We start from the raw sequence: 55,638 nt of genomic DNA, 5'->3' as shown, positions 1-55,638 counted from the left end.
GGATTCAAGTGCGATCTTGTTGTTCTGGTCCGGCAAGATGAGCCAGCCCAGGATATAGATCACGAAAGCCGGGCCGGGCAGCAGGCAGAAGAGCAGGAAAGCGACCCGGACGTACGCTACGTCGACCCTGAGTTTTGCTGCGATTCCGCCGCAGACTCCGCCGAGCCAGCGTTGCGGACCACGCTTCAGGCCGAAGCCCCTGACGATGCTGAAGAACTTGTCCATGGCTACACCCTTCCCTGTTGCGGTTGCTTTGTCACGTTGCTGCGTCCAGTCAGTTCGCCGGGCTCTTCGGTGTGCCGGAACCCTTGCGGGCCGACAGGAGACCACCGACCACCAGGGCTGCTCCGGCGCCGATCATCAGGCCAATCAGGACATACGTACCGTTCAGCGTGACCCAGCCGAGTGTCGAGATGACGATCAAGGCAGCGAGGGCGATCACGATCAATCCCCACACCACTGTGCCTATCCGGGCCTGCCGGGGTTCGTCGTCGTCCGCATGATCCACCTTGAAGCTGGGCTCCAACGGTGGCGTGAGCGGGATCTGCTGGAGGCTCGGCTTGGGAAGGGCTTCCGTGGGGCGGGTTTCCCTGGGCAAGGCCTCTGTTGGGCGGGTTTCGGTATTCCGTGGTTCCTTGGGCAGGGGTTCGGTCGGTTGGGCCTCGCGTGCCTTGCCTGGCTCGTTGATGCTCATATCAGTTTCCTTCCTGGATGGTCACGTTGCTGAACGTGCCGTCAATTTCCACCACGAGGTTGGCTCCGGGCTTTTCGGTGTTGTAGAGCGTCCTCTCGTCCTGCAAACGGCCGCCCCGGTCTGTGCCACGTTCGTTGAGGTTTCCGAATGTCATGTCTGCCCTAACCTCCACGGGGACGTCATCGGGGATGACCACGGTGACGTTGCTGGCGGTGGCATCAACCGGAATCAGGACTTCGGAAACCAGCGGGGGAGTCATGGTGATTTCGCTCAGGTCCACCACACCTTGTGCCCCGGTAACATCAATGCCTTGCCGTGCCTGCTCCAAGCTGGTGGGCGCCCAGTTCACGTCATGGAAGGTGAAGCGGTCGCCGTCCCTGGGGACCACATTGAAGATTCCACCAATAATCAGGGCCGCCACGGCGAGGAAGCCAAGGAAGCCTGACGTCCGCCCACGAAGGCCCGCGATGAGGATGCCCAAGCCCAGTACTGCGGCACCCGTAGCCCACACCACGGCGTTGGCCGAATTGCCCAGATCAATGACGTTTCCGACGTCGAGCGCTTTCAACGTACCGCCGGCAAGAAGTGCCGCACCGGCTGAGACCGAAACGATCGCAGCCCCCGGACCCCTGCGCTTGGCAGCAGCGGGCTTGGGTTGCCAGCCTTGTGGGGAACCGTAAGGAGGGCGCGGGCCGGAAGGCGTCGACGGTCCTGAGGGGCCGAATGGCCCAGACGGGGGGATGGGCCCGGACCCTTGGCCATGTCCGGAGCCGTAGCCAACTGCCGGGCCATAGGCTCCGCCTGTAGAAGGAGCTCCGTAGGATTTACTGGCGGGCTGGCCGCTGCCGTAGACAGGCACACCGGTGTTGGTGCCGGTGGACGTGGTTGACGCGAATGACGTGGGCGTACCGTAGGCGGCTGTGCTGCCGGATGCTGTGGAATAGGGTGTCCCGGAGTAATTTTGATGGCCCACAGGTGGAGTTCCCTTCGAAGCTTTGTTGCGTTGAACCAGGAAGTAGATGAGGTAGAAGACGCCGCCCATCCAGAAGAGCGTCCAGAACAGCCCAGGGAGTCCATCCCAGCCCCAGCCCCAGAATCCGCGGCCCAGGCTCGGCAGGCCGATGATGGTGGTGATCAACGCACCGGTCATGCCCCCTGACCATCGGCCCCTAGCTGCTTCCTGCACGTGGATGCGGCCGTCAGGCTCCGGGAGGAGTGCCCAGGCCACGCCGTACAGCAGCACGCCGACGCCCGCGAACAGGGCAAGGACAATGAAGATGCCCCTCACAATCAGGGGGTCGATGCCGAACCGGTGAGCCACCCCGCTTGAGACGCCGCCGATCCAACGATCCGGTCCCCGGCGGATGCCTTGGCTACGGATCCAGTCGAAGAAGTTCTGCTGGGAGGTTGCAGGCGCGCTGCCGGCTTGCGGGTAGCCGCTGGTGGCACCACTTCCCATGGGAGAACCGGTTTCATTGGATGCGCCCGAAGGCGCCCCGGAAGGTGCGCCCGAAGGTGCCCCGGACGTGGCACCTTGGGCGCCGGTTGAAGCGCCGGTGTTGGCGCTGGAGCCGGATTCGCCGGCGGTGCCTGGCGTTCCGGGTTCCTCTGGGTTCATGCTGTTCGCGTTCATACTTCGATCCTGCCGCCCGGGCCATGCTTCCCTCTACTGGGGGATACCCTGATTGATCCCTGAGGGACCCCCGAACAACGCTGGTTTCCGGTCCGGGGCACCCTGATCCGTGTTTGGATTGGTACATGACAACCGTTGTGCAACGCCCCACGCTGGTCCGCAGCAGCGACCGCATGATCGCGGGCGTTTGCAGCGGTTTAGCCGATCATTTGGGCTGGCCGGTCAAGTTCGTCCGGCTGGGCATGATTCTGGCTTGCTTCGCCGGTGGAGCAGGCGTGGCCTTCTACGCATGGCTGTGGACCATGGTTCCCACCGCGGACGAGAACGCCAAGCGCAATGCCCGCCGACCGGCGTCGCCCATTGCTCCTGCGGTGAGCCTCCCGCCCACCTCCGTGGCCTCCGGCCCCTCCGCGGCGCCAACGTACGACGCCGGACCCGCGCCTACCGCGGCTGGCTCGCCTCCGGCTTCCGGTTCAGTCACAGGCAGCCGCCCGGTTTCCGGCAGTGCTTCCAACCCGGGCAACGGTTCTGTCCTCGGAGATGCAAGCGCCAGGCCTGTCGCTGAACCTGCTGCCTTTGGCAGTGCCACGACATCGTGGGACTGGGCGGGAACGCGGGACAGGGCGGGAACGCGGACCTTGGCCGGATCCCGGGACAGGGCAGAATCCGGGGACGGGGCAGCCAACGGCACGGGAAGTACGGTGTCGTCCTGGTTCACGTTCCGCAAGATCGAGTACGGCAAGGAAATCCTGCTCGGCGCGGCCTTGCTCTTGGTCGCTGCAATCCTGATCGCACGCCAGTTCGGCGTTGACGTCCCCTTGGGCACCCTTATTCCGGCCGCCGCCATTCTCGGTGGTGCAGCGATTGCCTGGATGCAGCTCGATGAGACCCGCAGGGCCGGCCTGGTGGACAAGACCAAGGCCGACCAAGCTGGCGGCTGGACGCGCTTGGCAGCGGGTTTGGCGTTGGTGGTGGCCGGCGTCCTGGTGATGGTGTCCGGCTCGGGGTCGTGGGAGCAGACGTGGCTGGCTTTGCTTGCCTCTGTGGCCGTTTTGGGCGGCGTTGCCTTGGTCCTGCTGCCATGGGGGCTGAAATTCTGGAAAGACCTTGAAACGGAACGCGCCGGCCGGGTCCGTGAAACTGAACGCGCGGAGATCGCTGCCCACTTGCACGATTCCGTCCTTCAGACCTTGGCACTCATCCAGCGCCGGGCGGGATCCGAGCAGGACGTCATCCGGCTCGCAAGGGCCCAGGAACGCGAACTTCGGTCCTGGCTGTTCAGCGATCCTGCCAAGGAATCGGGCCTTTTGGCGGACAGGATCAAGGCTGTCGCGGCGGAAGTGGAGGACTCCCATGGGCATGCCGTGGAGGTAGTCACTGTAGGGGACACCGACATGACGGACCGGCACGAGGCCTTGGTCCAGGCGGCCAGGGAAGCCATGCTCAACGCCGCCCGACATGGTGGCGGGACAGTGTCCGTGTACTTGGAGAGCACTGCCGGTAGTACGGAGATCTTCATCAAGGACCGCGGCCCGGGCTTCGACCCTGATGCTGTCCCGGATGACAGGCTGGGCGTTAAGGAGTCGATCATCGGCCGGATGAAACGGCACGGCGGCACGGCGGTCATCAACAGCAACAGTGATGGAACGGAAGTCCGATTGGCCCTTCCATCAATAGGTCCGGACGCCAGCGAGCAGCGGAATGGAGAAGCGAAGCAATGAACAACAGCCCTGAAAGTGGTGCCGGACGCAGGGTGCGCGTGGTCATCGTGGACGACCACACCATCTTCCGCTCCGGTTTGAAGGCGGACCTCGACGAACGCATGGATGTGGTGGGCGAGGCCGGCACAGTGGAACAGGCCATTGCCGTCATAGCCGGGACCCGCCCTGAAGTAGTGCTCCTGGACGTGCATCTGCCAGGCGGACTGGGTGGTGGCGGACGTGAAGTCATTGCGGGCTCCGGCGCTTTGCTCGGCACCACCAGCTTCCTGGCCCTGAGCGTGTCCGACGCCGCGGAGGACGTGGTGTCGGTCATCCGGGCCGGAGCACGTGGGTACGTCACCAAGACCATCTCCGGCAAGGAGATTTCCGACGCCGTTATTCGCGTGGCCGATGGCGATGCCGTCTTCTCACCTCGCTTGGCGGGCTTTGTGCTGGACGCTTTCGGAACCGCTCCCGCTGACATTGCCGATGACGAATTGGACAAGCTCTCTGCCCGCGAACTCGAAGTCATGCGGCTCATTGCCCGGGGTTACAGCTACAAGGAGGTGGCCAAGGAACTGTTCATCTCCATCAAGACGGTGGAAACGCATGTGTCGGCAGTGCTGAGGAAGCTCCAGCTGTCCAGCCGCCACGAACTCACCAAGTGGGCAGCCGAGCGTCGCCTTCTCTAACGCTCTCTCACGTCCCGTCGGGTTTTCCCGATCGCTCTTTCACTTCCCTCGCCTTAAACGGAAACGCTCTTCCACCTGTCATAGGTGGAAGAGCGTTTGCTTTGGCTGGTTGCTACTTGGCCTTGCCCAGGAACTCCTGGATGCGGCGGACACCCTCGGCGAGGTCGTCATCGCCGAGTGCGTAGGACAGGCGCACGTAGCCGGAAGGACCGAAGGCCTCGCCCGGAACAATGGCAACTTCGACTTCGTCGAGGATGAGCGTGGCGAGTTCCGCAGAGGTGGACGGGCGGACGGGACCGTTGGAGGTCTCGAATTCCTTACCCAGCAGGCCGCGGACGTCCGCGTAGACGTAGAAGGCGCCGGTCGGCGTCGGGCATTCAACGCCATCGATCGCGTTCAGGCCAGCGACAATCGCCTTGCGGCGGCGGTCGAATGCAACTTTCATCTCGTCGACGGCGGTCAGCGGACCCGTGAGGGCTGCTGCGGCTGCGACCTGCATGATGTTGGAGACGTTGGACGTCGCGTGGGACTGCAGGTTGGTGGCGGCCTTGATGACGTCTGCAGGGCCGATCATCCAGCCAACGCGCCAACCGGTCATGGCGTAGGTCTTGGCAACGCCGTTGAGGATGACAACTTTGTCGCCCAGTTCCGGTGCTGCAGTGGCGATGGAGGTGAACTCGACGCCGTCGTAGGTCAGGTGCTCGTAGATCTCGTCAGTGACAACCCAGAGCCCCTTGGACGCGGCCCACTTTCCGATCTCCGCAACCTGCTCGGGGCTGTAAACAGCGCCTGTGGGGTTGGACGGGGAAACGAACAACAGGATCTTGGTCCTGTCCGTTACAGCGGCCTCAAGCTGCTCGACAGTGACCAGGTAGCCCTGTTCCGGTCCGGCGAAGACCTCAACGGGCACGCCGCCGGCGAGGCGGATGGCTTCCGGGTACGTGGTCCAGAAGGGCGTGGGGATGATGACTTCGTCGCCCGGGTCCACGAGGGTTGCGAACGTGTTGTAGACGGCCTGCTTGCCTCCGTTGGTCACCAGGACTTGGGAAGGGTCAACCTGGTAGCCGGAGTCCCGCAGCGTCTTCTCCGCGATGGCCTTCTTCAGTTCGGGCAGGCCACCTGCGGGGGAGTAGCGGTGGTACTTCGGCTGGCCTGCCGCCTCAATGGCGGCCTGGACGATGTAGTCCGGGGTGGGAAAATCAGGTTCGCCGGCACCGAAACCGATCACGGGACGTCCCGCGGCCTTCAGTGCCTTGGCCTTGGCGTCAACGGCAAGGGTGGCGGATTCTGCAATGGCGGAGATTCGCTGTGAAATGCGGGCGGTAGTTGTTCCGGCAGACATCTATGTACCGTTCTTCGCAGGCAGCTCGAGGGCTGGATGATGGGATTCGACGTAAACTACCTTATGCTGTTCTGCGGAGCTCCCGGGTGCCTGCAGAACTTTGTGACTGATAATGCTGGTCACAGGCTTTTAGTGCTGGGAGGTCCGGAATCGGGCCGGTTCGACTATCGCGAAATTCTTGCGTAGACTGGTTCACCGGTGTTGAAAAGCACCACAGGCTGAAGTGCGGCCTGAAACATGGATTCGATCCATAGGGTAGTGGCGCAATTGGTAGCGCAGCGGTCTCCAAAACCGCAGGTTGCAGGTTCGAGTCCTGTCTGCCCTGCGCAAGCTGTTCCGGCGGAAACGCCGGGGCACGCGCAGCAACCATGGCTCTGATCAGAGTCGGGTCAACGACTTTGCAAGGTGAGTGAGGACCAGGTGACCGAAACAGCTGCCAGCAGCTCGAAGGGCCGTCCCGCCAAGAAAGCCGATCGCGGCTTCTTCGCCCGTATTGCACTCTTCGTCCGCCAGGTAATTGGTGAACTGAAGAAGGTCGTTGCGCCCACCCGCAAGGAACTGATCAATTACACGCTCGTGGTGCTGGTGTTCGTGGCCATCATGATGCTCATCGTCAGCCTGCTGGACATCGCCTTCGGGACGGGAGCCAGTTGGGTCTTCGGTGGGACAGGCGTCACGGACCGCTAAGCGGATCTGTCCGCAAACTGTGTGAAATTCCTTGTTAGCTCAGGGATTTCGCGGGGTTTGCGGAATTGAGCCATTTAAATAGGCATGTTAGGCAATGAGGAAGCAGGAGACCAAGTGTCTGAGCAGGAGCTCGAGGTAAACGAGACTGAGCTGGAAGAAACTGAGGGCGCCGCAGCTGAGGCTGTGGAAGAGTCCGAGGTTGATTCCGCTGCGCCCGAATCTGCCGACGCCGACGATTCCGAAGAGGACTTCGAAGCTGACGTGGACGACGAGTCTGATGACGCGTCGGACGAGGTTGCCGGCGACGAGGAAGAGTCCGACGGCGACGACCTGGCAGCCGCTGCTGCTGCAGCACCGGCCGATCCGGCTGAGGAGTTCAAGGCCAAGCTGCGCCGCCAGGAAGGTGACTGGTACGTCATCCACTCCTACGCCGGTTACGAGAACCGCGTGAAGGCCAACCTTGAGACCCGCATCCAGACCCTGGACATGGAAGATTACATCTTCGAGATTCAGGTGCCCATGGAAGAGGTCGTTGAGATCAAGAACGCGCAGCGCAAGGTCATCAACCGCGTGCGCATTCCCGGCTACGTCCTCGTCCGCATGGACCTGACCGACGCTTCCTGGGGCGCCGTTCGCCACACGCCGGGTGTCACCGGCTTCGTGGGCAATGCCCACAACCCCGTCCCGCTGCGGCTCGATGAGGTCTTCTCCATGCTCGCCCCGGTCTTCGAAGAAGAGCAGGCAGAGCAGGGCAAGCCCGTCAACAAGCAGAACCAGGCTCCCGTGGCCGTCGACTTCGAGGTCGGCGAGTCGGTCATCGTCAAGGAAGGTCCGTTCGAGACCCTCCCGGCTACGATCTCCGAGATCAAGCCCGAGTCCCAGACCCTCGTGGTTCTGGTCTCGATCTTCGAGCGCGAAACCCCGGTGACGCTCGCATTCAACCAGGTCACCAAGATCTAGCTGATTCCAAAATTTCGCTCCAGTCCTGCCTGCTTAGCAGTTCGGGAGCGGCCGGTCGCCTCGCCATGGCGACCACCAACCTGGGACGCGCTCCTGTGTCCCAGGAAGCTATTGAGAGAAGGACCCTACATTGGCTCCCAAGAAGAAGGTCACCGGCCTCATCAAGCTGCAGATCCAGGCAGGTGCCGCTAACCCGGCTCCGCCGATCGGTCCTGCGCTTGGCCAGCACGGTGTCAACATCATGGAATTCTGCAAGGCGTACAACGCTGCAACGGAATCCCAGCGCGGAAACGTTATCCCGGTTGAAATCACGGTTTACGAAGACCGTTCCTTCACCTTCATCACCAAGACCCCGCCGGCTGCAGAGCTCATCAAGAAGGCTGCAGGCGTCGCCAAGGGTTCAGCTACCCCGCACACCGTCAAGGTTGCCAAGCTGACCCAGGCACAGGTCGAGGAAATTGCTTCCACCAAGATGGAAGACCTCAACGCCAACGACATCAAGGCAGCTGCCCTGATCATCGCAGGCACCGCCCGTTCCATGGGCATCACAGTAGAAGGCTAGTAACCTTCGAAGGCCCTGGTGGCCTTCACCCGCCGGGCAACCGGCATCTGAAACATTGAAATGTCGCAGGATCCTTGCCGGATCCACGACTTGTGGCAGGGCCCAGCGCGGTCCGCAGACCACAACTGCACAAGGAGAAATAGCAGCATGGCAAAGCGCAGCAAAGCATATGAGGCAGCCGTAGCCAAGATCGAGGCAGACAAGGTCTACGCCCCGATCGAGGCCATCACCCTCGCGAAGGACACCAATCCTTCCAAGTTCGACGCAACCGTTGAGGTCGCTTTCCGCCTGGGTGTTGACCCGCGTAAGGCTGACCAGATGGTTCGTGGCACCGTCAACCTGCCCCACGGCACCGGTAAGACCGCCCGCGTCCTCGTCTTCGCAACCGGCGACAAGGCTGAAGCAGCTATCGCTGCCGGCGCCGACTTCGTTGGTTCCGATGACCTGATCGAAAAGATCGCAGCCGGCTGGACCGACTTCGACGCCGCAGTGGCAACCCCTGACCTCATGGGCAAGGTTGGCCGCCTCGGTAAGGTCCTCGGCCCGCGTAACCTGATGCCGAACCCGAAGACCGGTACGGTTACCCCGGATGTCACCAAGGCTGTCAACGACATCAAGGGTGGCAAGATCGACTTCCGCGTCGACAAGCACTCCAACCTGCACTTCATCATCGGCAAGGTGTCCTTCGACGTCAACAAGCTGGCTGAGAACTACGCAGCAGCACTGGAAGAGGTGCTTCGCTTGAAGCCGTCCGCTTCCAAGGGCCGCTACATCCAGAAGGCTACCGTTGCCACCACGTTCGGTCCGGGCATCACCGTTGACCCGAACGTCACCAAGGTCCTCGTCGACGCGTAAGCTTCGCGAGCACTTGCTCTGATAAAGGACCGTCCGGCTTTGCCGGGCGGTCCTTTTTCTTGCCCTTTTCCCTGTTCACCAACGGGGGAGAGCCGTAGGCTGTGGTGCGTGCCGACGTCGAACTCTTCCGCCATCTCCGGGTTGTCCGTGGAGCGTATCCCGGTCCCGAAAGGCCCCGACGCGCATGGCGAGCCCGACTTCCGTGCCTTCCATGACCTGGAAGTTGCCCACCACATGGATCTCTGGGGCAATCTGGACCGGTGCTCCACTCTGGCTGAGGCTGTCCTCTTCTGGCAGGGCAATGAATACGAAGAACGGTATGTTTTCCTGGCACGCCTCGATGGAACAGTGGTGGGCAGCGGCACCCTGACCTTACCGCTGAGCGAAAACACGACGACGGCGGGTGTGGACGTCCTGGTTGACGCTGCCTATCGTCGGCGCGGTATTGGGACGAGGGTCCTCGGGGTGCTGGAGCAAGTGGCCCGTGAGCGGGACCGCGTGTCCTTTGACGCGTTTTGCGCGGAGCCAATCCGGCTCATCAACCCGGGCGTTGAGTTGTTGGGGGCAAAGTCAGGCACGGGTGGCGTCCCAATGGATTCCGCCTCCACCCGCTTTGCCCTCCATCACGGGTATTCCCTGGAGCAGGTCGAAACCAACAGCACGCTGCCCCTCCCGGTCGAAGAAGCGCTCCTGCAGGACCTTGAAGAGCAGGCAACAAACCGGGCAGCCGGCTACAGCCTCATCGGGTGGCAGGACCGCTGCCCTGAGGAGCTAGTGGATGTGTTCGCGAAGCTCAAAAGCCTCATGAGCACCGAGGTGCCCATCGCAGGCCTTGGCTGGGAGGGCGAGGACTGGGATGCCAACCGCGTCCGTCTCGAGGAATCCACGTGGCTGGCAGGCGGCGTTGCTTCCACGGCGGCTGTTGCCCGGCACGACGCCACGGGGGAGTTGGCGGCATACACCATACTCACCCATCGCGAGGCTACCCCGGGCATGGTCTATCAAGAGGACACGTTGGTTGCCCCGGGGCACCGCGAACACCGCCTTGGCATGCTGGTCAAGATTGCCAATCTTCGCCGTATTCACGAGCTATGGCCCAGCGCCACGTCCGTTATGACATGGAACGCCAATGAAAACCGGCATATGCTGGCCATAAATATCGCACTAGGATTCAAGCCCTCCGGCTTTGACGGCGAATGGCAGAAACGGCTGGAATGACTGTAGACGAGGCGAAGACCGTTCAAGTCGAGCAGCTATGGGTGCCTGACACCTTGGACAGCCCCGACGCCGCTGATTTCCTGGACGCCGTTGAAGTTGGACGCCGGGTACGCATGGAGACGTGGGGGAGTGACGACCTCGCCTATACGCCTTTGGAAAAGCTGTTGGAGTTTTCCGATCCCTACGAGCGCCAGATCATTTTGGTGGCAAAGGTGGAGGGCGTCATTGTGGGCACAGTGGATATCGCCTTGCCGTTGGCGGACAATCTGGACCTTGCCGAGTTCACCCTGGACATCCTTCCCGAATTCCAGGGGCAAGGTGTTGGCCGTCAGTTGCTGGAGGCAGCGGAGCAGCTCGCACGGGCTGAGGGACGCACCATGGCGCTGGTGGATACCAACCACCCGGCAACGTCGCTCACTGAGATACCCGAGGATCAATTGATCCCGGGCAGCGGCGCCGGCTTTGTTCCTGAGAGCAGCAGGGAGGTGGACTTCGCCAAACGGGCCGGGTACACCCTTCAGCACATAGAACAGTTCAGTTCATGCGTGCTGCCCTTGGATTCCAAGCTCGTGGGGGACCTTCAGCTTGAAGCCGAGGAAGCCAATGGCGGCCGGTACACCCTGCACCACTGGACTGACCGTTGTCCCGAGGCCTGGCTGGAAGCTGTGGCCGCCCTGGAGAACGCTGCTGGCGAGGTAGTCCGTGACAAAGGAGATGAAGACGCGCCTGAAGTGGAGGCGAGCGGAATGGTCTTCGACGCAACGGTACTCCGCGAAACCGAGGATGCGGCCTTGGCGCAGGGCCGGCGGACGGTGGTGACCGCCGTCGAGCATGTGGAAAGCGGACGGCTGGTTGGCCTGACAACCATCAGCGTCCTCGCGCACCGCCAGGATGTGGTTTTCCAAGACGATACTTTGGTTCTTCAGGACCATCGGGGCAACAAGCTCGGCCTGTTGATCAAGGTTGCCAACATGGAACGGCTGAGCGAGCAGTTTCCGGACGCCCGGGTCATCTATACCTGGAACGCCCCGGAGAACAGGTATCTCCTGACCGTGAACAAGCAGTTGGGATTTACCACCGCGGGTGTCACCGGACTGTGGCAGAAGGAGCTTCCGGGCAGGCTCGCAGGGGCTACTTCGTCAGACTAGGCAGGGCCGATTTGGTTTGCCGAACACTCTCCCGTAACCTTGAAGTACCAAAGACCGTCGGTTGATGGGAATCCACTCTTTCGAGCACAGCTCAATTCTGTAGCTGCGCCCTTGAGGTAAAAGTGAATTCCTTGACGAAGGACCCTGAACATAGGGCGGCCGGCGCAGGTGAACGAAGCAAGTCTCCACGGATCAAACTGTGTTGAGCCAAGCCCCGTGCATCTGCGCGGGGCGTTTTTAGTTTTAGCTCTCGTGAGCGGGGACCCGGAAGACCGGCTTTATTCCCCGGAAGGAGGGTTATGACAACGCCTAGCAAGATCTCCGCAGTTGCAGAGATCACCAACGATTTCAAGGAATCGAACGCGGCTGTCCTGACCGAATACCGCGGGCTCACTGTTGCACAGCTCAAGGAACTGCGTGTTGCGCTCGGCCAGGACACCAAGTTCTCGGTCGTCAAGAACACCCTGAGTGCCATTGCAGCCAAGGAAGCTGGAGTTGAAGCATTCAACGATCAGCTCGCCGGCCCTACTGCAATCGCCTTCATCAAGGGTGACGCTGTTGCTGCTGCCAAGAGCCTGACGGACTTTGCCAAGGCCAACAAGCAGCTGGTTATCAAGACCGGCGTCTTCGAAGGCAAGGCATTGGACGCAGCAGGAGTTGCCGCACTGGCAGCCCTCGAGTCCCGCGAGCTGCAGCTTGCACGTGTTGCTGGTGTCCTCAAGGCTCCCGCATCCGCTGCTGCACGCATCATCGACGCTCTGCGCCTCAAGCTTGAAGAAGAGGGCGGCGCATCTGCACCGGCCGCTGAAGAAGCCCCGGCCGCTGAAGAGGCTGCTGCTGAAGAGGTTGCGGCTCCGGCCGAAGCCGCTGAAGCTGCAACCGAAGAGAACTAAGTTCTCCCCTCAATCAAACTCTGGTGCATGGACAGGCTTAGCCCGGATCTGTACCAACTAATGGAAGGACGCCACCATGGCGAAGCTCAGCAACGAAGAGCTCATTGAAGCTTTCAAGGAACTGACCATCATCGAGCTCTCCGAGTTCGTCAAGCTCTTCGAAGAGACCTTCGAAGTTACGGCTGCTGCTGTTGCAGTTGCTGGCCCCGCTGCCGGCGGTGCTGCTGAAGCTGCTGAAGAGAAGACCGAATTCGACGTCGTTCTCGAAGCTGCTGGCGACAAGAAGATCGCAGTGATCAAGGAAGTTCGCGCCATCACCTCCCTCGGCCTCAAGGAAGCCAAGGACCTGGTTGACAGCGCACCGAAGGCTGTTCTCGAAGGCGCCACCAAGGAAGCTGCCGAGAAGGCAAAGGCTCAGCTCGAAGAAGCTGGCGCCACGGTTACCCTCAAGTAACTCGTCTTGCTTGTGGAAGCCCCGTCCGGTTCGCCGGGCGGGGCTTCCTGCGTTAACACACCCAAGGCTTCGGGCACCCAAGTAGGTAGCAGTTGAGGCCGTTTTGGGCTCTCAAAACGGCCTCAACTGCTACTTAGTTGGGTTCGCTGATGTCAGCTACTACCGCACCCAGGGCGGCGATCAGTGCATCCGCGTCCACGAACGCGCTCCGGCCGTGTGCCCCGGCACCCATGGAGATGCGGCGCCCGGTAATGGTGGCATCGGCATAGACAGGCCACGGGGTGGTGCTGCCCAGCGGAGTGATGGTTCCACGCTCATAGCCGGTGGCGGCCAAGGCGACGTCGGCGTGGGGGAGCGAGAGTTTATTGACCCCTACCAAGGCTCGCAGTTTGGGCCAGGAGATCTGCCGGTCTCCCGGAATGAGCGCGAAAAGGAAGCTGCCATCGCGATGCTTGACCACCAACGACTTCACAATGTCCGCGGGGCTGATGCCCAGGATGTCGGCAGCCTCTTCCAGGCTGCGGGCAGCCGGACGCTCGACGACGTCAACGTCCAGGCCGCGCGCGGCGGCGTCTGACAAAAATCTCCCGGCACCACCCGTTTTGGATGCAGCCCATTCCTCAGTCATCAGTCGCGGTACAGGAGGAGGGCTTCACCCTGGCCTCCGCCTCCGCACAAGGAGACAGCGGCTTTTCCGGTTCCCCTGCGCTTGAGCTCGTGTGCCGCGTGCAACGCGAGCCGTGCTCCGGACGCCCCGATGGGGTGGCCCAGGGCAATGGCACCGCCGTGGATGTTGCATTTCTCCAGTGGGTAGCGGAGATCCTTGAGGGACTGGACGGCCACCGAACCGAAGGCCTCGTTGATTTCGATGAAGTCCAGGTCCTCCGCCGTCCAGCCGGCGCGCTTCAAGGCCTGCGCAATGGCGTTCGATGGCTGGGAGTGCAGCGAGTTGTCGGGCCCTGCAACCTGCCCGGGCTTGCCGACCACAGCCAGGTAGTCCAGCCCGTTGTCCTTGGCGAACCGGCGACTGGTCAACACCAGTGCGGAGGCGCCGTCGGACAGGGGAGAGGAGTTGCCGGCGGTGATGGTGCCGTCGGTAGCGAAAGCAGCCTTGAGTGGCGCCAGCGTCTCCAATGAGGTGTTGGGCCTGACGCCTTCATCGGCGGTGAGCACCAGGGGATCGCCCTTGCGCTGCTTGACGCTGACCGGAGCGATTTCGACGTCGAAAGTCCCGTCCGCGATAGCGGCTGCAGCCCGCTGGTGGGAGGCTACTGCAACTTCGTCCTGGGCCTTGCGGTCGATGCCGAGCGTGACGTTCTTCGTTTCCGTGGACAACCCCATGGATTGTCCGTCGAAAGCATCGGTGAGGCCGTCGTGAGCGGCGACATCCAGGGCCTGGATGGCTCCGTAAGTCCAGCCCTGGCGGGATCCCGGGAGCAGGTGCGGCGCGCGGGTCATGGATTCCTGGCCTCCGGCAACCACTACTGTGGCATCACCGCTGCGGATCATGCGTGCTGCATCAATGACGGCTGTGAGGCCGGATAGGCACACCTTGTTGATCGTGACGGCAGGGATGTTCCAACCGACGCCCGCGGCGATGGCGCTCTGCCGGGCGGGATTCTGGCCCGCGCCGGCCTGGAGGACCTGGCCCATGATGACGGCGTCCACTTGCTCGGCCTTGACACCGCTGGCCGCGAGTGCGGCAGTTATGGCATGAGCACCGAGGTCGACGGCGGTGAAGCCCGCCAATTGCCCGTTGAGCCGACCCTGTGGTGTACGGGAAGCAGCAAGGATGACAACATCATTGTCGTCAGCGGAGTTGTTCATGGTCTCTCTTCCGATCCGGGAGTGGTGTAGCAAGGCTATCGCGGAGCGCGCGCCAGCCTACCTCTTCAACAATTGTGCCGTTCCGCCCATTCCTCACGTACCTGACCGGGCATTGGTGCCTGCAGCAACCGTGCTTGCAATCACGGACGATCTGGGGTAGACAGAAAGGCTGCTTTGCCGTATCGTAGATATTTGCGTCTTCCCTGTTAACCTTCAGCCTTCATATAGCGGTGGGCTTTACCTCTCAGCTGCGTCATTGACGTGCCGTTCCGAAACGTGCACTGTCATAAGCGGACTGGGTCCGGGTCATATAGCGGAACCGGAACAAGTATCCTGCGGAGCACTCTGCAGGATGCAAACGGGGGAGATCTGAAAACGCCTGAAGGTCTGTGGAAGGATCCCTCTTGGTCGCCTCGAGCACCTCTAATAACGAAACCGCTAACACGGCAAGCACCGATGGTGCCACCCGCCGCCTCTCATTCGCAAAGATTCACGAACCACTTGATGTTCCGAATCTTCTCGCCCTGCAGACGGACAGCTTTGACTGGCTGGTCGGAAACGAACGCTGGCAGGCGCGGGTAGCGAAGGCTGTCGAGGAGGGCGACCTCAGCGTCGCCACCACCTCCGGACTTGCCGACATCTTCGAAGAGATCTCCCCCATCGAGGACTTCCAGGGCACTATGTCCCTGAGCTTCTCCGAGCCGGAGTTCGCTGACCCGAAGTACACCATGGCCGAATGTAAAGACCGTGACGCCACCTACTCGGCCCCGCTGTATGTCAAGGCCGAGTTCATGAACAACAACACGGGCGAAATCAAGCAGCAGACCGTGTTCATGGGCGACTTCCCCCTCATGACTGAAAAGGGAACGTTCGTCGTCAACGGCACCGAGCGCGTCGTTGTCTCCCAGCTGGTCCGTTCGCCGGGCGCTTACTTTGAGCGCACCGCTGACAAGACCAGTGACAAGGACATCTTCACTGCGAAGATCATCCCGTCGCGTGGCGCATGGTTCGAACTCGAAATCGACAAGCGCGATCAGGTCGGCGTTCGCCTCGACCGCAAGCGCAAGCAGTCGGTCACGGTTCTCCTGAAGGCCCTTGGCTGGACCGAAGGCCAGATCCTGGAAGAGTTCGGCCAGTACGACTCCATGCGTGCAACGCTGGAGAAGGACGCCACCGAGACTCGCGAAGACGCGCTTCTGGACATCTACCGCAAGCTGCGTCCGGGCGAGCCGCCCACAGTTGAGGCTGCCCAGTCCCTGCTGGACAACCTTTACTTCAACGCCAAGCGCTACGATCTTGCCAAGGTTGGCCGTTACAAGATCAACCGCAAGCTCGGCATCGACCGCTCCCTTGGCGACAAGGAAGCTTCGGTCCTGCACGTTGAAGACATCGTTGCCATGATTAAGTTCCTCGTTGCGCTTCACGCCGGCGAGAAGACCCTCATGGGCAAGCGCGACGGCGAAGACCACGAGCTTCGCGTCGACGTCGATGACATCGACCACTTCGGCAACCGTCGCATCCGCGCCGTGGGCGAACTGATCGAGAACCAGGTCCGCACCGGCCTCTCCCGCATGGAACGCGTCGTCCGCGAACGCATGACCACGCAGGACGTCGAGGCCATCACGCCGCAGACACTGATCAACATCCGTCCCGTCGTGGCAGCCATCAAGGAGTTCTTCGGAACTTCCCAGCTGTCGCAGTTCATGGACCAGAACAACCCGCTCTCGGGTCTGACCCACAAGCGCCGCTTGTCCGCGCTTGGCCCGGGTGGTCTGTCCCGTGACCGTGCAGGCATGGAAGTTCGAGACGTTCACCCGTCCCACTACGGACGTATGTGCCCCATCGAAACTCCTGAAGGCCCGAACATTGGTCTGATTGGTTCGTTGGCATCCTACGGCCGCATCAACCCGTTCGGCTTCATCGAGACGCCGTACCGCCTGGTCTCCGAGGGCGTCGTTTCCGACGAAGTCCAGTACCTGACTGCTGACGACGAAGCGGAGGTCCTGATCGCACAGGCCAACGCTCCGCTGGATGCTGACAAGAAGTTCGCGGAAGATACCGTTCTTGTCCGTGCCCGCGGTGGTGGAGGCGAGCCCGTTCTGGTTCCCGCTGCCGAGGTTCAGTTCATGGACGTTTCCCCGCGCCAGATGGTGTCCGTGGCAACCGCCCTGATCCCGTTCCTTGAGCATGACGATGCCAACCGTGCACTCATGGGTGCCAACATGCAGCGCCAGGCCGTGCCGCTGGTCCGTTCCGAGGCTCCTTTCGTGGGCACCGGCATGGAGCGCGCAGCAGCCGTCGACGCCGGTGACGTTGTCATCGCGAAGAAGGCAGGTGTGGTCACCGAGGTTTCCGCCGAACTGGTTGTCATGATCAACGACGACGGTACCGAGACGAACTACCGCATCAACAAGTTCGCCCGTTCCAACCAGGGCAACTGCTACAACCACCGCGTATTGGTCAGCGAAGGCCAGCGCCTGGAAGTTGGCGGCATCATTGCTGATGGTCCCGCAACGGACCAGGGCGAGCTCGCCCTTGGCAAGAACCTGCTCGTGGCATTCATGTCATGGGAAGGCCACAACTTCGAGGACGCCATCATCCTCTCCCAGCGCATTGTTGCTGAGGATGTACTTTCCTCCATCCACATCGAGGAGCACGAAATTGACGCCCGCGACACCAAGCTTGGTGCCGAGGAAATCACTCGTGATATCCCCAACGTGTCCGAGGAAGTCCTTGCGGGCCTGGATGAGCGTGGCATCATCCACATTGGTGCCGAGGTTGAAGCCGGCGACATCCTGGTCGGAAAGGTCACCCCTAAGGGTGAAACCGAACTGACCCCGGAAGAGCGCCTTCTCCGCGCGATCTTCGGCGAGAAGTCCCGCGAAGTCCGCGACACCTCCCTGAAGGTGCCCCACGGCGAGTCCGGTACGGTCATCGGCGTGCGCGTCTTCGACCGCGACAACGACGACGAACTGCCCCCGGGCGTGAACCAGCTGGTCCGCGTCTACGTTGCGGCCAAGCGCAAGATCACCGACGGCGACAAGCTCGCCGGCCGTCACGGCAACAAGGGTGTTATCTCCAAGATCCTTCCGATCGAGGACATGCCCTTCCTTGCAGACGGTACCCCCGTGGACATCGTCCTGAACCCGCTTGGTGTTCCGGGTCGAATGAACGTTGGCCAGGTCTTGGAAACCCACCTCGGTTGGGTTGCCAAGACCGGTTGGAAGATCGAAGGCGAGCCGGAGTGGGTAAAGAACCTCCCGAACCTGCCCCGTGAAACCGGCCAGACCACCGTTGCCACCCCGGTGTTCGATGGCGCCCGCGAAGAAGAAATCACGGGCCTGCTTGACTCCACCAACGTGACCCGCGACGGCGACCGCCTGATCGACTCCTCCGGCAAGACCCGTCTGTTCGACGGCCGCTCCGGCGAGCCGTTCCCGGACCCGATCTCCGTCGGTTACATGTACATCCTGAAGCTCCACCACCTGGTGGACGACAAGATCCACGCGCGCTCCACCGGCCCGTACTCCATGATCACGCAGCAGCCGCTGGGTGGTAAGGCTCAGTTCGGTGGCCAGCGCTTCGGTGAAATGGAAGTGTGGGCGCTCGAAGCTTACGGTGCCGCTTACACCCTTCAGGAACTCCTCACGATCAAGTCGGATGACATCCATGGTCGTGTGAAGGTCTACGAAGCCATCGTCAAGGGCGAGAACATCCCTGAGCCTGGCGTTCCCGAGTCCTTCAAGGTCTTGATCAAGGAAATGCAGTCGTTGTGCCTGAACGTGGAAGTTCTTTCCACCGATGGAACAACGATCGAGATGCGTGACTCTGATGACGCAGTCTTCACGGCTGCGGAAGAACTGGGCATCGATCTGTCTCGTGCAGAGCCCAGTTCCGTAGAAGAGGTCTAGCAGCTGTTCCGGCGGGCAGCCTCAACAACTGTCCGTCGGAACAACTCCCTCTTCCCGTAACCAAGACTTCAGAATTTAGAGAACAAGAGAGAACAGGGACCATATGTCCAGCGAATCCTCCTTCGGCCTCATGCAGATCGGCCTCGCCACCGCGGAAGACATCCGCGGATGGTCTTACGGTGAGGTCAAGAAGCCGGAAACCATCAACTACCGCACGCTCAAGCCCGAGAAGGACGGCCTCTTCTGCGAGAAGATCTTCGGCCCTTCCCGCGACTGGGAATGCTACTGCGGTAAGTACAAGCGCGTCCGCTTCAAGGGCATCATTTGCGAGCGTTGTGGCGTTGAAGTCACCCGCGCCAAGGTGCGTCGTGAGCGCATGGGCCACATCGAGTTGGCCGCGCCTGTAACCCACATCTGGTACTTCAAGGGCGTTCCCTCGCGCTTGGGCTACCTTTTGGACCTGGCACCGAAAGACCTTGAGAAGGTCATCTACTTCGCTGCCTACATGATCACCAGCGTTGACACCGAAAGCCGCCACGCTGAGCTGCCGAACCTCCAGGTCGAGCACGACCTCGAGAAGAAGCAGATGGTGGACAACCGCGACAGCGACATCGCCACGATCGCCCGCGACCTTGAAGACGAGCTTGCCCGTCTTGAAGGCGAAGGCGCCAAGGCTGCCGACAAGAAGAAGGCCCGCGACTCTGCTGACCGCCAGATGGCGAACGTCCGCAAGCGTGCCGACGCCGACATCGAGCGCCTCGAGCAGGTTTGGGACCGCTTCAAGAACCTCAAGGTCGCTGACCTTGAAGGCGACGAAGGCCTTTACCGCGAACTGCGCGACCGTTACGGACTGTACTTCGAGGGCTCCATGGGTGCCGAGGCCATCAAGAAGCGCCTCGAGACCTTTGACATGCAGGCTGAAGCCGAGTCACTGCGCGACACCATCCAGAACGGCAAGGGCCAGCGTAAGACGCGTGCCCTGAAGCGCCTGAAGGTTGTCAACGCGTTCCTGACCACCAACAACAGCCCCCTCGGCATGGTGCTCGACGCCGTCCCGGTGATCCCGCCGGAACTGCGCCCGATGGTCCAGCTGGACGGTGGCCGCTTCGCGACCTCCGACCTCAACGACCTCTACCGCCGTGTGATCAACCGCAACAACCGACTCAAGCGACTGCTTGACCTCGGTGCTCCGGAGATCATCGTCAACAACGAGAAGCGCATGCTTCAGGAAGCTGTTGACAGCCTCTTCGACAACGGTCGTCGTGGCCGTCCCGTTACGGGTCCGGGCAACCGTCCGCTGAAGTCCCTGAGCGACATGCTCAAGGGCAAGCAGGGTCGTTTCCGCCAGAACCTCCTCGGCAAGCGCGTTGACTACTCCGGCCGTTCGGTCATCGTTGTTGGCCCGCAGCTGAAGCTGCACCAGTGTGGTCTGCCCAAGCAGATGGCCCTGGAGCTCTTCAAGCCGTTCGTGATGAAGCGCCTGGTTGACCTCAACCACGCTCAGAACATCAAGTCGGCAAAGCGCATGGTTGAGCGTTACCGTCCGCAGGTTTGGGACGTGCTGGAAGAGATCATCACCGAACACCCGGTGCTGCTCAACCGTGCACCTACCCTGCACCGCCTCGGCATCCAGGCCTTCGAACCGCAGCTTGTGGAAGGCAAGGCAATCCAGCTTCACCCGCTGGTTTGTGGCGCTTTCAACGCTGACTTCGACGGCGACCAGATGGCAGTACACCTGCCGCTGAGCCCGGAAGCCCAAGCAGAAGCACGCATCCTGATGCTGTCCTCGAACAACATCCTGAAGCCGTCCGATGGCCGTCCGGTGACCCTTCCTTCGCAGGATATGATCATCGGTCTCTACCACCTGACCACCAAGCGCGTCGGCTCCGCCGGCGAAGGCCGCATCTTCTCCTCGGTTTCGGAAGCCATCATGGCGTACGACGCCCGTGATCTGCACCTGAACTCCCAGGTGAAGATCCGTCTGGACGACTTCGTGCCTTACGCAGGGTGGGAAGCTCCGGAAGGTTGGGAGCCCGGTCAGCCGGCTCTCGTTGAAACCTCCCTGGGCCAGGTCATCTTCAACCAGACGTTGCCCGAGGATTACCCGTGGGTCGAGGCTGTTGCTGATAAGGGCGAACTGTCCCGGATCGTCAACGACCTCGCCGAGCGCTACCCGAAGGTTGTTACCGCGGCCACGCTGGATAACCTGAAGGATGCCGGCTTCTACTGGGCCACCCGGTCGGGTGTCACGGTTGCCATCTCCGACATCGAGGTGCCTACTTCCAAGCCTGCCATCCTGGCCGGTTACGAGAACATGGCTGCCAAGATCCAGGGCCAGTACGACAAGGGCCTGATCGACGACGACGAGCGTCGCCAGGAACTGATCGAAATCTGGAACAAGGCAACCAACGAAATCGCCCAGGCGATGCGCGACAGCCTGTCCCCGATGAACACCATCAACCGCATGGTGTCCTCCGGTGCACGTGGTAACTGGATGCAGGTCCGCCAGATCGCGGGTATCCGTGGTCTTGTGGCCAACCCGAAGGGTGAGATTATTCCTCGCCCGATCAAGTCCTCCTACCGTGAGGGCCTGTCGGTTCTGGAATACTTCATCGCCACGCACGGTGCCCGTAAGGGTCTGGCCGATACCGCTCTCCGTACCGCCAACTCGGGTTACCTGACCCGTCGTCTGGTGGACGTTTCGCAGGACGTCATCGTCCGCGAAGAGGACTGTGGTACCGAACGTGGTCTGGTCACCCCGATCGCCGTGCCGGATTCCAACGGTGAGCTCGTCCTGGACGAGAACGTGGAGAACAGCGCCTACGCACGTACGCTGGCCGTCGACGTCGTCGATGCCCAGGGCAACGTCCTGGCTGCCGGCGGCACTGACTGCGGCGACGTCGTTATCGACCAGCTGCTGGCTGCAGGCATCACCGAGGTCAAGGTCCGCTCCGTACTCACTTGTGAGTCCAAGGTGGGCACCTGTGCACTTTGCTACGGCCGTTCGCTGGCCACCGGCAAGACCGTGGACATCGGCGAGGCCGTGGGCATCATCGCCGCACAGTCCATCGGTGAGCCCGGTACCCAGCTGACTATGCGTACGTTCCACACCGGTGGTGCTGTTTCCGCCGGCGGTGGCGACGACATCACCCAGGGTCTGCCCCGTATCCAGGAGCTCTTCGAAGCCCGTACTCCGAAGGGTGTCGCCCCGATTGCTGAAGCAGCCGGCCGCATCACCATCGAAGAGTCCGAGCGCCAGATGCGCCTGGTGATCACTCCGGACGATGGTTCCGAAGAGATTGCCTACCCGGTGCTGCGCCGTTCACGTCTCCTCATCGAGGATGGCGAGCACGTCAGCGTCGGCCAGAAGCTGATCAACGGTCCGGTGGACCCGAAGCAGGTTCTGCGCATCATGGGCCCCCGTGCCGCACAGAAGTTCCTTGTGGACGAGGTTCAGGGCGTTTACCGCAGCCAGGGTATTGGTATCCACGACAAGCACGTCGAGGTTATCGTCCGCCAGATGCTGCGCCGCGTGACCGTCATCGAATCCGGCGACTCCGACCTGCTCCCCGGTGAGCTTGCAGAGCGCGCCCGCTTCGAGGACGAGAACCGCCGCGTCGTGTCCGAGGGCAAGGCCCCGGCTTCGGGTCGTCCGGAACTCATGGGTATCACCAAGGCTTCCTTGGCTACCGAGTCCTGGCTGTCCGCAGCTTCCTTCCAGGAAACCACCCGCGTCCTGACGCAGGCGGCCATGGAAGGCAAGAGCGATCCTCTGCTCGGCCTCAAGGAAAACGTCATCATCGGTAAGCTCATCCCGGCTGGTACGGGTCTGCCCCGCTACACAGAGGTCACTGTGGAGCCGACGGAAGAAGCAAAGGCAAGCCTGTTCACGGGCCCCAGCGCTTTCACCGACTTCTCCTATGACGCCCTGGGTGGCGACGGCGCTCCCGAGTTCCACGCCATCCCGCTGGATGACTACGACCTCGGCAACGACTTCCGCTGAACCGGTAAGTTGACGCTGTAAAGGTCGGGCCCCGTACTCCATGAGTGCGGGGCCCGACCCGTTAACGACGGCTTTTCGCGCGATGACCCGGGGGAGTGGAGGACGACGGCGGCAGCCCGGTTTCGCCGTCGTCCTCCATACACCCGATTAAGGCGCCAGATCAAGCCGTGCTAGACTTTTGGTAATTGTTCTGTGTGGCAGTGGATGAAGGCCGCCGCAGCATCATTTTGGTTTTGTTCTCATGGTGCTGGGTGGAGCCTGTTTCCGGGTTGCGGGCAACATGCGCAACGAATGCCGCACTTTTGCACGCCTACCGGAGTTTCGGCCGGCTGCACGAGCAACGCCAAAGTTCCCACGTTTACACTGGCTGGCGCCTGTGTGTGGGGGCAGAGATCAAACAACGGAGAACACGAAAGTGCCTACGATTAACCAGCTGGTCCGCAAGGGCCGCACGCCGAAGGTCTCCAAGACCAAGGCTCCCGCGCTGAAGGGCAGCCCGATGCGCCGCGGTGTTTGCACCCGCGTTTACACCACCACCCCCAAGAAGCCGAACTCGGCTCTCCGTAAGGTGGCACGTGTGCGCCTCAACGGTGGCGTAGAAGTTACCGCCTACATCCCCGGTGTTGGCCACAACCTCCAGGAGCACTCCATCGTGCTCGTCCGTGGTGGTCGTGTTAAGGACCTTCCGGGTGTCCGCTACAAGATCGTCCGCGGCGCACTCGACACCCAGGGTGTCAAGAACCGCAAGCAGGCTCGCAGCCGTTACGGCGCAAAGATGGAGAAGAAGTAATATGCCTCGCAAGGGTCCGGCCCCTAAGCGGCCGCTAGTTTCCGATCCCGTTTACGGCTCCCCGTTGGTCACGCAGCTGATCAACAAGGTTCTTGTCGACGGCAAGAAGTCCACCGCAGAGCGCATCGTTTACGGCGCACTCGAAGGTGCACGTGCCAAGTCCGGCGGCGACCCCGTTGCCGCTCTCAAGAAGGCCATGGACAACGTCAAGCCTTCCCTCGAGGTGCGTTCACGCCGTGTTGGTGGCGCTACCTACCAGGTTCCGGTTGAGGTCAAGCCGGGTCGCTCCACCGCCCTCGCTCTGCGTTGGCTCGTGGGCTACTCCAAGGCCCGCCGTGAGAAGACCATGACCGAGCGCCTCCAGAACGAAATCCTGGATGCCTCCAATGGTCTTGGTGCCGCTGTGAAGCGTCGCGAAGACACCCACAAGATGGCCGAGTCCAACAAGGCCTTCGCACACTACCGCTGGTAAAAACTTTCCGGACGCCGCCGGCTCACTGAGCCGGCGGCGAACGTGTAGTCCATCCGAAAGGGAGACCCCGTGGCACAGGACGTGCTTACCGACCTTAATAAGGTCCGCAACATCGGCATCATGGCCCACATCGATGCCGGCAAGACCACCACTACCGAGCGCATCCTGTTCTACACGGGTGTGAACCACAAGATCGGCGAGACGCACGACGGCGCTTCGACGACTGACTGGATGGAACAGGAAAAGGAACGCGGCATCACCATCACGTCTGCCGCCGTGACTTGCTTCTGGGACAAGAACCAGATCAACATCATCGACACCCCGGGCCACGTTGACTTCACGGTTGAGGTTGAGCGCTCCTTGCGCGTCCTCGACGGTGCAGTCGCAGTGTTCGACGGCAAGGAAGGCGTGGAGCCGCAGTCCGAGACTGTTTGGCGCCAGGCTGATAAGTACAACGTTCCGCGTATCTGCTTCGTCAACAAGATGGACAAGCTGGGCGCTGACTTCTACTTCACCGTAGACACCATCATCTCCCGCCTTGGTGCCAAGCCGCTGGTTATGCAGCTGCCCATCGGTGCCGAGAACGACTTCATCGGTGTTGTTGACCTCCTCGAAATGCGCGCCCTGGTTTGGCCTGGCGACGCAAAGGGTGACGTCACCATGGGCGCTTCCTACGAAGTGCAGGAAATTCCGGCGGACCTCCAGGCCAAGGCCGAAGAGTACCGTGCACAGCTCGTTGAGACTGTGGCCGAGGCTTCCGAAGAGCTGATGGAGAAGTACCTCGAAGGTGAAGAACTCACCCTCGAAGAGATCAAAGCCGGCATCCGCAAGATGACCATCAACTCTGAGCTCTACCCGGTGTTCTGTGGTTCTGCCTTCAAGAACCGCGGTGTCCAGCCGATGCTTGACGCCGTTGTTGACTTCCTGCCGAACCCGCTCGACGTCCCGCCGATGATCGGTCACGATCCCCGCGACGAAGAGAAGGAACTTACCCGCAAGCCGTCTGCAGACGAGCCGTTCTCGGCCCTTGCCTTCAAGATTGCTGCGCACCCGTTCTTCGGTCAGCTGACCTTCGTCCGCGTGTACTCCGGTCACGTCGAGGCAGGCGCCCAGGTGGTTAACTCCACCAAGGGCAAGAAGGAACGCATCGGCAAGCTGTTCCAGATGCACGCCAACAAGGAAATGCCCGTCGAGGGCGCTACCGCCGGCCACATCTACGCAGCCATCGGTCTGAAGGACACCACTACGGGTGACACCCTGTGTGATGCCAACAACCAGATCGTCCTCGAGTCCATGAGCTTCCCGGAGCCCGTGATCTCGGTTGCCATCGAGCCCAACACCAAGGGTGACCAGGAGAAGCTCTCCACGGCCATCCAGAAGCTCTCCGCTGAGGACCCGACCTTCCAGGTCTCCCTCAACGAAGACACGGGCCAGACCATCATCGCCGGCATGGGCGAGCTTCACTTGGACATCCTGGTGGACCGCATGCGCCGCGAATTCAAGGTCGAGGCAAACGTTGGCAAGCCGCAGGTTGCTTACCGCGAAACCATCAAGCGCGCCGTTGAGCGCCTTGACTACACGCACAAGAAGCAGACCGGTGGCTCGGGTCAGTTCGCAAAGATCCAGATTGCGATCGAGCCCATGGACACCGCTTCCGGCGAGCTGTACGCGTTCGAGAACAAGGTCACTGGTGGCCGCGTTCCCCGCGAGTACATCCCGTCCGTTGACGCTGGTATCCAGGATGCACTGAACGACGGCGTCCTGGCCGGTTACCCGGTTGTCGGCATCAAGGCCACGCTGATTGATGGCGCGTCCCACGACGTTGACTCCTCGGAAATGGCGTTCAAGATCGCCGGCCGTATGGCTTTCAAGGAAGCTGCACGCAAGGCGAACCCTGTTCTGCTTGAACCGCTGATGGATGTTGAGGTCCGCACACCTGAGGAATACATGGGTGATGTTATTGGTGACCTGAACGCCCGTCGTGGCCAGATGCAGTCCATGGAAGACGCAGCAGGTGTGAAGGTTATCCGTGCACACGTTCCGCTGTCCGGCATGTTCGGCTACATCGGTGACCTGCGGTCCAAGACCCAGGGTCGTGCTGTGTACTCCATGACGTTCAACAGCTACGCGGAGGTCCCCAAGGCAGTAGCCGACGAGATCATCCAGAAAACCCGCGGCGAGTAATCTCCCGGTAACGGATGCAATTCCGGTATCGGGAAGGCATCTGAGCGCTTGAGGCGGGGCTGCGGCGACAGCCGCGGCCCGGCCCCTGCGCAAACAGGCTCGAGGAACTACCATTGGTTCCTGAATCTGCAATTTCACCAAAACCAAGCCCCCAAGTAGACTTGCTAAAGTTTCTGCCGCGAAAAGCGCGGCCGAGGAGCACTTCACTTGAAATCGTTCTAGGAGGAACCTGTGGCAAAGGCAAAGTTCGAGCGGACTAAGCCGCACGTCAACATCGGCACCATTGGTCACGTTGACCACGGTAAGACGACGCTGACTGCCGCCATTTCCAAGGTGCTGTACGACCAGTACCCGGATCTCAACGAGCAGCGCGACTTCGCGTCGATCGACTCTGCTCCGGAAGAGCGCCAGCGCGGTATTACCATCAACATCTCCCACGTGGAGTACCAGACCGAGAAGCGCCACTACGCACACGTAGACGCCCCGGGTCACGCTGACTACATCAAGAACATGATCACCGGTGCTGCCCAGATGGACGGCGCAATCCTCGTGGTTGCCGCAACCGATGGTCCGATGGCTCAGACCCGTGAGCACGTTCTGCTCGCCCGCCAGGTTGGTGTTCCCTACCTGCTGGTCGCACTGAACAAGTCCGACATGGTTGATGACGAAGAACTCCTCGACCTCGTCGAAATGGAAGTTCGTGAGCTCCTGAGCTCGCAGGGCTTCGATGGCGATGAGGCTCCGGTTGTTCGCGTTTCCGGCCTCAAGGCGCTGGAAGGCGACCCGGTTTGGGTCAAGTCCGTCCAGGACCTGATGGCAGCTGTCGACGAGTCCGTTCCGGACCCCGTACGTGACCGCGACAAGCCGTTCCTGATGCCGATCGAAGACGTCTTCACGATCACCGGTCGTGGCACCGTTGTTACGGGCCGCGCCGAGCGTGGAACCCTCGCCATCAACTCCGAGGTTGAGATCGTCGGCATCCGCCCGATCCAGAAGACCACGGTTACCGGTATCGAGATGTTCCACAAGCAGCTCGACGAAGCATGGGCCGGCGAGAACTGTGGCCTCCTGCTCCGCGGTCTGAAGCGCGACGATGTCGAGCGTGGCCAGGTTGTCGTCAAGCCGGGTTCCATCACCCCGCACACCGACTTCGAGGCTAACGTCTACATCCTTTCCAAGGACGAAGGCGGACGTCACAACCCGTTCTACTCCAACTACCGCCCGCAGTTCTACTTCCGTACCACGGACGTAACCGGCGTTATCACCCTGCCGGAAGGCACGGAAATGGTTATGCCTGGCGACAACACTGAGATGACCGTTGCGCTCATCCAGCCGATCGCTATGGAAGAGGGCCTCGGCTTCGCTATCCGCGAAGGCGGCCGCACCGTTGGTTCGGGACGTGTCACCAGCATCATCAAGTAGTCTCTACTTGTAGATCGGTGACGCTCCGGCCCAGCCGGTAGTTAGCTAAGGGAACCCCACCGCTACGGCGGTGGGGTTCTTTTTGCTACAGTTACTCTATCGAATGGATAAAGGCCGCGCAGCGGCCGCGTCCGGCGTAACCTAGGAGCTTCCATGACTGCATTCCTCTTACTGCTGCTCATCGTCATCGTCGGCGGGGTTGGCTTTGCGGTCGGGTTGGCTAATGGCCGCCGGAGGCACTCGTCCGATGCTTCTTCCAACCCGGACCACGCCGCATATCAAGCGGGGTACCTCGCCGGCCACCTGGCTGGTTGGCGGGACGCTGCGGCCAAGGTGCAGGTTGCGGACAGACCTTCGAGCGTGACAGTCATCCCGTCCCCTGTGAGCCCGCCTGTGGCTCCGCCGTACAGTCAGTCGCCCGCAGGCTTGCCGACGCAGCCCCCCTTGCCGGCCCAGCCCTCCATGCCAGCACCAGCTGTCCGGCATCCCTTGCCGAACCAAGCGCAGTATTTCCAACCGCCTACCCAGCAGCCCGTCAGCCCGGGAGTCCCGCTTTCAACGCGGCAGGCCGTCCCGCCTTCATCGCAGCGATCCGGCCCGCAGCAGCCTGGCCCTCAATCGCAGGCACCTTTCCTTGCTCAGCAGCCTCCGGTTGTGCGGGAAACCCCCGAAGCTGCCGCTGCCCGCAAGGCGAAGCGCGACCAGCAGAACATCAACGTCACCCTTTACGTGGCCAGCCTCCTGCTGGTAGCCGCAGGGGCGTTGTTCGTGGGCACTAGCCTCCCTGCGGTCTTCCGCTTCGTGGGTATTTGGTTCATCACTGCCTTGTTTTACGTGTCGGGTATGGTGATCCATTCCCGCATTCCCCGCCTGCGACCAGCTGCGGTTGCCTTCGTCGGAACGGGCCTCGCGCTCATCCCCGTGACCGGCTTGGCCATGTACAACTTCGTTCTCCACAACGGTCCTGCCGCGTGGCTGGTCACGTCGTTGCTGGGCACGGCTGTTTATGCCTACACAGCAGTGAAATTGGACAACAAGGTCCTGGCTTTCCTCTCGCTGAGTTTCGTCGTCTCAACGGCGTGGTCCGGTGTCTCCGTTCTTGGGGGCGCCTTGGTCTGGTACTTCACGGCACTCATCGGCGTGGCCATTCTCCTGACTGTTGTCTCCCTGCTGCGTCCCAAGTGGCTGCCTCCCTTGTATGTCCGTCCGCTGATGGTGCTGCACCCCTCCTTGGTTCCCCTCGTGGCCGTTGCTGTGACCTTCACTCCGCAGCTTTTGTCGAAGGGCGAGTACACCTGGGTGATGTTGATGTGCGGCATCTACTTTGCTGTCATGTTCTTCGTTCCGCGGGCTCGTTACAGGATGCAGCATCTTTATGCTGCCAGGGCTGCGCTGACACTGGCCGTCCTTGGGATGGTATGGGACATCACCGCTGACGTGAGCTCCGTGATGTTGGCAGCAATAGTCTGCCTCGGTGTTCAATCCCTGGCAGTTGCCTTCGGCGGCCGAAAGTTGTTGCCGCGCTTCTGGTGGTATGACGCCGTCTCCTGTGTGGCCCTGCAACTGATCGCCTCGGCCATACTCACTGTTGTGCTGGAGTTCGGGGCGTTCGACCTTCCCAACTACGTTCCCCTGTCCGTGACAATGCTGACCGCCATGGTGGTTGGTTGGAAACTGGGCCAAGGCATGGAGTTCGCCCCGGCCGTGGTGCTCGGGGTGAGCGGTGCGCTCAGTGGCCTGCTGGGTGCATGGACCGTCGCGGCCCTCTTGGCTTCAGCCGCACTTTACTGGTTCGTGCGGGCGACGATTAGGCCAGTTACTTCCCGCCAGTACTTGATTCTGGCGGGACGGATTGCGTTGACCTTGGCAGCGCCCGCCGGTGTGGCAGGCATGCTGACCGGAAATCCGGACAGGACTGCTTACTCCCTGATAGCGCTGGTGGCCGTGGCCGCCGTACAGCAACTTGTGAGCGCCGGGCTAGAACGTGGGGGAGTCCGTCTGTTGGCCCCGCAAGCTTCCGTGGCCGGCTTCGGCGGTATCGCGGTGGCAGGGCTTCTTGTCCTTCCAGTCTTCGATGACGGTGCCGGACACCCGGCAGTGGCTTCAGCTGTCCTGCTCGTCTTGTCGGCGGGCTTGGTCACGGGCCTCCTGATGTTTCCGGGAACCCGTCGGGTGCCAGATGCCCAGGTTGCGTGGCGCCCCACGGTGGCTGAGGTCATCGCTCCGGCATCTTCGGTTATCGCCGGTGGCATGGCAGCAGCATTCGTGTCCTGGACGCTGGGAAATGCTGTGCTTCTGGCGTTGTTTGCCTACCTTGTGGTCACGGCCCTCCGAATACCTTCCTCCTTCCACAGGCAGTGCTACTGGTGGCTGGCTCGGGCAACCGGCACGGCGTTGGTCGCATCGGCCTATGGAGATGCAACTCGCGACGGCTGGAACATTCGCCTCGCGGCTGAAACTCCCGCTGTAGGACTTGTGGTGGTCATTGCCGCTGCACTCCAGTTGTTCCTTTCCCTGCATGCCGGCAACCGACGCCGTTACCCACGTGCGTCCGTACTCGATGCCGGCGCTGTGGTCGTCGTCATGGCCGCGGCCACCACCTTCCTTACGTTCACCATGGCGTTTGGAGCGTGGAGCGTACGTGACAGCTGGCAGCCGGGTGTTGCCGCCGTAACAACTGCCCTTGCTGCCGTCCTGGTCAGTGCCATTCTCCGAAGCCACTCCGCAGCTTGGATCTTCGCTCCCGCGGCGTTTGTACTGCTCGTGGCTCTTCGGCTGGGGAATATCCGGGACGTCGAAATCCTGCTGGGCATCTTTGCTGCCTACAGCGGTTTCATGATGGGCGTGGTAAGCGGCCGATTGATCCGGGGTGGATACCTGCTGGCCGCACGGGCGCTGGGGGGCGCCTTCATCGCTGTGACGGTCGCCGATGTTACGGACTCACCGGCAGCAGTGGCCATCAGTTTGGCCTTGGTGCTCGCATTGCAGCATGTGCTCACTTTGCTCCTGCGTAGGCGCGGCGTCGATGTCGCTTTCCAAGAGGCAACCGTTCAGGCCACCTTAGCTGCCCAACTGTTGCTGCCGTTCGCGTACTTGCTCGCAGGAGATTACGACGGCGGCGGCCGCTGGGTGGTACTGCTTCAGTTGGCGCTGGTCCCGGCTTCCGCTGCGGTCACCTGGCGTGTCCTCGGTGCACGCGGGTCCCAATACTTCGGTGTCGCGGCGATAGGGGCGGGAGTCATCGCAGCCGGACCCGCGCTCACATTCCCTGTACCTACGTGGCTGCACCAACCGCTGCTGGACAAGGCCCAAGTACCCGTTGTCTTGCTCACGCTGGCTATGGCGATGATTGCCGCCAGAGCCGTGCTCCGGCCGGAAAAGATGGCTGCCGGTGCAGTCAGGGGTGCTGCGGAGAGGTGGTTCTGGCTCATCTCTGCCATTGCGTTCACCGTGGCGGGCGGCTTCCTGACACTGGGTGTTTCCTACTCCCTGACCGGACTGTCTGTGTTGGTCCTGGCCTGTGTTCTGTTCGCAGCCTCACACTTTGAACGAGTGCCTGCCCTTTACGCGGCAGCCGCTCCGGCGGTACTGGTAGGGGCGATTCCTGCTGTCGACGGGTTGCTCCAAGGACTGCCTGCGGGCATCTGGAGTGATTACGCTGTTTGGCTCATTGGCGGAGTCGGTACCGCCGTGCTCCTTTATTCGCTAAAGACCTTCGGCGGACCCGCCATGAGGGACGAAGACTGGCGGCGGAATTCCCTGGCTGCCGCTGCAGCCTTGGCGGTTGCGTCATCGGCGGCGGTGGGACTCGGGCGTGACGAAACATCCATGGTCGGGTTTATCCTGGTGGTCGCCACCGGGGTGCTGGTGGTGGCTGAGGTTCCGCACGGTAAATGGTTGGCCGCTGAGGTTGCAGGGCTGGTCTCTGTTGCAGCCCTCCAACGGGCGGTGCTCTTTGTGGATGCATCCAAACCTGATTGGTTCTGGGCCGCGCAGTGGTACGTGATGGCTGGTGCCGTTATAGCAGGGCTGCGCTACATGAAGGGGCAGCGGGCGGATGGCCTGATCCGGCTTTGTAGTGCAGCAGGCGGACTGTCTCTTACGTCCCTGGGAACCATCGTCGGTGGTACCTCATCGCAGCAGCTGTACGTACTCGTGGCACATGTCCTGCTACTGGCCGCTGGCCTTTTGCTGGCCGAGCGGGTACTGGTCTGGTGGGGTGCCATCGCCGTTGCGCTGAGCATCATGTGGTCGTTGCGATCCTATGCCTTTGCGATGCTGGCCCTCGTCGCCCTGGGCCTGATTGTGCTGGCTGTGTGGCGCTTGAACCGGAAGCCGCCAAGCAATACAGGCGGACCGCAGGAGGGCGGAAATCCGAGTGATGTCCCTCCTGCGCGGACCCATGACGGAATCCGATAATGTTGCAGTCTACGGAGAGGAGCGCACCATGGAATTCCTGATTTTCCTGGCAGTCATTGCGGCTATCGGCGGCGGCGTGTTGTGGGGTCGAAAGAACTTTAAGGGCGAGATCGAACGCGCAAAGCGGATTCGGCGCGCCAACAAAAACAAATAGGACGGCGTTAGAACGGCAGAATTGAGTTAACTCAGGCGGGCTATATGTGCCGGTGACGTGCGCGGCCCAGTGATCGGTACCAGTAGAACGAATCCTTGGGTGTCCTTTCCAGGGTTTCGAAGTCCACATGGATCAGGCCGAATCGCTGCGAGTAGCCTGCGGCCCACTCAAAATTGTCCAGCAAGGTCCAGACGTAGTACCCGCGTAGATCCACATCCTCGGCGATGCCCCCAGGGCCGGTTGCAGTCAGTGCATGGCCCAGGTGTTCAGCCAGGTAGGTGATGCGGTTGGTGTCCTGGACGGGTCCCTCAACGTGGGCAGGTTCGGGATAGCTGGCTCCGCCTTCGGTGATGTATATGGGAGGAAGTGCTTCACCGTACCGGTCCTTCATTTCGCGTAACAGCAACGCAAGGTACTCGGGTGCAACCGGCCAGCCGAACCCGGTTGTCTCGTACTCCTGGTACGCGGCCAAGTGGAAGGGAACCTTGGTCATCTCCGGCGACCTTCCGGTGGGTATCTCCGCCGGACCGGGGCCAGCCGCAGCCTTCACCGGGTAGTAGTAGTTGAGTCCATAGAAGTCCAAGGTTTGGCTGATCAGTTCAAGGTCGCCGTCGTGAACTGTACCCAGCGAGCGGAACCACGGTTTCATGGGCAGGGGTGGCTTGGGGTATTGGCCAAGCAGTATCGCATCCGCATAGATGCGGTTGAGGATCAGATCCAGGGCCTGCGCCATCAGCCGATCGCCGAGACTGTTGCTTGCGGGCTCAACGGGGCAGTGCATGTTGGACACGCCAATCTGTCCTTTGACCCCTGCGCTTCGAAGGACCTGGACAGCCATTCCATGTCCCAGCAGTTGATGATGTGCGGCAGGCAGGGAGTCGAAAAGCAGCTGCCGGCCTGGTGCATGCACTCCCAGCGCGTATCCCTGCACGGTAACTGACACAGGCTCGTTCATGGTGACCCAGTGCTCAACGCGGTCCCCGAAGCGCTCGGCTGCGGCTTGGCAGTAGACAGCAAAACGTTCGGCAGTGTCCCGGTTCATCCACCCACCGGCATGCTCCAACTCCAGCGGGGTGTCCCAGTGGTACAACGTGGCCATGGGGGAGATGCCTGCGGCAAGGAGTTTGTCGATCAGGCGATCATAGAAGTCCAGCCCCCGCTGGTTGACGGCGCCCTTGCCGCCAGGTTGGATGCGAGGCCAGGAGAGCGAGAAGCGGTAGGAGTCCACTCCGAGCTCCTGCATCAAGGCGATGTCTTCGTCCGAACGGTTATAGTGGTCGCACGCCACGGTGGGGGAGCCGCCGTCGACTATTGCCCCGGGCTTTTCAGAGAATGCATCCCAGCCGGACGGTCCACGCCCATCGGCGGTCAGCGAACCCTCTATCTGGAATGCGGCGGCCGCGACACCCAGGGTGAATCCCGGGCGGAGACGGGCGGCGAGATCTTCCACGGAGCCTGAATCCTGGGCGTTCATGACCCCATCATCCTCACCGGATGGGGGCCGGGCAATGGCTCCTATGGGTCGATTGGCCTTTACACCATATTTCCGCCATACTGGATGAGTTGTTCAAGCGCTTCTTCGTGTCCCGATCCGGATAATGCCGGGTGTCAGGGTCCAGGCTGAAGCCCAAACATAACCCTGAACCCCATGATTGCGGTCGAGTTTGCGTGGAAATCGCGACACGCCCGACCGCGGGGGTCGGTGCGCCGACAAGGTGAGGAACCCGGATTACTCCGGATTCAGCTTGTGCGGCGTGTGGTGGTAAATCCTCAAACGCTTCGGCGGCCACATCAACAGGTAAGTAAACAGAGCAGCCCTAACTAGAGCAGCACTAGCTGAAAGAGAGTCAGGCGACATGGCGGGACAAAAAATCCGCATCCGGCTGAAGTCATATGACCACGAGGTCATTGATGTTTCAGCGCGGAAGATCGTTGAGACGGTCACGCGCGCAGGCGCAACGGTAGTCGGCCCGGTGCCGCTGCCGACGGAGAAGAACGTTTACTGCGTTATTCGCTCTCCTCACAAGTACAAGGACAGCCGTGAGCACTTCGAAATGCGTACTCACAAGCGTCTGATCGACATCATCGACCCCACGCCGAAGGCTGTTGACTCGCTTATGCGTCTCGACCTGCCCGCCGACGTGAACATCGAAATCAAGCTCTAGGGAGGTGCTGAGAGACTATGACCGCAACCCGTAACGTAAAGGGCCTGCTGGGCACGAAGCTCGGCATGACCCAGGTCTGGGACGAGAACAACAAGCTCATCCCGGTAACTGTTGTCCAGGCTGACTCGAACGTCATCACCCAGCTGCGCAACGCAGAGGTAGATGGCTACGTCGCCGTACAGATCGGCTACGGCCAGATCGACCCCCGCAAGGTCACCAAGCCGCTGGCTGGTCACTTTGAAAAGGCTGGCGTAACTCCTCGCCGCCACGTCGTCGAACTGCGTACCGCAGACGCCGCATCCTACGAGCTGGGCCAGGAGCTCTCTGTTGAGATCTTCGAAGCCGGCCAGAAGATCGACGTCGTCGGCACCTCCAAGGGTAAGGGCTTTGCCGGTGTTATGAAGCGTCACGGCTTCCACGGCGTTGGCGCTTCCCACGGTGCCCACAAGAACCACCGTAAGCCTGGCTCCATCGGTGGCGCATCCACCCCGAGCCGCGTCTTCAAGGGCCTGAAAATGGCCGGCCGCATGGGCGCCGAGCGTCACACCACGCTGAACCTCACGGTTCACGCCATTGACGCTGAGAAGTCGCTGCTCCTTATCAAGGGTGCCGTCCCCGGTGCCCGCGGCCAGGTCGTACTCGTACGCACCGCCGTGAAGGGAGCCTAGTTAAATGACTAGCACTGTCAAGGTAGACCTGCCTGCAGAGATCTTCGACGTCCAGACCAACGTGCCGCTGCTGCACCAGGTCGTCGTCGCACAGCTCGCTGCTGCACGCCAGGGTACCCACAAGACGAAGACCCGCGCCGAGGTTTCCGGTGCAGGTCGCAAGCCGTTCAAGCAGAAGGGCACCGGCCGCGCCCGTCAGGGTTCAATCCGTGCTCCTCACATGACCGGCGGTGGCGTTGTCCACGGTCCGACCCCTCGTGACTACAGCCAGCGCACCCCCAAGAAGATGAAGGCTGCTGCACTCCGCGGCGCCCTGTCTGACCGCGCCCGCAACGGCCGCATCCACGTCATCGCTGAACTGGTAGCCGGCACCAAGCCGTCCGCCAAGGAAGCACTGGCTTCGCTGCGTGCAGTCTCCGAGCGCAAGAACCTGCTCGTCGTGATCGAGCGCGCCAACGATGTTGCTGCACTCTCCGTGCGCAACCTCGAAGGTATTCACGTTCTGTACGCAGACCAGTTGAACACCTACGACGTGCTTGTCTCCGACGACGTGGTCTTCACCAAGGCTGCTTTCGAGGCGTTCGTCGCTGACAAGGCCAAGAACGAGGAGGCCTCCAAGTGAGCGTAACCACCATCAAGGACCCGCGCGACGTCGTGCTTGCACCCGTCGTTTCGGAAAAGAGCTACGGTCTGATCGACGAAGGCAAGTACACCTTCCTGGTGGACCCTCGCTCGAACAAGACCGAGATCAAATTGGCCGTTGAGAAGATCTTCTCGGTCAAGGTTGACTCGATCAACACCATCAACCGTGCCGGTAAGCGCAAGCGCACCAAATTCGGCTGGGGACAGCGCAAGAGCACCAAGCGTGCAATTGTCACCCTCAAAGAAGGCACAATCGACATCTTCGGCGGTCCGCTCGCGTAGCGGAGACCACTTTAACGAGGAAATAAATTATGGGAATCCGTAAATACAAGCCGACTACCCCGGGCCGTCGTGGCTCGAGCGTAGCCGACTTCGCTGAAATCACGCGATCGACTCCGGAAAAGTCGTTGCTGCGTCCGCTGCACAAAACAGGCGGCCGTAACAACTCCGGTAAGATCACCACCCGTCACAAGGGTGGTGGGCACAAGCGCCAGTACCGTCTGATCGACTTCCGTCGTCACGACAAGGACGGCATCAACGCCCGCGTTGCCGAAATCGAGTACGACCCGAACCGTACGGCTCGCATCGCACTCCTGCACTACGTTGATGGCACCAAGCGTTACATCATCGCTCCTAACAAGCTGTCCCAGGGTGACTTCGTCGAGGCTGGTCCTGACGCTGACATCAAGCCGGGCAACAACCTGCCGCTGCGCAACATCCCGGTTGGTACCGTAATCCACGCAGTTGAACTGCGTCCGGGTGGCGGCGCCAAGATGGCACGTTCCGCAGGTGCTTCGGTACAGCTCGTTGCCAAGGAAGGCCGCTTCGCACAGTTGCGTCTGCCCTCCGGCGAAATCCGCAACGTCGACGTGCGCTGCCGCGCAACCGTCGGCGAGGTCGGCAACGCCGAGCAGTCGAACATCAACTGGGGCAAGGCCGGCCGTATGCGCTGGAAGGGCGTTCGCCCGACTGTCCGTGGTGTAGCCATGAACCCGGTTGACCACCCGCACGGTGGTGGTGAAGGTAAGACTTCCGGTGGACGTCACCCGGTTAACCCGAACGGCAAGCCCGAGGGCCGTACCCGCCGTCCGAACAAAGAGAGCGACAAGCTTATTGTTCGTCGCCGCCGTACTGGCAAGAACAAGCGATAGGAGCCTGGACACATGCCACGCAGCCTGAAAAAAGGTCCTTTCGTTGACCAGCACCTCTTTGTGAAGGTCGCACGGGAAAACGATAAGGGCACCAAGAACGTCATCAAGACCTGGTCCCGCCGTTCGATGATCATCCCCGACATGCTCGGGCACACGATCGCCGTACACGACGGACGCAAGCACATCCCGGTGTTTGTCACAGAGTCGATGGTCGGGCACAAGCTCGGCGAATTCGCTCCCACGCGGACATTCCGCGGCCATGTTAAGGACGACCGTAAGGGCAAGCGCCGCTAGGCGCCTGACTTTACGTCTTAGACGAGAGAAGGAAAGCAATGGAAGCCAAGGCTATTGCGCGTCACATCCGCGTAACGCCTATGAAGGCCCGGCGCGTCGTCAACCTTGTTCGTGGTAAGCAAGCGAATGAGGCTCTGGCAATTCTGAAGTTTGCCCCCCAGGCAGCTTCGGAGCCGGTATTCAAGGTACTTCAGTCGGCAATGGCCAACGCACGTGTCCTCGCGGACCGTGACGGCGTTGCATTCGACGACAGCGACCTCTTCATCACCGAAGCATTTGTTGATGAAGGCCCGACCATGAAGCGGTTCCAGCCGCGTGCCCAGGGCCGCGCCTACCGCATTAGGAAGCGGACCAGCCACATCACGCTGGTTGTCGCAACCCCGGAGAAAGAGGAGGCTCGCTAAGTGGGACAGAAAGTAAACCCGCACGGGTTCCGACTCGGCATCACCACCGACCACGTTTCGCACTGGTTCGCTGACAGCACCAAGCCCGGACAGCGCTACAAGGATTTCGTCCGCGAGGACATCAAGATCCGTCAGCTCATGTCCACCGGCATGGAGCGCGCCGGCATCGCCAAGGTCGAGATCGAGCGCACCCGTGACCGTGTCCGCGTGGATATCCACACGGCACGCCCGGGTATCGTTATCGGCCGCCGCGGCGCTGAAGCAGACCGCATCCGCGGCGAGCTCGAAAAGCTCACCGGCAAGCAGGTTCAGCTGAACATCCTCGAGGTCAAGAACCCCGAGATGGAAGCACAGCTTGTTGCCCAGGGCATCGCTGAGCAGCTGACTTCCCGCGTGGCTTTCCGCCGTGCGATGAAGAAGGCAATGCAGTCCGCACAGCGTGCGGGTGCCAAGGGTATCCGTGTTGCTTGCTCGGGTCGTCTGGGTGGCGCAGAAATGTCCCGCTCGGAGTTCTACCGCGAAGGCCGTGTGCCCCTGCACACCCTCCGCGCGAACATCGACTACGGCTTCTACGAAGCCAAGACCACCTTCGGCCGTATCGGTGTGAAGGTTTGGATCTACAAGGGTGACGTAACTGCCAAGGAACTGGCTCAGCAGGCAGCTGCTGCTCCGTCCCGTGGCCGTGCAGGAGACCGTCCGGGCCGCCCGGGTGGCGACCGCCGTCGTCGTAACGACCGTCCGGCAGCTGAGGCAGCACCCGCTGCCGTTGAAGCACCGGCCGCTGAAGCTGCTGCTCCGGCAGCAGAAGGAGGACAGGCTTAAATGCTTATCCCACGTCGAGTCAAGCACCGTAAGCAGCACCACCCGGGTCGTTCCGGCGCTGCAACGGGCGGCACCAAGGTCAGCTTCGGTGAGTACGGTATCCAGGCTCTCAGCCCGGCATACGTAACCAACCGTCAGATCGAGTCCGCTCGTATCGCGATGACCCGCCACATCAAGCGTGGCGGTAAGGTCTGGATCAACATCTACCCGGACCGTCCGCTGACGAAGAAGCCTGCTGAAACCCGTATGGGTTCCGGTAAGGGTTCTCCGGAATGGTGGGTCGCAAACGTCAAGCCGGGCCGGGTTCTCTTCGAACTCTCCGGTGTCAATGAAGAGGTAGCTCGCGAGGCCCTGCGCCTGGCAATCCACAAGCTCCCGTTGAAGGCACGCATTGTGCGTCGCGAAGGTGGTGAATAGAAATGGCAGTAGGGTCGAAGGATCTCGCACCCGCACAGCTGGACGGTTTCGACAACGAGCGTCTCGTTGAAGAACTCCGCAAGTCCAAGGAAGAGCTGTTCAACCTGCGTTTCCAGTCCGCCACCGGACAGCTGGAGAACCACGGTCGCCTGCGCGCGGTAAAGAAGGACATCGCACGCATCTACACCGTTCTCCGTGAGCGCGAGCTGGGCATTCGTGCCGAGGTTGCCGCACCGGTTGTGGAAGCCAAGGAAGAAAAGAAGTCCAAGAAGGCTACCAAGGCTGAAAAGGCCGAGGTTGAAGCTGGAGAGGACGCCAAGTGAGCGAGAAGGAAACTGTGACGGAAGCAGCAGCCAGCGCTGAACAGCGCGGTTACCGTAAGACGCGTCGCGGCTACGTTGTCTCTGACAAGATGGAAAAGACCATCGTTGTTCAGGTTGAAGACCGCGTGAAGCACGCTCTGTACGGCAAGGTTATTCGCCGCACCTCGAAGATCAAGGCTCACGACGAAGAGAACACCGCCGGCATCGGCGACCTCGTTCTCATCTCTGAGACCCGCCCGCTGTCCGCTACCAAGCGGTGGCGTCTGGTGGAGATCCTCGAAAAGGCCAAGTAAATCCGACGCCGGGCACGCCTGGCAGTGATTCACTGGAAAGGCCCGCATTCCTTCGGGAATGCGGGCCTTTCCGCTTCTCAAGCCGTTTCGGTTTCAGGCCGCAAACGTGCTAGGATATTGAGTTTGTATGGCGCCACTTGTGCGTCGTCCACTACCTCGTAAACAATCGTGCCGCTGCATACTGCCCCGCGCAGAGTTTTCTGCAAGGGAAGCTGATGCTTGTGGCACGGGCGTTTAGGCCTGTACTGGCAAAATCCAGGCAGGTCAAGAGACACCCCGATCAACCGTTCCGCAAGGCTCATTCCGTATGCATGATTTCGGTCTGAGAACCGGCGCGACGCAAGGAGTAGAAATTGATTCAGCAGGAGTCGCGACTCAAGGTCGCCGACAACACGGGTGCTAAGGAAATCCTTACCATTCGCGTTCTCGGTGGATCCGGTCGTCGCTACGCAGGCATCGGCGACGTCATCGTCGCCACCGTCAAGGACGCTATCCCTGGCGGCAACGTAAAGAAGGGTGACGTCGTCAAGGCTGTCATCGTTCGTACCAAGAAGGAACGCCGCCGTGCGGATGGTTCCTACATCAAGTTTGACGAAAACGCAGCTGTGATCCTGAAGAACGACGGTGACCCCCGCGGTACCCGTATCTTCGGCCCGGTTGGTCGTGAACTTCGCGACAAGAAGTTCATGAAGATCGTTTCGCTGGCCCCGGAGGTGCTTTAGTCCATGGCTAAGATCAAGAAGGGTGACCTCGTTCAGGTCATCACCGGCGCCAAGCAGGAACGTGGCGGCGACCGCGGCAAGCAGGGCAAGGTCCTGCGCGTATTCCCGGACACCAACCGCGTGCTGGTAGAGGGAATCAACCGCGTCACCAAGCACTCCAAGGTCGGTCAGTCGCAGCGCGGCACCAAGACCGGTGGCATCGAGGTTGTTGAAGCCCCGATCCACGTTTCCAACGTTGCTTTGGTTGACCCGTCGACCAAGAAGCCGACCCGTGTTGGTTTCCGTCTCGACACCGTTGAGAAGGATGGCGCTACCAAGACCGTCCGTATCCGCGTGTCCAAGGCCACCGGGAAGGACATCTAATGACTGAGACTCTCGAGACTCCAGTAAAGATCGTTCCGCGTCTGAAGACGAAGTACGCAGAGACCATCAAGAAGTCCCTGCAGGACGAATTCAGCTACGCGAACGTCAACCAGGTTCCCCGCCTGGTGAAGGTTGTAGTGAACATGGGTGTTGGAGATGCCGCCAAGGACTCCAAGCTGATCGACGGCGCTGTCCGCGACCTCACCCTGATCACCGGCCAGAAGCCGCAGGTAACCAAGGCCCGCAAGTCGATCGCACAGTTCAAGCTGCGCGAAGGCATGCCCATCGGTGCACACGCAACTCTGCGTGGAGACCGCATGTGGGAATTCGTGGACCGTCTGGTTTCGCTGGCTCTGCCGCGTATCCGCGACTTCCGCGGCCTCAACGGCAAGCAGTTCGATGGCAACGGCAACTACACCTTCGGTCTGACCGAGCAGGTTATGTTCCACGAAATCGACCAGGACTCCATTGACCGCGTTCGCGGTATGGACATCACGGTCGTCACCACCGCCAAGACCGATGACGAAGGCCGCGCGCTGCTCAAGGCGCTTGGTTTCCCGTTCAAGACCGAAAACTAACTACGTGACAGGTCCGTCCGCGCAGGCTCTTAGGAGCAAGCGCAGCGGAAACCGGTACGAGGAAGGGCTATAGCCCAAATGACTATGACAGATCCTGTCGCAGACATGCTCACGCGTCTGCGCAATGCAAACTCGGCATACCACGACACCGTGTCCATGCCGTACAGCAAACTGAAGGCACGCGTTGCTGACATCCTGAAGGCAGAAGGCTACATTGCCGGCTGGAAGGAAGAAGACGCCGAGGTTGGCAAGAAGCTGACCATCGACCTGAAGTTCGGTCCGAACCGCGAGCGTTCCATCGCTGGCGTCCGCCGCATCTCCAAGCCGGGCCTCCGCGTTTACGCGAAGTCCACCAACCTGCCGCACGTGCTGGGTGGCCTGGGTATCGCAATCCTGTCCACCTCTTCCGGCCTCCTGACTGACAAGCAGGCCGGTAAGAAGGGCGTGGGCGGCGAAGTCCTCGCGTACGTCTGGTAACGGGAAAGGAAGAGAATAATGTCACGTATTGGACGTCTCCCCATCACCGTTCCTGCCGGAGTTGAGGTCAAGCTCGATGGCTCCGTCATCAGCGTCAAAGGTGCCAAAGGCGAGCTGAGCCACACTGTGGCCAGCCCGATCGAGGTCACCCAGGAAGAGAACACTCTCACGGTCACCCGCCCGAACGATGAGCGCAACTCGCGTTCGCTGCACGGCCTGACCCGCACCCTGATCGCCAACATGATCCAGGGCGTTACCGAGGGCTACGAGAAGAAGCTTGAAATCGTTGGTACTGGTTACCGCGTTCAGGCCAAGGGTTCTGACCTGGAGTTCGCTCTGGGCTACAGCCACCCGGTTAACGTCTCTGCACCCGAAGGCATCACCTTCGTAGTAGAGGGTCCGACCAAGCTCTCTGTTGCGGGTATCAACAAGCAGCAGGTCGGCGAGGTTGCTGCCAACATTCGCAAGCTGCGCAAGCCTGACCCCTACAAGGGCAAGGGTGTCCGTTACGCCGGCGAAGTCATCCGCCGCAAGGTCGGAAAGGCTGGTAAGTAAACCATGGCCATCGCAATTAACAAGAAGCGTTCGAACAAGAGCAAGTCTGCTGCACGCAGCCGTCGCCAGCTTCGTATCCGCAAGCGCATCACCGGTACGGCTGTACGTCCTCGTCTGGTCGTCAACCGTTCGGCACGTCACGTATTCGTCCAGGTTGTCGATGACAGCAAGGGTGTAACCGTGGCTTACGCTTCCACCCTGGAAGCTGACCTCCGCGCATTTGACGGAGACAAGACTGCCAAGGCCAAGCGCGTCGGTGAGCTCGTTGCCGAGCGTGCCAAGGCTGCAGGCGTCGAAGCTGTTGTCTTCGACCGTGGCGGTAACAAGTACCACGGCCGCATCGCCGCCGTCGCTGACGGTGCTCGCGAAGGTGGGCTGGCACTGTGACCGTTGAAAATAACGAAAAGGACATTCAGGTGACTGAAGCTGTAGCTGCTGAAGCAACTGAGACCGCACCCGCTACCGACGACCGCCGCGGCGGACGTCGTGGCGAGCGCGGCGACCGTGGCCAGGGCCGCGGCGACCGTGGTGGCCGTGGTGGCCGCGACGGCGGTCGTGAGGCTGAGAAGAGCCAGTTCGTAGAGCGCGTTGTCACCATCAACCGCGTTGCCAAGGTCGTCAAGGGTGGTCGTCGCTTCAGCTTCACCGCCCTCGTCGTCGTCGGTGACGGCAACGGTATGGTCGGCGTCGGCTACGGCAAGGCCAAGGAAGTTCCCGCGGCTATCGCAAAGGGCGTTGAAGAGGCCAAGAAGTCCTTCTTCCGCGTTCCCCGCGTTGGCAGCACCATCCCGCACCGTGTGCAGGGTGAGGCCGCTGCAGGTGTAGTCCTGCTGCGTCCGGCTTCCGCCGGTACTGGTGTTATCGCCGGTGGTCCGGTCCGCGCGGTATTGGAGTGCGTGGGTATCCACGACATCCTCTCCAAGTCGCTCGGTTCCTCAAACGCGATCAACATCGTTCACGCGACTGTTGCCGCTCTGAAGCAGCTCGAAGAGCCCGCTTCCGTGGCTGCCCGCCGTGGCCTGCCGCTGGACGAGGTTGCTCCTGCTGCTCTGGTGCGCGCGCTCCAGAACCAGAAGGCAGGTGTTTAGTCATGGCTAAGAACCTGACTCCCTCCGACGCCAAGTTGGAGATCACCCAGATCAAGGGCGTCATTGGCGCCAAGCAGAACCAGAAGGCCACCCTTCGGTCCCTCGGCCTGAAGCGCATCGGACACACCGTTGTCCGTAACGCTGACGCTGTGACCGTTGGAATGCTGAACACGGTTCCGCACCTCGTGAATGTAGAGGAGGCGAAGTAATGGCAGAGAACAAGACCGCCGAAGAGACTGCTGAGAAGCAGCATGCTCTGAAGGTCCACCACCTGCGCCCCGCCCCGGGTGCCAAGACCGCCAAGACCCGTGTTGGTCGTGGTGAAGGCTCCAAGGGTAAGACCGCTGGTCGCGGTACCAAGGGTACAAAGGCCCGCTACCAGGTAAAGGCTGGCTTTGCCGGCGGCCAGCTGCCGCTGCACATGCGCCTGCCGAAGCTGCGCGGCTTCAAGAACCCGTTCCGGGTTGAGTTCCAGGTTGTTAACCTGGAGAAGCTCAACGAGCTGTTCCCGGAAGGTGGCGTTGTCACCGTTGAGTCCCTGGTTGAGAAGGGTGCCGTTCGCAAGAACCAGCCCGTCAAGGTGCTTGGCACCGGCGACATCACCGTCAAGGTTGACGTCACCGCCCACGCATTCTCTTCCAGCGCTGCGGAAAAGATTGCTGCAGCAGGCGGAAGCACCACTGCTCTCTAAGAGCCAGTGGGGCGAACGCCCGTTGTAAAAGGATCCCGGTATGCGGGGCTTCGGCCCTGTATACCGGGATTTTTGTGTGATTGTGGACTCTCGATTATTCCGACGGCGTCACAAGCGGTTAGACTCGGTTGTTGGGTTTCATTGATCCCATCCACATCCTTGTACTTTCTACTCAGGAGGACGCTTGCTAAGCGCATTCGGCCGGGCGTTTCGGACGCCTGATTTGCGACGCAAGTTGTTGTTCACGCTGGGAATCATCACAATCTTCCGCTTGGGAGCTTTCATCCCCTCGCCTGGTGTGAACTACCAGAATGTCCAGCAATGCTTGAACACCGGTGACACCTCGCAGGGCATCTACCAGCTGGTGAACTTGTTCAGCGGCGGCGCGTTGCTGCAGGTTTCAGTGTTTGCCTTGGGCATCATGCCCTACATCACGGCGAGCATCATCGTGCAGCTGCTCCGGGTGGTCATTCCCCGGTTCCAGCAGCTCTACGAAGAGGGCTCCTCCGGTCAGTCAAAGTTGACGCAGTACACCAGGTACCTCACTATCGCTCTCGGCCTGCTGAACGCCACCACGTTGGTGTCGCTCGCCCGGTCCGGCCAATTGCTGCCCGGCTGCAACCTGCCCATCATTCCTGATGAGAGCATCATGACCACCATCCTCATCATCATCACGCTGACGGCCGGCACCGGCCTCATCATGTGGATGGGCGAGCTGGTCACGGAAAAGGGTGTGGGCAATGGCATGTCGCTGCTGATCTTCACCTCCATCGCTGCAAGCTTCCCCGGCTCGTTGGGCTCCATCTGGGAGTCGAAGGGTCCGGGCACCTTCTTCATGGTCCTGGCCGTCGGCTTGCTGACGGTGGCGCTGGTGGTATTTGTGGAGCAATCCCAGCGTCGCGTTCCCGTTCAGTACGCCAAGCGCATGATTGGACGCCGCACAGTGGGTGGCACCAGCACCTACATTCCCATCAAGGTGAACATGGCCGGCGTCGTGCCTGTCATCTTCGCGTCCTCCATGCTCTACCTGCCCGGGCTGATTTCACAGTTCAACCAGCCGGCGCCAGGGGAGCAGATGGCCCCGTGGGTTGAGTGGATCAACAACAACCTCACCCGTGGCGACCACCCCATCTACATGGCGCTGTATTTCGCCATGATCGTTTTCTTCACCTACTTCTACGTTGCCATCACCTTCAACCCTGAAGAAGTGTCGGACAACATGAAGAAGTACGGCGGGTTTATTCCGGGCATCCGGGCGGGTAAACCGACCGCGGACTACCTGCAGTACGTGCTTTCCAGGATCACCTTGCCTGGAGCCCTTTACCTGGGCTTCGTGGCTTTGATTCCTTTGGTTGCACTCGTCCTGATCAACGCCAACCAGAACTTCCCGTTCGGTGGCACGTCAATCCTGATCATGGTGGGTGTTGGCCTGGAGACCGTCAAGCAGATTGATGCGCAGCTACAACAACGTCACTACGAAGGGCTTTTGCGATGACGAGAATGCTGATCATTGGACCTCCCGGTTCGGGCAAGGGTACGCAGGCTGAGCGGATTTCCGAGCGCCTCGGCGTAGTCGCCATCTCCACCGGCGACATCTTCCGTGCCAATGTAAAGGGCGAAACCCCTTTGGGCATTGAAGCCAAGAAGTACATGGACGCCGGCGATTTTGTTCCGGACAGCGTCACGAACAACATGGTTCGCGACCGCCTGAGCCAGAGCGACGTCGAAAACGGCTTCCTCCTGGATGGCTACCCGCGCACCACCGCGCAGGTGGACTACTTGGACCAGATCCTTGCTGAGGGTGAGCAGGAGCTCGACGTCGTGCTCCAGCTGACCGCCGATGACGAAGAACTGGTAACCCGCCTCCTTGGCCGCGCCAAGGAAACGGGCCGCTCGGATGACAACGAAACCGTCATCCGGCACCGCCTGGATCTGTACCACGAGCAGACCGAGGCAGTTGTGGCCAAGTACGCCGAGCGTGGCATCCTCACGCAGGTTGATGGCATTGGCGGTATCGATGAAGTTACCGACCGTGTGCTGACGGCGATCGAGTCGGCCAAGGCCGTTTAGTTTGTTCTCCACATAGCCGGTAAAACGGCGCTGGAGCGAGGGGTGTGTCCCGTACCGTGAGTGCGGGACACACCTTTTTTCTTTTCCACCCTGCTTTTCAATTTCGGCCACGCTCCCGGGTACGGGAAAATGGTTGAAGCATGAGGCCTGATCGGCCTCTACAGCAAACCTTCCAGAGGAGATCATGGCGTTCGGTCAGCCCCGCATTGAATACAAAACCAACGAGCAGATGCGCACCATGCACCAGGCAGGCCTTGTCCTGAGCCGTGCACTCGACGCTGCCGTTGCGGCGGCCAAACCGGGCGTCACTACAAAGGACCTGGACGACGTTTTCGCCGCAGTCCTCAACGATGCCGGAGCAAAGTCGAACTTTCTTGGTTATCACGGCTTCCCGGCCACCATCTGCACCTCGGTCAATGAAGAAGTGGTCCATGGCATCCCGGGCGGCAGGGTCCTCAACGACGGCGACATTATTTCCATCGACGGCGGCTGCATCGTTGACGGATGGCATTCCGACTCTGCCAGGACAGTGATCGTTGGCAATGTTGATCCCGAAGACCAGCGTCTTTCAGACGTCACCGAAGCAGCCATGTGGCGCGGCATCGCAGCCCTCGCCCAAGGCAAGTTCGTAGGAGATATTGGAAACGCGATCGATGACTACGTGTCATCTGTCCCCGGAAAGCCGTTGGGCATCCTGGAGGACTACGTAGGCCACGGCATTGGCTCAGAGATGCACATGGCCCCGGACGTTTTGAATTACCGGACCAGTCACCGCGGCCCCAAGATCCGTCCGGGCCTATGCCTGGCCATTGAACCCATGTTGGTTCGCGGCGGCATCGAGACCGCTACCCTCGACGATGACTGGACCGTCGTCACCACTGACGGCAAGCGTTCTTGCCAGTGGGAGCATTCGGTAGCTGTTCACGAAAAGGGCATCTGGGTTTTGTCCGCCCCGGATGGGGGAGCCGAACAGTTGGCACCGCTCGGCGTCGTGCCCGTCCCCATCCCGTAACACCTTCAATAAAGAGCTGGGCTACTGAAGTAGCCCAGCTCTTTGTATGTCCAGGAAAGCAGTTATGCCTTCAGTTTGGGCTTCACATCCTTGGTGTAAATGCCTTCGAGGGTCTTCTTGAGCTCGGTCATGGTCGCTTGGACGTCACCTTGCTGCGTCAGGATCTTGGCCGCCGACTTGGCCATCTCCTGGTCAGCGCCCGGCAGGAACACGCGGGCATTGTCCTGAACCCTGGTGGCGGCGAGCTGATCCATGGCGGTCTTGATCTGTGGTGTTGCCGCAAGAACTGCCGACATGTCAGCTGAGAGCCTGGTGGGCATGTAGCCGGTGGCGGCCGAGAAGGCGGCAGTGTTCTCCGGTTCGGTCATGAACTTGAGGAACGTCGCCGCAGCCAACTGCTCTTCCTTGCTGATGCCGCTGGGAATGCCGAGGCCCGCGCCGCCGGTGGGGCAGACGCCGCTGGGTGCCTCCGGGCCACCGGGAAGGTAGCCGACGCCCACGTTGAACTTTGCCGCTTTCAGAACGCCAAGCAATGATCCCGTGGAGGAAATAGTGGACGAGGTGATCCCGGCGGCGAAGTCGTCAGCTGCCTCCTTGGACGAGACACCGGCCCAGCCTTCCTTGTAGATGGAGTCCTGCGCCCACTGCAGTGCGGCAACGGATTGAGCGGAATCGCAGGTGATGTCCCAGTCCTTTGACCAGCTTCCGCCCCAGCCCCACAGATTGTTTTGAAGGGTCCAGCCTGCGTACCCGGCCAGGGCAGGGTAGATGTAGGCGTACTGCGCCCCTGAGGTGGCCTTGAGTTTCGGCGCCCACTCCGCGAACTCTTGCCAAGTGGCCGGCGCCCGGTCTGGAAGCCCTGCAGCCTTGAAGTGGTCCTTGTTGTAATAGAACAGCGGTGTGGAACGGCCGTAGGGGAGCGCCCACTGCTTGTCCTCGTATTTGTAATCGTCCACCAGCGACTTCTGGAAGTCGTCGATTTTGATGTCCAGTTGCTTCACCAAGCCATCAATGGGAATGATGCTGCCGTTCGAGTAGTAGCGGAACCACCAGACATCCGAGAGGACCACCAATCCCGGCAGGCCCGTCTTGGCCGCCTGTGACGTCTGGAACTTCTGGGCGATCTCTTCGTAATTGGCGCCCGCCGTCACGAGGTTGACCTTGATGTCTGGGAACTTGGCGTGGAACTTCCCGATAATCGTCTTCTCCACGTCCTGTGACTTTCCCGGGTGGTTGGTCCAGAAGTCGATGGAGGCTGCGGGCTTTACCCCGCTGAAGTCGATCGATGCGGTGTCGACGGCGTCTGCCGTACCCGCCGTCGACGGTCCGCCGCATGCGGCGAGAGCCGCAGCTCCGGCGCCGAGGCCTGCGAGTCCCAGGAAATGTCTGCGGTCAAGGTTGGTGCGCATGGTGCTTCCTCTCAATAACGTACTTCGATGCGAATGGTGCGGTTGGAGAAAATCAGCCGGTGACACTGCCTTGGGTCAGACCGGCAACGATGTAGCGCTGGAGTGCTGCGAACACCAGCAGGATGGGCACGATCACCAAAACTGCTCCGGCCATGAGGATTCCCCACCCGGCACCGTTGCCCTCCGAGTTCTGCAGCAGGGTCAGGCCCACGGGGAGCGTCATGTTTTCCGGGCGGTCGGTGATGATGAGGGGCCAGATGTAGTCGTTCCATTCACTGACCACGGTCACCAGCGCCACAGTTGCGATCGATGGGACCGAGACAGGGACGATGATCTGCCACAGCCGGCGCCAGTGACCCGCACCGTCAATTTCAGCTGCTTCGAGGATCGACGGCGGCAGGGTCAGGAAGTGTTGCCGCAGCAGGAAGGTACCGAACGCCGTCCCCAAGCCTGGAAGAATGATTCCCCACAAGGTGTTCTTGCCACCCATCCCCGCGATCAGGATGTAGTTGGGCAGGATGGATACCTGCGCCGGAACTATGAGCGCAACCAGGATCAGCACGAAGATCACGTTCTTGAATGGGAAACGGACAAACACCAGCGCGTAAGCGGTGAGGATCGCCAGGATGACCTTGATGGACGAACCCACCACCGTAACGATCAAGCTGTTGGCGAAGAACTGCGCGAACGGAACCGTAGTCATGGCCGTGGCGTAGTTCTCCAGGTTCAAGGACTCCGGCAGGATTTTCAGATCCATGGTGACTATCTCGCCCGGTTGCTTGAAGGAACTCAACAACATCCAGAGCAACGGCAGGAACACCACAAGCGTGGCGATGATCAGAGGCACATAACTGGTGGCAACCGTGCGGATGATATTCGCTTTGGAAAAGGGGCGCAGCGGCTCATTCGGGTTGGGCTTTTGGGAGGTCTCCTGTGGGGAATCAACGACGACGGCGGGTGCGGTTGCGCTCATGAATAATGGACCTTTCGCTCAACGAACCGAAGTTGAAGAACCGTAATGATCAGCAGGATCGCGAAGAGAATCACCGAAATCGCCGCGGAGTAGCCTGCCCTGTTGTAGGCACCGAACGCCTGGAGGTACGCCTCGTAAATCAGCGTGCTGGTGCCGTTGCCCAGCGGAGTCATGATGCGGATAAGGTCGAAAGCCTGCAATGAACTCAGCATGGTGGTGATCAGCAGGAAGAACGTTGTGGGGGAGAGCAACGGGATGGAGATGTTGAAAAATCTCCGCACGCTGTTGGCGCCGTCCAACGCCGCAGCTTCCATCACGTCCCGGGGCAGGGACTGCAGGCCGGCCAGATAAACCACGGCGCAATAGCCCAGGTTCTTCCATACGTACACAATGATGACCATCACCAAGGAAAGCTGGGGATCATTGATCCACTGCGGGCTCTGTTGTCCAAGGCCGCGAAGGACCCAGGCGAGCACTCCGTAGCCGGGATCAAAGATGAACAGCCACACCAAGCCGACACCCACGCCGGAGAGCACGTAGGGCGCGAACACCGCGGAACGGGCGAACGTGGTGCCGGGGACCTTTGAGTTCAAGGCAAGGGCAACCAACAGGCCAAGGACCATGGAACCGCCCACCGTTACCAGGGTGAAGATCGCAGTCGTCCCGAGGACCTTGGATGCATCCTCGCTGGTGAAAAACGTGACGTAGTTCTGCAGCCCGACCACCGTGGCCGAAGCCGAGCCGAGCGTCCAATCCAGCGTGGAATAGTAGATGTTGTTGATCAGCGGCCAATAGGTGAAGGTGCCGATCAACACCAAGTTTGGCAAGGCCATGGCCAGGAACACCAGGAAGTCCTTGCGGCTGCGGCCGGACCAGCGTCTCCTGTCACGGGAACTTGCTGCGGCGACGGGCGGAATCGTCGAAGGCTCGGCATCTGGCCTGTCCTCCGGCGCAGCGCTGCTGGGAATCTGTCGGGTAGTCATGAGTCACTAACGGTTTCGGGGGGAATGTGGCGCGCCAACTCCCGGAACGGGGCGGCGAAGTCAGGCCTAGCTCACCACACCGAAAGTCGCAGTTTGGACGAATTGGGCGCCCCGTACCGATAGTTGGCTGACACTTCCAGACCCGTTTACGCGGCGTTACTCGAGAGTTCGAATTCGAGGCTCGGCTACCACTTGTTGCGTCGTTCGTGGGAGTCAGTGGGCTGACGCCCTCTGCACGCTCGGTCGTTCCTCCCCAACGGCCCCCTAGCCTCGCGAGCTCGGCCAGGGAACCCGGCCGTCGTGGGCCCACCTTGGACCCGCGCTGCCGGGTCACCGCCCGGCTGGCCTTGGAGGCGGGGAGCGTGGCAGGTGGAGAATGGAGCCATGAATTCGATCACCGATGTTGCTGGCATACGGGTTGGGCATGTGCAGAAGGTGGGGGAGGGATGGTTGTCCGGGGTTACTGTGGTGCTCCCTCCCGTGGGGACTGTGGGGTCCGTGGATGTGCGTGGCGGGGGTCCGGGGACACACGAGACGGATGCCCTGGATCCGACAACGCTGGTTTCCACTGTGGACGCCGTGGTGCTGACTGGGGGAAGCGCCTTTGGACTGGCCACCGCGGGTGGGGCGCAGTTGTGGTGTGAGGACAAGGGAAGGGGGTTTGCTGTTCCCGGGACGGTGGTTCCCATCGTGCCGGCAGCCGCCATCTTCGACCTCGGACGCGGCGGCGACGTCACGGCGCGTCCAGGCGCCGACATGGGGTACCAGGCCGCCGCCGCAGCCTTCAACTCAGGCGAGCATGCCGCCGTCGCGCGTGGAAACGTGGGTGCCGGGACCGGGGCCGTTGTTTCGCGCGGACAGTTCAAGGGCGGGATCGGTACGTCGTCCATCACTCTTGAAGGCGGGGTGATCGTTGGAGCCATTGCGGTGGTGAACGCGATGGGGGCGCCGGTGTTTGGTCCTGCGGACCTGCAGCCCTCTGCGCGCTCGGTCGTGCCGCCCCAACGGCCCCCTAACCTCGCAAGCTCGGCCAGGGATCCCGGCCGTCGTGGGCCCACCTTAGACGCGCGCCGCCGGGCCCCAGGCCCGCAGCATCAGCCGGGTGCGCCGTTCGCGGCGCCGCCGCAAGGGCTCAATACGACACTCGTCGTGATCGCTACGAATGCCGTACTCGACGTGGCTGAGTGCAAGCGGACCGCCAGTGCCGGGCATGCCGGGCTGGCCAGGGCCTTGGATCCGTCCCATACTTTGGCGGACGGTGACACCGTGTTCGCTTTGGCGACCGGCGGCGTCGGGCTTGACCGCAGTACTGAACAGGAGCGGCAAGTCTCCCTGATAACGCTCCAAAGCGCCGCTGCGGAAGCCGTCCGGCTGGCGATTCTGGATGGCGTCCTTGCCGCCGAAAGCGTCTCGACGCCGGCAGGTGACTTCCCCGCCTATCAGCCAACGGGGGAGTGACGGCTGGAGGCAGGTGCGCTACCATAGACGGATTTAACTTTCCGGCCGCATTGGCGTAGAGTTATTTGTTGGTTGTCTGTGCAGCCACGCCCTTTTTAGTGTCGTGGTTCCAAGAGGGCCAAGCAAACAAAAAACGTCCGCTGGATCTTCGGTGCCTAACTGGAGGACGGCGGCAAACAACAGTTAGCGGAGGATATGGCCAAGAAGGACGGGGTCATTGAGATCGAGGGCGTTGTGACTGAGGCGCTGCCCAATGCGATGTTTCGTGTTGAGCTCACCAATAAGCACGTCGTTCTCGCACACATCTCTGGGAAGATGCGACAGCACTACATTCGAATCCTCCCCGAGGACCGGGTAGTGGTGGAGCTGAGCCCATACGACCTCACACGTGGTCGTATCGTCTACCGCTACAAGTAAATTGCTGGGCGGCAAGGCAATAGTGCCTAAGCCGCTCCAGCAGATCAACTGCAAAACACGCAAAGGAACGCCATGAAGGTCAAGCCGAGCGTCAAGCAGATCTGCGACAAGTGCAAAGTGATCCGCCGTAACGGCCGGGTCATGGTGATCTGCGAGAACCCGCGCCACAAGCAGCGCCAGGGCTAATTCCCCTTCGGGAATCAGCGTCCGCAAGGACAAACCTGGGCTGCTAGCCCACGCAAGTAAATAAAGGCAGCACAAGCTGTGCCAGGACTGCATTACAGAGCCTGGTCAGCGAACCCCCGGTCGGAGGCTGGGGCCACACTGAACGTGTGGGTGTACTGCCTACGACCTCCGGTTTATTCAAGGAGTACTGCCACTATGGCTCGTCTCGCTGGCGTAGACATTCCCCGCGAAAAGCGGTTGGAAATTGCGCTTACTTACATCTACGGCGTGGGCAAGACCCGTGCACACGAAACCCTGGCTGCCACCGGCATCAGCGCTGACGTTCGCGTCAAGGACCTGACTGACGCCGAGCTGGTCCAGCTGCGTGACTACATTGAAGGCAACTACAAGGTTGAGGGTGACCTTCGCCGCGAGGTAGCCGCTGACATCCGCCGCAAGGTAGAGATCGGCAGCTACGAAGGCCTGCGCCACCGCAAGGGCCTGCCCGTACGCGGACAGCGTACGAAGACCAACGCTCGTACCCGCAAGGGCCCGAAGCGCACCGTCGCCGGCAAGAAGAAGGCCGGACGTTAATCCCTCGGGATTGATCCGGTTTTCCCCCGATAACTTTCTGTAGGAGAAACAATGCCCCCGAAGACTCGTGGAGCGGTTCGTAAGCCGCGTCGCAAGGATAAGAAGAATATTGCGCTTGGCCAGGCGCACATCAAGAGCACCTTTAACAACACCATCGTGTCCATCACGGACCCGAACGGTGCTGTAATCTCATGGGCTTCCGCCGGTGAGGTTGGCTTCAAGGGCTCCCGTAAGTCCACCCCGTTCGCTGCCCAGATGGCTGCCGAAGCTGCTGCAAAGCGCGCTCAGGAGCACGGTCTGCGCAAGGTTGACGTATTCGTCAAGGGCCCGGGATCCGGACGCGAAACCGCAATCCGTTCGCTTCAGGCCGCAGGCCTCGAGGTTGGCTCCATCCAGGACGTCACCCCCAGCGCCCACAACGGTTGCCGCCCGCCGAAGCGCCGCCGCGTCTAATTAGGTCTTCCCCGCCTGACTGGCCGGGCCTGCTATGGATGATTTCTCATCCATCAGCATGGCCCGGCTGGTCAGGCTGGAAACCGAAGCCGATTTCCACCACCTGTGTTGCGTCATATAGCGGATGCTCGCCGAAAGGAAACCTAAGTGCTCATTGCACAGCGCCCCACCCTGTCTGAAGAAGTTGTATCCGAGAACCGCTCCCGTTTCATCATTGAACCGCTGGAGCCGGGCTTCGGCTACACCCTCGGAAACTCCCTCCGCCGTACCCTGCTCTCCTCCATCCCCGGTGCTGCTGTAACCAGCATCCGGATCGATGGCGTGCTGCACGAGTTCACCACGGTTCCGGGTGTAAAGGAAGATGTCACCGAGATCATCCTGAACATCAAGAACCTTTCGGTTTCCTCCGAGCACGATGAGCCGGTTGTTGCTTACCTGCGCAAGCAGGGCCCCGGAGTCGTCACCGCCGCGGACATCGCTCCGCCGGCCGGCGTCGAATTCCACAACCCGGATCTGCACATTGCCACACTGAACTCGAAGGGCAAGTTCGAACTCGAACTGACCATCGAGCGCGGCCGTGGCTACGTTTCGGCAGCTCAGAACAAGTCCGGCGACTCCGAGATCGGCCGTATTCCGGTTGACTCGATCTACTCGCCGGTCATGAAGGTAACTTTCCGCGTGGAAGCTACCCGTGTTGAGCAGCGCACCGACTTCGACAAGCTCATTGTCGACGTCGAGACCAAGCAGGCCATCGCCCCGCGCGATGCTGTTGCTTCCGCAGGCACCACCTTGGTGGAACTGTTCGGTCTGGCTCGTGAGCTGAACACCGCAGCTGAAGGTATCGAGATTGGCCCGTCGCCGACGGACGCTGCCCTGGCAGCGGACATGGCTCTGCCGATCGAGGATCTGGACCTCACCGTCCGTTCCTACAACTGCCTCAAGCGTGAGGGCATCCACACCGTGGGTGAACTCGTTGCCCGCTCCGAGGCTGACCTGATGGACATTCGTAACTTCGGTGCGAAGTCCATTGACGAGGTCAAGGCAAAGCTCGTCGAACTGGGTCTGTCCCTCAAGGACTCCCCTCCCGGTTTCGATCTCGCAGCCCGCGCCGCAGCCATCGAAGAGGACGACGCCGCGTTCAGCGACGACGAGCTCTAAACAGCAGATCTTGGCCGCCGGGTCCAGCGATGGACCTGACCGGCTTACATAACAGGAGAAATAACTATGCCTACCCCCACTAAGGGTCCGCGCCTCGGAGGCGGCCCGGCTCACGAGCGCCTGATGCTCGCGAACCTGGCAGCTGCTCTTTTTGAGCACAAGCGCATCACCACCACGGTCACCAAGGCCAAGCGCCTTAAGCCGTACGCAGAGCGTCTGGTCACCTTCGCCAAGCGTGGCGACCTCGCTTCCCGCCGCCGCGTTCTCGGCCTGATCAGCGACAAGGGCGTTGTCCACGAGCTGTTCACCGACATCGCCGGCGCCGTTGCTAACCGCGATGGTGGCTACACCCGCATCACCAAGATCGGCAACCGCAAGGGCGACAACGCTCCCATGGCTGTCATCGAGCTCGTTCTCGAGCCGGTTTCCCCGAAGCAGGCCGTTGTTGCTGAAGCAACCGCAGCCGCTGCCAAGGCTGCTCCGGCTGCCGAGGAAGAGGTCGTTGAGACCGAAGCTGCAGAGACCGAAGCCGCTGAAACCGAAGAGGCTCCGGCCGCTGAGGCAGAAGCTACTGAAGCTGAAGCTGCTGAGACCGAAGAGGCTCCGGCCGCTGAGGACAAGAAGTAATTCACTGAATTCTTCACAGTAGACTTAAGTCTATGAACGAACGAAAACCCGCTGCCCCCGTTTTGGGGGGCGGCGGGTTTTTGCGTGTCCGGCTTGATCTTTCCTACGACGGCGGCCCCTTCAATGGGTGGGCCCTGCAGCCCGGGCTTCGGACGGTTCAGGGTGCTTTGGAAGAAGCCTTGGCGCTCCTGCTGCAACGGCCGATCCGCGTGACGGTTGCCGGCCGGACCGACGCCGGCGTCCACGCCCGGGGCCAGGTAGTTCATCTTGACCTGACCGAAGCCGAGTGGCTGTCACTGCCGCGTGGGCACGAACTCGATCCCGGCGTCGCGCTCCTGCGGCGGCTCCGCGGCGCTTTGAGTCGGATTCTCGGCGACCTGACCGGTGCTATTGAAGTGCACGACGCCGGTCTGGCGCCGGAAGGGTTCGACGCCCGTTTTTCTGCGTTGTGGCGGAGGTACAGTTATCGAATTGCTGACGGTCCTGAACGCTGGGACCCGGTTCTGCGGGGGATTACCTTGTGGCATAAGGCGCCTTTGAAGGTGGAGCTCATGAACGAAGGGGCTCATTCGTTGCTGGGGCTCCAGGATTTCCGTTCTTACTGCAAACCCCGCGAGGGAGCCACGACCATCCGCGAGCTGCAGCA

The 55,638-nt window shown here is 61.2% G+C and carries 59 protein-coding genes and 1 tRNA gene (2 of these 60 cut by a window edge); 50 read left to right on the top strand and 10 right to left on the bottom strand.

Annotated features, from left to right (window positions below; translation table 11 throughout):
- The 3 genes in view from ACIQTW_RS05055 to ACIQTW_RS05045 are tightly spaced (at most 49 nt apart) and all read right to left on the bottom strand, a layout consistent with a single transcriptional unit that may run on beyond the window.
- Positions 1-225, bottom strand: the 5' portion of a protein-coding gene (locus ACIQTW_RS05055; RefSeq protein ID WP_402934323.1) for a PspC domain-containing protein. 24 nt of this gene lie to the left of the window's left edge; 225 of the gene's 249 nt are visible here — the first part of the coding sequence; it begins with the start codon at positions 223-225; its stop codon lies beyond the left edge, outside the window.
- A gap of 49 nt (positions 226-274) precedes the next feature.
- Complete coding sequence (locus ACIQTW_RS05050) at positions 275-694, bottom strand: hypothetical protein (RefSeq protein WP_402934322.1); 420 nt, start codon at positions 692-694, stop codon at positions 275-277.
- Between the two features lies 1 nt (position 695).
- Positions 696-2,327: a PspC domain-containing protein gene (locus ACIQTW_RS05045; protein WP_402934319.1), complete on the bottom strand. Its 1,632-nt coding sequence runs from the start codon at positions 2,325-2,327 to the stop codon at positions 696-698.
- 125 nt (positions 2,328-2,452) lie between these two features.
- On the opposite strand from ACIQTW_RS05045, the gene ACIQTW_RS05040 reads away from it, so the two are divergent.
- The gene (locus tag ACIQTW_RS05040; protein WP_402934316.1) at positions 2,453-4,048 is read left to right on the top strand and encodes a PspC domain-containing protein; all 1,596 of its coding nucleotides are present in this window, start codon (positions 2,453-2,455) and stop codon (positions 4,046-4,048) included.
- Positions 4,045-4,719 carry a LuxR C-terminal-related transcriptional regulator gene (locus ACIQTW_RS05035; RefSeq protein WP_402934315.1) on the top strand — a complete coding sequence of 225 codons (675 nt, stop codon included), beginning with the start codon at positions 4,045-4,047 and terminating at the stop codon, positions 4,717-4,719. Before ACIQTW_RS05040 ends, ACIQTW_RS05035 begins: the two co-directional genes overlap by 4 nt.
- Positions 4,720-4,831: 112 nt before the next feature.
- On the opposite strand, the gene ACIQTW_RS05030 is transcribed toward ACIQTW_RS05035, so the two are convergent.
- The gene (locus tag ACIQTW_RS05030) at positions 4,832-6,061 is read right to left on the bottom strand and encodes a pyridoxal phosphate-dependent aminotransferase (protein ID WP_402934312.1); all 1,230 of its coding nucleotides are present in this window, start codon (positions 6,059-6,061) and stop codon (positions 4,832-4,834) included.
- 252 nt (positions 6,062-6,313) lie between these two features.
- Here ACIQTW_RS05030 and ACIQTW_RS05025 point away from each other — a divergent pair.
- The 9 genes from ACIQTW_RS05025 to rplL all read left to right on the top strand — a co-directional run bounded on the left by ACIQTW_RS05025 (position 6,314) and on the right by rplL (position 12,838).
- Positions 6,314-6,386, top strand: a tRNA-Trp gene (locus tag ACIQTW_RS05025).
- Between the two features lie 80 nt (positions 6,387-6,466).
- Complete coding sequence (gene secE, locus ACIQTW_RS05020; RefSeq protein WP_091469017.1) at positions 6,467-6,748, top strand: preprotein translocase subunit SecE; 282 nt, start codon at positions 6,467-6,469, stop codon at positions 6,746-6,748.
- A gap of 114 nt (positions 6,749-6,862) precedes the next feature.
- On the top strand, positions 6,863-7,708 hold the full coding sequence (nusG, locus tag ACIQTW_RS05015; RefSeq protein ID WP_402934310.1) for a transcription termination/antitermination protein NusG: 846 nt from the start codon (positions 6,863-6,865) through the stop codon (positions 7,706-7,708).
- 130 nt (positions 7,709-7,838) lie between these two features.
- A complete protein-coding gene (rplK, locus tag ACIQTW_RS05010) occupies positions 7,839-8,270 on the top strand; it encodes a 50S ribosomal protein L11 (protein WP_011775609.1) in 432 nt (143 codons plus the stop codon).
- A 147-nt stretch (positions 8,271-8,417) separates the two neighbouring features.
- Entirely contained in the window at positions 8,418-9,125 is a 708-nt protein-coding gene (rplA, locus tag ACIQTW_RS05005; RefSeq protein ID WP_011775608.1) for a 50S ribosomal protein L1, read from the top strand.
- A 108-nt stretch (positions 9,126-9,233) separates the two neighbouring features.
- A complete protein-coding gene (locus tag ACIQTW_RS05000; RefSeq protein ID WP_402934308.1) occupies positions 9,234-10,343 on the top strand; it encodes a GNAT family N-acetyltransferase in 1,110 nt (369 codons plus the stop codon).
- Positions 10,322-11,491: a GNAT family N-acetyltransferase gene (locus ACIQTW_RS04995; protein ID WP_402934306.1), complete on the top strand. Its 1,170-nt coding sequence runs from the start codon at positions 10,322-10,324 to the stop codon at positions 11,489-11,491. The genes ACIQTW_RS05000 and ACIQTW_RS04995 overlap by 22 nt, the downstream gene beginning before the upstream one ends.
- Positions 11,492-11,790: 299 nt before the next feature.
- Positions 11,791-12,384 carry a 50S ribosomal protein L10 gene (gene rplJ / locus ACIQTW_RS04990; RefSeq protein WP_011775605.1) on the top strand — a complete coding sequence of 198 codons (594 nt, stop codon included), beginning with the start codon at positions 11,791-11,793 and terminating at the stop codon, positions 12,382-12,384.
- A 76-nt stretch (positions 12,385-12,460) separates the two neighbouring features.
- Positions 12,461-12,838: a 50S ribosomal protein L7/L12 gene (rplL, locus tag ACIQTW_RS04985; protein ID WP_011775604.1), complete on the top strand. Its 378-nt coding sequence runs from the start codon at positions 12,461-12,463 to the stop codon at positions 12,836-12,838.
- Between the two features lie 133 nt (positions 12,839-12,971).
- Here rplL and ACIQTW_RS04980 read toward each other — a convergent pair whose 3' ends face one another.
- A complete protein-coding gene (locus ACIQTW_RS04980; protein WP_402934303.1) occupies positions 12,972-13,466 on the bottom strand; it encodes an aminoacyl-tRNA deacylase in 495 nt (164 codons plus the stop codon).
- On the bottom strand, positions 13,466-14,665 hold the full coding sequence (locus tag ACIQTW_RS04975) for an acetyl-CoA C-acetyltransferase (RefSeq protein ID WP_402934300.1): 1,200 nt from the start codon (positions 14,663-14,665) through the stop codon (positions 13,466-13,468). Before ACIQTW_RS04975 ends, ACIQTW_RS04980 begins: the two co-directional genes overlap by 1 nt.
- 404 nt (positions 14,666-15,069) lie before the next feature.
- Between ACIQTW_RS04975 and rpoB the strand changes: the two genes are divergently transcribed.
- The 8 genes from rpoB (at position 15,070) to ACIQTW_RS04935 (ending at position 32,020) form a co-directional block, all read left to right on the top strand.
- On the top strand, positions 15,070-18,576 hold the full coding sequence (rpoB, locus tag ACIQTW_RS04970; protein ID WP_402934298.1) for a DNA-directed RNA polymerase subunit beta: 3,507 nt from the start codon (positions 15,070-15,072) through the stop codon (positions 18,574-18,576).
- Between the two features lie 103 nt (positions 18,577-18,679).
- On the top strand, positions 18,680-22,579 hold the full coding sequence (locus ACIQTW_RS04965) for a DNA-directed RNA polymerase subunit beta' (RefSeq protein ID WP_011775600.1): 3,900 nt from the start codon (positions 18,680-18,682) through the stop codon (positions 22,577-22,579).
- A gap of 415 nt (positions 22,580-22,994) precedes the next feature.
- A complete protein-coding gene (gene rpsL / locus ACIQTW_RS04960; RefSeq protein ID WP_009358312.1) occupies positions 22,995-23,369 on the top strand; it encodes a 30S ribosomal protein S12 in 375 nt (124 codons plus the stop codon).
- A 1-nt stretch (position 23,370) separates the two neighbouring features.
- Entirely contained in the window at positions 23,371-23,841 is a 471-nt protein-coding gene (gene rpsG / locus ACIQTW_RS04955) for a 30S ribosomal protein S7 (protein WP_003803829.1), read from the top strand.
- 69 nt (positions 23,842-23,910) lie between these two features.
- Positions 23,911-26,025, top strand: a complete 2,115-nt coding sequence (fusA, locus tag ACIQTW_RS04950; RefSeq protein WP_011775599.1) for an elongation factor G — start codon at positions 23,911-23,913, stop codon at positions 26,023-26,025.
- 231 nt (positions 26,026-26,256) lie between these two features.
- Positions 26,257-27,447 carry an elongation factor Tu gene (gene tuf / locus ACIQTW_RS04945; RefSeq protein ID WP_011775598.1) on the top strand — a complete coding sequence of 397 codons (1,191 nt, stop codon included), beginning with the start codon at positions 26,257-26,259 and terminating at the stop codon, positions 27,445-27,447.
- A gap of 153 nt (positions 27,448-27,600) precedes the next feature.
- Positions 27,601-31,866: a hypothetical protein gene (locus ACIQTW_RS04940; protein WP_402934295.1), complete on the top strand. Its 4,266-nt coding sequence runs from the start codon at positions 27,601-27,603 to the stop codon at positions 31,864-31,866.
- Positions 31,867-31,894: 28 nt separating this feature from the next.
- A complete protein-coding gene (locus ACIQTW_RS04935) occupies positions 31,895-32,020 on the top strand; it encodes a hypothetical protein (RefSeq protein WP_402934293.1) in 126 nt (41 codons plus the stop codon).
- A 40-nt stretch (positions 32,021-32,060) separates the two neighbouring features.
- Here the strand turns inward: ACIQTW_RS04935 and ACIQTW_RS04930 are convergent, their stop codons facing one another.
- Positions 32,061-33,494, bottom strand: a complete 1,434-nt coding sequence (locus ACIQTW_RS04930) for a GH1 family beta-glucosidase (protein ID WP_402934291.1) — start codon at positions 33,492-33,494, stop codon at positions 32,061-32,063.
- A 382-nt stretch (positions 33,495-33,876) separates the two neighbouring features.
- On the opposite strand from ACIQTW_RS04930, the gene rpsJ reads away from it, so the two are divergent.
- From rpsJ to map, 23 genes are all read left to right on the top strand, one after another.
- A complete protein-coding gene (gene rpsJ, locus ACIQTW_RS04925; protein ID WP_003803825.1) occupies positions 33,877-34,185 on the top strand; it encodes a 30S ribosomal protein S10 in 309 nt (102 codons plus the stop codon).
- A gap of 17 nt (positions 34,186-34,202) precedes the next feature.
- Positions 34,203-34,853 carry a 50S ribosomal protein L3 gene (gene rplC / locus ACIQTW_RS04920; protein WP_011775595.1) on the top strand — a complete coding sequence of 217 codons (651 nt, stop codon included), beginning with the start codon at positions 34,203-34,205 and terminating at the stop codon, positions 34,851-34,853.
- A gap of 4 nt (positions 34,854-34,857) precedes the next feature.
- Positions 34,858-35,475, top strand: a complete 618-nt coding sequence (gene rplD / locus ACIQTW_RS04915) for a 50S ribosomal protein L4 (protein WP_091468992.1) — start codon at positions 34,858-34,860, stop codon at positions 35,473-35,475.
- On the top strand, positions 35,472-35,777 hold the full coding sequence (rplW, locus tag ACIQTW_RS04910) for a 50S ribosomal protein L23 (RefSeq protein WP_011775593.1): 306 nt from the start codon (positions 35,472-35,474) through the stop codon (positions 35,775-35,777). The genes rplD and rplW overlap by 4 nt, the downstream gene beginning before the upstream one ends.
- A 29-nt stretch (positions 35,778-35,806) precedes the next feature.
- Positions 35,807-36,646, top strand: coding sequence for a 50S ribosomal protein L2 (rplB, locus tag ACIQTW_RS04905; protein WP_011775592.1), 840 nt, complete (start codon positions 35,807-35,809; stop codon positions 36,644-36,646).
- A gap of 12 nt (positions 36,647-36,658) precedes the next feature.
- A complete protein-coding gene (gene rpsS / locus ACIQTW_RS04900; RefSeq protein WP_011775591.1) occupies positions 36,659-36,940 on the top strand; it encodes a 30S ribosomal protein S19 in 282 nt (93 codons plus the stop codon).
- A gap of 38 nt (positions 36,941-36,978) precedes the next feature.
- Positions 36,979-37,344 carry a 50S ribosomal protein L22 gene (gene rplV / locus ACIQTW_RS04895; protein ID WP_011775590.1) on the top strand — a complete coding sequence of 122 codons (366 nt, stop codon included), beginning with the start codon at positions 36,979-36,981 and terminating at the stop codon, positions 37,342-37,344.
- Positions 37,345-38,166: a 30S ribosomal protein S3 gene (gene rpsC, locus ACIQTW_RS04890; RefSeq protein ID WP_011775589.1), complete on the top strand. Its 822-nt coding sequence runs from the start codon at positions 37,345-37,347 to the stop codon at positions 38,164-38,166. It begins immediately after the preceding gene.
- Positions 38,167-38,583: a 50S ribosomal protein L16 gene (rplP, locus tag ACIQTW_RS04885; protein ID WP_003803795.1), complete on the top strand. Its 417-nt coding sequence runs from the start codon at positions 38,167-38,169 to the stop codon at positions 38,581-38,583. It begins immediately after the preceding gene.
- Positions 38,584-38,585: 2 nt separating this feature from the next.
- Positions 38,586-38,906 carry a 50S ribosomal protein L29 gene (rpmC, locus tag ACIQTW_RS04880; protein ID WP_024817588.1) on the top strand — a complete coding sequence of 107 codons (321 nt, stop codon included), beginning with the start codon at positions 38,586-38,588 and terminating at the stop codon, positions 38,904-38,906.
- Positions 38,903-39,199, top strand: a complete 297-nt coding sequence (rpsQ, locus tag ACIQTW_RS04875; protein ID WP_011775587.1) for a 30S ribosomal protein S17 — start codon at positions 38,903-38,905, stop codon at positions 39,197-39,199. Before rpmC ends, rpsQ begins: the two co-directional genes overlap by 4 nt.
- A 353-nt stretch (positions 39,200-39,552) precedes the next feature.
- The gene (gene rplN / locus ACIQTW_RS04870) at positions 39,553-39,921 is read left to right on the top strand and encodes a 50S ribosomal protein L14 (RefSeq protein WP_003803789.1); all 369 of its coding nucleotides are present in this window, start codon (positions 39,553-39,555) and stop codon (positions 39,919-39,921) included.
- Between the two features lie 3 nt (positions 39,922-39,924).
- A complete protein-coding gene (gene rplX / locus ACIQTW_RS04865) occupies positions 39,925-40,284 on the top strand; it encodes a 50S ribosomal protein L24 (protein ID WP_011775586.1) in 360 nt (119 codons plus the stop codon).
- A complete protein-coding gene (gene rplE, locus ACIQTW_RS04860) occupies positions 40,284-40,862 on the top strand; it encodes a 50S ribosomal protein L5 (protein WP_011775585.1) in 579 nt (192 codons plus the stop codon). Before rplX ends, rplE begins: the two co-directional genes overlap by 1 nt.
- 78 nt (positions 40,863-40,940) lie before the next feature.
- Positions 40,941-41,339, top strand: a complete 399-nt coding sequence (gene rpsH, locus ACIQTW_RS04855; protein ID WP_011775584.1) for a 30S ribosomal protein S8 — start codon at positions 40,941-40,943, stop codon at positions 41,337-41,339.
- Between the two features lie 18 nt (positions 41,340-41,357).
- The gene (rplF, locus tag ACIQTW_RS04850; RefSeq protein WP_011775583.1) at positions 41,358-41,894 is read left to right on the top strand and encodes a 50S ribosomal protein L6; all 537 of its coding nucleotides are present in this window, start codon (positions 41,358-41,360) and stop codon (positions 41,892-41,894) included.
- Between the two features lie 3 nt (positions 41,895-41,897).
- Positions 41,898-42,281, top strand: coding sequence for a 50S ribosomal protein L18 (rplR, locus tag ACIQTW_RS04845; protein WP_011775582.1), 384 nt, complete (start codon positions 41,898-41,900; stop codon positions 42,279-42,281).
- Between the two features lie 29 nt (positions 42,282-42,310).
- Positions 42,311-42,982, top strand: coding sequence for a 30S ribosomal protein S5 (gene rpsE, locus ACIQTW_RS04840; protein WP_011775581.1), 672 nt, complete (start codon positions 42,311-42,313; stop codon positions 42,980-42,982).
- A 2-nt stretch (positions 42,983-42,984) separates the two neighbouring features.
- Positions 42,985-43,191, top strand: coding sequence for a 50S ribosomal protein L30 (gene rpmD, locus ACIQTW_RS04835; protein ID WP_011775580.1), 207 nt, complete (start codon positions 42,985-42,987; stop codon positions 43,189-43,191).
- Entirely contained in the window at positions 43,191-43,673 is a 483-nt protein-coding gene (gene rplO, locus ACIQTW_RS04830; RefSeq protein WP_011775579.1) for a 50S ribosomal protein L15, read from the top strand. Before rpmD ends, rplO begins: the two co-directional genes overlap by 1 nt.
- A 184-nt stretch (positions 43,674-43,857) precedes the next feature.
- The gene (gene secY, locus ACIQTW_RS04825; RefSeq protein WP_017200273.1) at positions 43,858-45,168 is read left to right on the top strand and encodes a preprotein translocase subunit SecY; all 1,311 of its coding nucleotides are present in this window, start codon (positions 43,858-43,860) and stop codon (positions 45,166-45,168) included.
- Between the two features lie 5 nt (positions 45,169-45,173).
- Positions 45,174-45,743, top strand: coding sequence for an adenylate kinase (locus ACIQTW_RS04820; protein ID WP_017200274.1), 570 nt, complete (start codon positions 45,174-45,176; stop codon positions 45,741-45,743).
- A gap of 184 nt (positions 45,744-45,927) precedes the next feature.
- A complete protein-coding gene (gene map / locus ACIQTW_RS04815) occupies positions 45,928-46,755 on the top strand; it encodes a type I methionyl aminopeptidase (protein WP_178997199.1) in 828 nt (275 codons plus the stop codon).
- Between the two features lie 62 nt (positions 46,756-46,817).
- Here the strand turns inward: map and ACIQTW_RS04810 are convergent, their stop codons facing one another.
- Genes ACIQTW_RS04810 through ACIQTW_RS04800 form a run of 3 tightly spaced genes read right to left on the bottom strand, consistent with a single transcriptional unit; the run spans position 46,818 to position 50,120 of the window.
- Positions 46,818-48,164, bottom strand: a complete 1,347-nt coding sequence (locus ACIQTW_RS04810) for an ABC transporter substrate-binding protein (RefSeq protein ID WP_402934281.1) — start codon at positions 48,162-48,164, stop codon at positions 46,818-46,820.
- Between the two features lie 52 nt (positions 48,165-48,216).
- Positions 48,217-49,137, bottom strand: a complete 921-nt coding sequence (locus tag ACIQTW_RS04805) for a carbohydrate ABC transporter permease (protein WP_402934279.1) — start codon at positions 49,135-49,137, stop codon at positions 48,217-48,219.
- Positions 49,134-50,120: a carbohydrate ABC transporter permease gene (locus ACIQTW_RS04800; protein WP_402934277.1), complete on the bottom strand. Its 987-nt coding sequence runs from the start codon at positions 50,118-50,120 to the stop codon at positions 49,134-49,136. Before ACIQTW_RS04800 ends, ACIQTW_RS04805 begins: the two co-directional genes overlap by 4 nt.
- Before the next feature lie 384 nt (positions 50,121-50,504).
- Here ACIQTW_RS04800 and ACIQTW_RS04795 point away from each other — a divergent pair, with 384 nt between their 5' ends.
- The 8 genes from ACIQTW_RS04795 to truA all read left to right on the top strand — a co-directional run.
- Positions 50,505-51,578, top strand: coding sequence for a P1 family peptidase (locus tag ACIQTW_RS04795; RefSeq protein WP_402934275.1), 1,074 nt, complete (start codon positions 50,505-50,507; stop codon positions 51,576-51,578).
- A gap of 195 nt (positions 51,579-51,773) precedes the next feature.
- Positions 51,774-51,995 (top strand): translation initiation factor IF-1, encoded by a 222-nt coding sequence (infA, locus tag ACIQTW_RS04790; protein ID WP_011775571.1) that lies wholly within the window; start codon positions 51,774-51,776, stop codon positions 51,993-51,995.
- A 72-nt stretch (positions 51,996-52,067) separates the two neighbouring features.
- Positions 52,068-52,181 carry a 50S ribosomal protein L36 gene (gene rpmJ / locus ACIQTW_RS04785; protein ID WP_011775570.1) on the top strand — a complete coding sequence of 38 codons (114 nt, stop codon included), beginning with the start codon at positions 52,068-52,070 and terminating at the stop codon, positions 52,179-52,181.
- A 195-nt stretch (positions 52,182-52,376) separates the two neighbouring features.
- Positions 52,377-52,754: a 30S ribosomal protein S13 gene (gene rpsM / locus ACIQTW_RS04780; protein WP_011775569.1), complete on the top strand. Its 378-nt coding sequence runs from the start codon at positions 52,377-52,379 to the stop codon at positions 52,752-52,754.
- A gap of 51 nt (positions 52,755-52,805) precedes the next feature.
- Positions 52,806-53,207 (top strand): 30S ribosomal protein S11, encoded by a 402-nt coding sequence (rpsK, locus tag ACIQTW_RS04775; protein WP_014922380.1) that lies wholly within the window; start codon positions 52,806-52,808, stop codon positions 53,205-53,207.
- Positions 53,208-53,354: 147 nt separating this feature from the next.
- The gene (locus tag ACIQTW_RS04770; RefSeq protein ID WP_011775567.1) at positions 53,355-54,365 is read left to right on the top strand and encodes a DNA-directed RNA polymerase subunit alpha; all 1,011 of its coding nucleotides are present in this window, start codon (positions 53,355-53,357) and stop codon (positions 54,363-54,365) included.
- A 66-nt stretch (positions 54,366-54,431) separates the two neighbouring features.
- A complete protein-coding gene (rplQ, locus tag ACIQTW_RS04765; RefSeq protein WP_402934272.1) occupies positions 54,432-54,992 on the top strand; it encodes a 50S ribosomal protein L17 in 561 nt (186 codons plus the stop codon).
- 32 nt (positions 54,993-55,024) lie between these two features.
- Positions 55,025-55,638, top strand: the 5' portion of a protein-coding gene (truA, locus tag ACIQTW_RS04760; protein ID WP_402934269.1) for a tRNA pseudouridine(38-40) synthase TruA. It continues 277 nt past the right edge of the window; the window shows 614 of its 891 coding nt (coding positions 1-614); it begins with the start codon at positions 55,025-55,027; the stop codon falls past the right edge of the window.

The sequence above is a fragment of the Paenarthrobacter sp. NPDC090517 genome (genome assembly GCF_044769165.1).
Classification (GTDB): Bacteria; Actinomycetota; Actinomycetes; order Actinomycetales; family Micrococcaceae; genus Arthrobacter.
Note: the sequence above shows the minus strand (reverse complement) of the source record. Positions and strands in the feature narration are given on the sequence as shown.

What these genes read in the sequence shown, in the direction of transcription:
- ACIQTW_RS05050 (WP_402934322.1), bottom strand. Translation starts at nt 694, where the DNA reads ATGAGCATCAACGAGCCAGGCAAGGCACGCGAGGCCCAACCGACCGAA.
- ACIQTW_RS05045 (WP_402934319.1), bottom strand. Translation starts at nt 2,327, where the DNA reads ATGAACGCGAACAGCATGAACCCAGAGGAACCCGGAACGCCAGGCACC.
- ACIQTW_RS05040 (WP_402934316.1), top strand. Translation starts at nt 2,453, where the DNA reads ATGACAACCGTTGTGCAACGCCCCACGCTGGTCCGCAGCAGCGACCGC.
- ACIQTW_RS05035 (WP_402934315.1), top strand. Translation starts at nt 4,045, where the DNA reads ATGAACAACAGCCCTGAAAGTGGTGCCGGACGCAGGGTGCGCGTGGTC.
- ACIQTW_RS05030 (WP_402934312.1), bottom strand. Translation starts at nt 6,061, where the DNA reads ATGTCTGCCGGAACAACTACCGCCCGCATTTCACAGCGAATCTCCGCC.
- rplA (WP_011775608.1), top strand. Translation starts at nt 8,418, where the DNA reads ATGGCAAAGCGCAGCAAAGCATATGAGGCAGCCGTAGCCAAGATCGAG.
- ACIQTW_RS04995 (WP_402934306.1), top strand. Translation starts at nt 10,322, where the DNA reads ATGGCAGAAACGGCTGGAATGACTGTAGACGAGGCGAAGACCGTTCAA.
- rplJ (WP_011775605.1), top strand. Translation starts at nt 11,791, where the DNA reads ATGACAACGCCTAGCAAGATCTCCGCAGTTGCAGAGATCACCAACGAT.
- rplL (WP_011775604.1), top strand. Translation starts at nt 12,461, where the DNA reads ATGGCGAAGCTCAGCAACGAAGAGCTCATTGAAGCTTTCAAGGAACTG.
- ACIQTW_RS04980 (WP_402934303.1), bottom strand. Translation starts at nt 13,466, where the DNA reads ATGACTGAGGAATGGGCTGCATCCAAAACGGGTGGTGCCGGGAGATTT.
- ACIQTW_RS04975 (WP_402934300.1), bottom strand. Translation starts at nt 14,665, where the DNA reads ATGAACAACTCCGCTGACGACAATGATGTTGTCATCCTTGCTGCTTCC.
- ACIQTW_RS04965 (WP_011775600.1), top strand. Translation starts at nt 18,680, where the DNA reads ATGTCCAGCGAATCCTCCTTCGGCCTCATGCAGATCGGCCTCGCCACC.
- rpsG (WP_003803829.1), top strand. Translation starts at nt 23,371, where the DNA reads ATGCCTCGCAAGGGTCCGGCCCCTAAGCGGCCGCTAGTTTCCGATCCC.
- ACIQTW_RS04940 (WP_402934295.1), top strand. Translation starts at nt 27,601, where the DNA reads ATGACTGCATTCCTCTTACTGCTGCTCATCGTCATCGTCGGCGGGGTT.
- ACIQTW_RS04935 (WP_402934293.1), top strand. Translation starts at nt 31,895, where the DNA reads ATGGAATTCCTGATTTTCCTGGCAGTCATTGCGGCTATCGGCGGCGGC.
- ACIQTW_RS04930 (WP_402934291.1), bottom strand. Translation starts at nt 33,494, where the DNA reads ATGAACGCCCAGGATTCAGGCTCCGTGGAAGATCTCGCCGCCCGTCTC.
- rpsJ (WP_003803825.1), top strand. Translation starts at nt 33,877, where the DNA reads ATGGCGGGACAAAAAATCCGCATCCGGCTGAAGTCATATGACCACGAG.
- rplC (WP_011775595.1), top strand. Translation starts at nt 34,203, where the DNA reads ATGACCGCAACCCGTAACGTAAAGGGCCTGCTGGGCACGAAGCTCGGC.
- rplD (WP_091468992.1), top strand. Translation starts at nt 34,858, where the DNA reads ATGACTAGCACTGTCAAGGTAGACCTGCCTGCAGAGATCTTCGACGTC.
- rplB (WP_011775592.1), top strand. Translation starts at nt 35,807, where the DNA reads ATGGGAATCCGTAAATACAAGCCGACTACCCCGGGCCGTCGTGGCTCG.
- rpsS (WP_011775591.1), top strand. Translation starts at nt 36,659, where the DNA reads ATGCCACGCAGCCTGAAAAAAGGTCCTTTCGTTGACCAGCACCTCTTT.
- rplV (WP_011775590.1), top strand. Translation starts at nt 36,979, where the DNA reads ATGGAAGCCAAGGCTATTGCGCGTCACATCCGCGTAACGCCTATGAAG.
- rplP (WP_003803795.1), top strand. Translation starts at nt 38,167, where the DNA reads ATGCTTATCCCACGTCGAGTCAAGCACCGTAAGCAGCACCACCCGGGT.
- rpmC (WP_024817588.1), top strand. Translation starts at nt 38,586, where the DNA reads ATGGCAGTAGGGTCGAAGGATCTCGCACCCGCACAGCTGGACGGTTTC.
- rplX (WP_011775586.1), top strand. Translation starts at nt 39,925, where the DNA reads ATGGCTAAGATCAAGAAGGGTGACCTCGTTCAGGTCATCACCGGCGCC.
- rplE (WP_011775585.1), top strand. Translation starts at nt 40,284, where the DNA reads ATGACTGAGACTCTCGAGACTCCAGTAAAGATCGTTCCGCGTCTGAAG.
- rpsH (WP_011775584.1), top strand. Translation starts at nt 40,941, where the DNA reads ATGACTATGACAGATCCTGTCGCAGACATGCTCACGCGTCTGCGCAAT.
- rplF (WP_011775583.1), top strand. Translation starts at nt 41,358, where the DNA reads ATGTCACGTATTGGACGTCTCCCCATCACCGTTCCTGCCGGAGTTGAG.
- rplR (WP_011775582.1), top strand. Translation starts at nt 41,898, where the DNA reads ATGGCCATCGCAATTAACAAGAAGCGTTCGAACAAGAGCAAGTCTGCT.
- rpmD (WP_011775580.1), top strand. Translation starts at nt 42,985, where the DNA reads ATGGCTAAGAACCTGACTCCCTCCGACGCCAAGTTGGAGATCACCCAG.
- rplO (WP_011775579.1), top strand. Translation starts at nt 43,191, where the DNA reads ATGGCAGAGAACAAGACCGCCGAAGAGACTGCTGAGAAGCAGCATGCT.
- ACIQTW_RS04820 (WP_017200274.1), top strand. Translation starts at nt 45,174, where the DNA reads ATGCTGATCATTGGACCTCCCGGTTCGGGCAAGGGTACGCAGGCTGAG.
- map (WP_178997199.1), top strand. Translation starts at nt 45,928, where the DNA reads ATGGCGTTCGGTCAGCCCCGCATTGAATACAAAACCAACGAGCAGATG.
- ACIQTW_RS04810 (WP_402934281.1), bottom strand. Translation starts at nt 48,164, where the DNA reads ATGCGCACCAACCTTGACCGCAGACATTTCCTGGGACTCGCAGGCCTC.
- ACIQTW_RS04805 (WP_402934279.1), bottom strand. Translation starts at nt 49,137, where the DNA reads ATGAGCGCAACCGCACCCGCCGTCGTCGTTGATTCCCCACAGGAGACC.
- ACIQTW_RS04800 (WP_402934277.1), bottom strand. Translation starts at nt 50,120, where the DNA reads ATGACTACCCGACAGATTCCCAGCAGCGCTGCGCCGGAGGACAGGCCA.
- ACIQTW_RS04795 (WP_402934275.1), top strand. Translation starts at nt 50,505, where the DNA reads ATGAATTCGATCACCGATGTTGCTGGCATACGGGTTGGGCATGTGCAG.
- infA (WP_011775571.1), top strand. Translation starts at nt 51,774, where the DNA reads ATGGCCAAGAAGGACGGGGTCATTGAGATCGAGGGCGTTGTGACTGAG.
- rpmJ (WP_011775570.1), top strand. Translation starts at nt 52,068, where the DNA reads ATGAAGGTCAAGCCGAGCGTCAAGCAGATCTGCGACAAGTGCAAAGTG.
- rpsM (WP_011775569.1), top strand. Translation starts at nt 52,377, where the DNA reads ATGGCTCGTCTCGCTGGCGTAGACATTCCCCGCGAAAAGCGGTTGGAA.
- rpsK (WP_014922380.1), top strand. Translation starts at nt 52,806, where the DNA reads ATGCCCCCGAAGACTCGTGGAGCGGTTCGTAAGCCGCGTCGCAAGGAT.
- rplQ (WP_402934272.1), top strand. Translation starts at nt 54,432, where the DNA reads ATGCCTACCCCCACTAAGGGTCCGCGCCTCGGAGGCGGCCCGGCTCAC.